The 57671-nt window shown below is 66.2% G+C and carries 51 protein-coding genes and 3 pseudogenes (1 of these 54 cut by a window edge); 28 read left to right on the top strand and 26 right to left on the bottom strand.

Annotated features, from left to right (window positions below; all coding sequences use genetic code 11):
* Both AB0H61_RS14870 and AB0H61_RS14865 read left to right on the top strand, forming a co-directional pair.
* On the top strand, positions 1 to 824 hold the 3' portion of the coding sequence (locus AB0H61_RS14870) for a glycosyltransferase family 2 protein (RefSeq protein ID WP_357303816.1). Its footprint begins 301 nt before the window's first position; only the last 824 of its 1125 coding nucleotides appear in the window; its start codon lies beyond the left edge, outside the window; its stop codon occupies positions 822 to 824.
* On the top strand, positions 821 to 1822 hold the full coding sequence (locus tag AB0H61_RS14865) for an alpha/beta fold hydrolase (protein WP_357303813.1): 1002 nt from the start codon (positions 821 to 823) through the stop codon (positions 1820 to 1822). Before AB0H61_RS14870 ends, AB0H61_RS14865 begins: the two co-directional genes overlap by 4 nt.
* Positions 1823 to 1831: 9 nt before the next feature.
* On the opposite strand, the gene AB0H61_RS14860 is transcribed toward AB0H61_RS14865, so the two are convergent.
* The 11 genes from AB0H61_RS14860 to AB0H61_RS14810 all read right to left on the bottom strand — a co-directional run bounded on the left by AB0H61_RS14860 (position 1832) and on the right by AB0H61_RS14810 (position 14606).
* On the bottom strand, positions 1832 to 2473 hold the full coding sequence (locus AB0H61_RS14860; protein WP_357303810.1) for an MspA family porin: 642 nt from the start codon (positions 2471 to 2473) through the stop codon (positions 1832 to 1834).
* Between the two features lie 59 nt (positions 2474 to 2532).
* On the bottom strand, positions 2533 to 4011 hold the full coding sequence (locus AB0H61_RS14855; protein WP_357303808.1) for a methyltransferase domain-containing protein: 1479 nt from the start codon (positions 4009 to 4011) through the stop codon (positions 2533 to 2535).
* Positions 4011 to 4838: a glycoside hydrolase family 16 protein gene (locus tag AB0H61_RS14850; RefSeq protein ID WP_357303805.1), complete on the bottom strand. Its 828-nt coding sequence runs from the start codon at positions 4836 to 4838 to the stop codon at positions 4011 to 4013. The genes AB0H61_RS14855 and AB0H61_RS14850 overlap by 1 nt, the downstream gene beginning before the upstream one ends.
* Positions 4835 to 5053, bottom strand: a complete 219-nt coding sequence (locus tag AB0H61_RS14845; RefSeq protein WP_357303803.1) for a hypothetical protein — start codon at positions 5051 to 5053, stop codon at positions 4835 to 4837. Before AB0H61_RS14845 ends, AB0H61_RS14850 begins: the two co-directional genes overlap by 4 nt.
* A gap of 4 nt (positions 5054 to 5057) precedes the next feature.
* Positions 5058 to 7199 (bottom strand): hypothetical protein, encoded by a 2142-nt coding sequence (locus AB0H61_RS14840; protein WP_357303800.1) that lies wholly within the window; start codon positions 7197 to 7199, stop codon positions 5058 to 5060.
* 5 nt (positions 7200 to 7204) lie between these two features.
* The gene (locus AB0H61_RS14835; protein ID WP_357303797.1) at positions 7205 to 9436 is read right to left on the bottom strand and encodes a glycosyltransferase; all 2232 of its coding nucleotides are present in this window, start codon (positions 9434 to 9436) and stop codon (positions 7205 to 7207) included.
* 150 nt (positions 9437 to 9586) lie between these two features.
* Positions 9587 to 10477, bottom strand: coding sequence for a glycosyltransferase family 2 protein (locus tag AB0H61_RS14830; RefSeq protein WP_357303795.1), 891 nt, complete (start codon positions 10475 to 10477; stop codon positions 9587 to 9589).
* 109 nt (positions 10478 to 10586) lie between these two features.
* Positions 10587 to 11414 carry an ABC transporter ATP-binding protein gene (locus AB0H61_RS14825; RefSeq protein WP_357303792.1) on the bottom strand — a complete coding sequence of 276 codons (828 nt, stop codon included), beginning with the start codon at positions 11412 to 11414 and terminating at the stop codon, positions 10587 to 10589.
* Entirely contained in the window at positions 11411 to 12415 is a 1005-nt protein-coding gene (locus AB0H61_RS14820) for an iron ABC transporter permease (protein ID WP_357303789.1), read from the bottom strand. The genes AB0H61_RS14825 and AB0H61_RS14820 overlap by 4 nt, the downstream gene beginning before the upstream one ends.
* Positions 12416 to 12464: 49 nt before the next feature.
* Positions 12465 to 13544, bottom strand: coding sequence for an ABC transporter substrate-binding protein (locus tag AB0H61_RS14815; protein ID WP_357303787.1), 1080 nt, complete (start codon positions 13542 to 13544; stop codon positions 12465 to 12467).
* 57 nt (positions 13545 to 13601) lie between these two features.
* On the bottom strand, positions 13602 to 14606 hold the full coding sequence (locus AB0H61_RS14810) for a hypothetical protein (RefSeq protein ID WP_357303784.1): 1005 nt from the start codon (positions 14604 to 14606) through the stop codon (positions 13602 to 13604).
* On the opposite strand from AB0H61_RS14810, the gene AB0H61_RS14805 reads away from it, so the two are divergent.
* From AB0H61_RS14805 to AB0H61_RS14785, 5 genes are all read left to right on the top strand, one after another.
* Positions 14605 to 15228, top strand: coding sequence for a zf-HC2 domain-containing protein (locus AB0H61_RS14805; protein ID WP_357303781.1), 624 nt, complete (start codon positions 14605 to 14607; stop codon positions 15226 to 15228). The two genes, AB0H61_RS14810 and AB0H61_RS14805, sit on opposite strands and share 2 nt — an antisense overlap.
* A complete protein-coding gene (locus tag AB0H61_RS14800) occupies positions 15225 to 17408 on the top strand; it encodes a cation-translocating P-type ATPase (protein ID WP_357303778.1) in 2184 nt (727 codons plus the stop codon). Before AB0H61_RS14805 ends, AB0H61_RS14800 begins: the two co-directional genes overlap by 4 nt.
* 110 nt (positions 17409 to 17518) lie before the next feature.
* Entirely contained in the window at positions 17519 to 18190 is a 672-nt protein-coding gene (locus tag AB0H61_RS14795; protein ID WP_357303775.1) for a YcnI family protein, read from the top strand.
* Positions 18191 to 18270: 80 nt separating this feature from the next.
* Complete coding sequence (locus tag AB0H61_RS14790) at positions 18271 to 18858, top strand: hypothetical protein (protein WP_357303773.1); 588 nt, start codon at positions 18271 to 18273, stop codon at positions 18856 to 18858.
* 238 nt (positions 18859 to 19096) lie between these two features.
* Entirely contained in the window at positions 19097 to 19783 is a 687-nt protein-coding gene (locus AB0H61_RS14785) for a sigma-70 family RNA polymerase sigma factor (RefSeq protein WP_357303770.1), read from the top strand.
* A 15-nt stretch (positions 19784 to 19798) separates the two neighbouring features.
* Here the strand turns inward: AB0H61_RS14785 and AB0H61_RS14780 are convergent, their stop codons facing one another.
* From AB0H61_RS14780 to AB0H61_RS14765, 4 genes are all read right to left on the bottom strand, one after another.
* The gene (locus AB0H61_RS14780; RefSeq protein ID WP_357303767.1) at positions 19799 to 20968 is read right to left on the bottom strand and encodes an acyltransferase family protein; all 1170 of its coding nucleotides are present in this window, start codon (positions 20966 to 20968) and stop codon (positions 19799 to 19801) included.
* A 41-nt stretch (positions 20969 to 21009) separates the two neighbouring features.
* Positions 21010 to 21186, bottom strand: a complete 177-nt coding sequence (locus AB0H61_RS14775) for a hypothetical protein (RefSeq protein ID WP_357303764.1) — start codon at positions 21184 to 21186, stop codon at positions 21010 to 21012.
* A complete protein-coding gene (locus AB0H61_RS14770) occupies positions 21183 to 21392 on the bottom strand; it encodes a cation transporter (protein ID WP_357303761.1) in 210 nt (69 codons plus the stop codon). The genes AB0H61_RS14775 and AB0H61_RS14770 overlap by 4 nt, the downstream gene beginning before the upstream one ends.
* Before the next feature lie 474 nt (positions 21393 to 21866).
* Positions 21867 to 22247 (bottom strand): hypothetical protein, encoded by a 381-nt coding sequence (locus AB0H61_RS14765; protein ID WP_357303758.1) that lies wholly within the window; start codon positions 22245 to 22247, stop codon positions 21867 to 21869.
* Positions 22248 to 22395: 148 nt separating this feature from the next.
* On the opposite strand from AB0H61_RS14765, the gene AB0H61_RS14760 reads away from it, so the two are divergent.
* From AB0H61_RS14760 to AB0H61_RS14750, 3 genes and pseudogenes are all read left to right on the top strand, one after another.
* On the top strand, positions 22396 to 22539 hold the full coding sequence (locus AB0H61_RS14760; protein WP_357303756.1) for a hypothetical protein: 144 nt from the start codon (positions 22396 to 22398) through the stop codon (positions 22537 to 22539).
* A 74-nt stretch (positions 22540 to 22613) separates the two neighbouring features.
* Positions 22614 to 22983: pseudogene (locus AB0H61_RS14755) on the top strand (isocitrate lyase/phosphoenolpyruvate mutase family protein); the annotation flags it as partial.
* Positions 22980 to 24158 (top strand): annotated as a pseudogene (locus tag AB0H61_RS14750) (bifunctional 2-methylcitrate synthase/citrate synthase). The pseudogenes AB0H61_RS14755 and AB0H61_RS14750, both read left to right, overlap by 4 nt.
* 220 nt (positions 24159 to 24378) lie before the next feature.
* On the opposite strand, the gene AB0H61_RS14745 reads toward AB0H61_RS14750, so the two are convergent.
* From AB0H61_RS14745 to AB0H61_RS14725, 5 genes are all read right to left on the bottom strand, one after another.
* Positions 24379 to 25809, bottom strand: a complete 1431-nt coding sequence (locus AB0H61_RS14745) for a DUF234 domain-containing protein (protein WP_357303754.1) — start codon at positions 25807 to 25809, stop codon at positions 24379 to 24381.
* A 704-nt stretch (positions 25810 to 26513) separates the two neighbouring features.
* Positions 26514 to 27530: an MFS transporter gene (locus AB0H61_RS14740; RefSeq protein WP_357303946.1), complete on the bottom strand. Its 1017-nt coding sequence runs from the start codon at positions 27528 to 27530 to the stop codon at positions 26514 to 26516.
* A 15-nt stretch (positions 27531 to 27545) separates the two neighbouring features.
* Entirely contained in the window at positions 27546 to 27782 is a 237-nt protein-coding gene (locus AB0H61_RS14735; RefSeq protein WP_357303751.1) for a hypothetical protein, read from the bottom strand.
* A 439-nt stretch (positions 27783 to 28221) separates the two neighbouring features.
* Positions 28222 to 28635, bottom strand: a complete 414-nt coding sequence (locus tag AB0H61_RS14730; RefSeq protein WP_357303749.1) for a VOC family protein — start codon at positions 28633 to 28635, stop codon at positions 28222 to 28224.
* Between the two features lie 1005 nt (positions 28636 to 29640).
* Complete coding sequence (locus AB0H61_RS14725; protein WP_357303747.1) at positions 29641 to 30147, bottom strand: hypothetical protein; 507 nt, start codon at positions 30145 to 30147, stop codon at positions 29641 to 29643.
* On the opposite strand from AB0H61_RS14725, the gene AB0H61_RS14720 reads away from it, so the two are divergent.
* The 12 genes from AB0H61_RS14720 (at position 30133) to AB0H61_RS14665 (ending at position 43810) form a co-directional block, all read left to right on the top strand.
* On the top strand, positions 30133 to 31017 hold the full coding sequence (locus AB0H61_RS14720) for a cytochrome P450 (RefSeq protein WP_357303744.1): 885 nt from the start codon (positions 30133 to 30135) through the stop codon (positions 31015 to 31017). The genes AB0H61_RS14725 and AB0H61_RS14720 overlap by 15 nt on opposite strands.
* 178 nt (positions 31018 to 31195) lie before the next feature.
* Positions 31196 to 32416 (top strand): MFS transporter, encoded by a 1221-nt coding sequence (locus AB0H61_RS14715; RefSeq protein ID WP_357303741.1) that lies wholly within the window; start codon positions 31196 to 31198, stop codon positions 32414 to 32416.
* A 31-nt stretch (positions 32417 to 32447) separates the two neighbouring features.
* Positions 32448 to 33695 carry a hypothetical protein gene (locus AB0H61_RS14710; protein ID WP_357303738.1) on the top strand — a complete coding sequence of 416 codons (1248 nt, stop codon included), beginning with the start codon at positions 32448 to 32450 and terminating at the stop codon, positions 33693 to 33695.
* A complete protein-coding gene (locus AB0H61_RS14705) occupies positions 33695 to 35035 on the top strand; it encodes a hypothetical protein (protein ID WP_357303943.1) in 1341 nt (446 codons plus the stop codon). Before AB0H61_RS14710 ends, AB0H61_RS14705 begins: the two co-directional genes overlap by 1 nt.
* A gap of 39 nt (positions 35036 to 35074) precedes the next feature.
* On the top strand, positions 35075 to 36772 hold the full coding sequence (locus AB0H61_RS14700; protein WP_357303736.1) for a carbamoyltransferase N-terminal domain-containing protein: 1698 nt from the start codon (positions 35075 to 35077) through the stop codon (positions 36770 to 36772).
* A 5-nt stretch (positions 36773 to 36777) separates the two neighbouring features.
* Entirely contained in the window at positions 36778 to 37563 is a 786-nt protein-coding gene (locus AB0H61_RS14695) for a phytanoyl-CoA dioxygenase family protein (RefSeq protein WP_357303734.1), read from the top strand.
* 55 nt (positions 37564 to 37618) lie between these two features.
* Positions 37619 to 39160, top strand: a complete 1542-nt coding sequence (locus AB0H61_RS14690) for an NAD(P)-binding domain-containing protein (protein WP_357303731.1) — start codon at positions 37619 to 37621, stop codon at positions 39158 to 39160.
* 60 nt (positions 39161 to 39220) lie between these two features.
* Positions 39221 to 40657, top strand: coding sequence for an FAD-dependent oxidoreductase (locus AB0H61_RS14685; protein WP_357303728.1), 1437 nt, complete (start codon positions 39221 to 39223; stop codon positions 40655 to 40657).
* 93 nt (positions 40658 to 40750) lie between these two features.
* Positions 40751 to 42106 (top strand): cation:proton antiporter, encoded by a 1356-nt coding sequence (locus AB0H61_RS14680; RefSeq protein WP_357303725.1) that lies wholly within the window; start codon positions 40751 to 40753, stop codon positions 42104 to 42106.
* Positions 42107 to 42311: 205 nt separating this feature from the next.
* Entirely contained in the window at positions 42312 to 42449 is a 138-nt protein-coding gene (locus AB0H61_RS14675) for a hypothetical protein (protein ID WP_357303723.1), read from the top strand.
* A 350-nt stretch (positions 42450 to 42799) separates the two neighbouring features.
* Positions 42800 to 43441 (top strand): MspA family porin, encoded by a 642-nt coding sequence (locus AB0H61_RS14670; protein ID WP_357303720.1) that lies wholly within the window; start codon positions 42800 to 42802, stop codon positions 43439 to 43441.
* Positions 43442 to 43456: 15 nt separating this feature from the next.
* Positions 43457 to 43810, top strand: a complete 354-nt coding sequence (locus tag AB0H61_RS14665; protein ID WP_357303717.1) for a hypothetical protein — start codon at positions 43457 to 43459, stop codon at positions 43808 to 43810.
* A 102-nt stretch (positions 43811 to 43912) separates the two neighbouring features.
* Here the strand turns inward: AB0H61_RS14665 and AB0H61_RS14660 are convergent, their stop codons facing one another.
* The gene (locus AB0H61_RS14660; RefSeq protein WP_357303715.1) at positions 43913 to 45856 is read right to left on the bottom strand and encodes a glycoside hydrolase family 15 protein; all 1944 of its coding nucleotides are present in this window, start codon (positions 45854 to 45856) and stop codon (positions 43913 to 43915) included.
* Between the two features lie 375 nt (positions 45857 to 46231).
* Positions 46232 to 46654: a VOC family protein gene (locus AB0H61_RS14655; RefSeq protein WP_357303712.1), complete on the bottom strand. Its 423-nt coding sequence runs from the start codon at positions 46652 to 46654 to the stop codon at positions 46232 to 46234.
* A gap of 96 nt (positions 46655 to 46750) precedes the next feature.
* On the opposite strand from AB0H61_RS14655, the gene AB0H61_RS14650 reads away from it, so the two are divergent.
* A complete protein-coding gene (locus AB0H61_RS14650) occupies positions 46751 to 47746 on the top strand; it encodes a WYL domain-containing protein (protein ID WP_357303709.1) in 996 nt (331 codons plus the stop codon).
* A 977-nt stretch (positions 47747 to 48723) separates the two neighbouring features.
* On the opposite strand, the gene AB0H61_RS14645 is transcribed toward AB0H61_RS14650, so the two are convergent.
* Entirely contained in the window at positions 48724 to 48897 is a 174-nt protein-coding gene (locus tag AB0H61_RS14645; protein ID WP_357303706.1) for a hypothetical protein, read from the bottom strand.
* A gap of 42 nt (positions 48898 to 48939) precedes the next feature.
* On the opposite strand from AB0H61_RS14645, the gene AB0H61_RS14640 reads away from it, so the two are divergent.
* Entirely contained in the window at positions 48940 to 49713 is a 774-nt protein-coding gene (locus AB0H61_RS14640; RefSeq protein WP_357303704.1) for an ESX secretion-associated protein EspG, read from the top strand.
* Between the two features lie 157 nt (positions 49714 to 49870).
* On the opposite strand, the gene AB0H61_RS14635 is transcribed toward AB0H61_RS14640, so the two are convergent.
* A complete protein-coding gene (locus AB0H61_RS14635) occupies positions 49871 to 52879 on the bottom strand; it encodes a Helicase associated domain protein (protein ID WP_357303701.1) in 3009 nt (1002 codons plus the stop codon).
* A 746-nt stretch (positions 52880 to 53625) separates the two neighbouring features.
* Between AB0H61_RS14635 and AB0H61_RS14630 the strand changes: the two genes are divergently transcribed.
* From AB0H61_RS14630 to AB0H61_RS14615, 4 genes are read left to right on the top strand one after another with little or no spacing between them, the layout of a single operon-like run.
* Entirely contained in the window at positions 53626 to 53949 is a 324-nt protein-coding gene (locus tag AB0H61_RS14630) for a hypothetical protein (RefSeq protein WP_357303698.1), read from the top strand.
* A 26-nt stretch (positions 53950 to 53975) separates the two neighbouring features.
* A complete protein-coding gene (locus AB0H61_RS14625; RefSeq protein ID WP_357303695.1) occupies positions 53976 to 55238 on the top strand; it encodes a hypothetical protein in 1263 nt (420 codons plus the stop codon).
* A 34-nt stretch (positions 55239 to 55272) separates the two neighbouring features.
* Positions 55273 to 55878, top strand: a complete 606-nt coding sequence (locus tag AB0H61_RS14620) for a hypothetical protein (RefSeq protein WP_357303693.1) — start codon at positions 55273 to 55275, stop codon at positions 55876 to 55878.
* On the top strand, positions 55875 to 56426 hold the full coding sequence (locus AB0H61_RS14615) for a hypothetical protein (protein WP_357303690.1): 552 nt from the start codon (positions 55875 to 55877) through the stop codon (positions 56424 to 56426). Before AB0H61_RS14620 ends, AB0H61_RS14615 begins: the two co-directional genes overlap by 4 nt.
* Positions 56427 to 56581: 155 nt before the next feature.
* Here the strand turns inward: AB0H61_RS14615 and AB0H61_RS14610 are convergent, their stop codons facing one another.
* Both AB0H61_RS14610 and AB0H61_RS14605 read right to left on the bottom strand, forming a co-directional pair.
* Positions 56582 to 57037, bottom strand: a complete 456-nt coding sequence (locus AB0H61_RS14610; protein ID WP_357303687.1) for a hypothetical protein — start codon at positions 57035 to 57037, stop codon at positions 56582 to 56584.
* 27 nt (positions 57038 to 57064) lie between these two features.
* Positions 57065 to 57671: pseudogene (locus tag AB0H61_RS14605) on the bottom strand (hypothetical protein); the annotation flags it as partial.

Here is a 57671-nt window from a genome sequence, read left to right as displayed (position 1 = left end):
GCGTTGTCGCGGTCGCCGCGCTGACCGCCGTCGGTCTCGCGGCGACGCTGATCCGCCAGCCCGAGCGCCGGGGTCCGGGCGCGGCCCGTAACCGGGGGTTGGCCGCGGTGACCGCGCCCCTGGTGTGGTTCGTCGATGCCGACGACACCGTCGCCCCGGATGCCCTGCGCATCCTGCTGTCCGCCCTGGGCCCACACGACTTCGCGGTCTGCCGCACCACGCTGGTCGGCGCGGCGGGGCAGGTGATCGGTGTGGACGAGGCGCCGCCCCCCGCCGCGATGCTCACCGGACCCGAGTACGCGCACCTGCTGATCACCGGCCGGGCCCGCGCCTACGCCCCGACCAAACTGTTCCGCCGGGCCGCACTGCCCGCACGCCCGTGGGACGAGGTGCGACGCTACGAGGACCTGGCCGCGATGGTCGCCCTGGCACTGGCCGCCCGCACGGTTGCCCTTGTGCCCGACGCGCCCTACCACTACCGCAGGCACGGTGGATCGGCGTCGTTGCGCTTCGATCCGGCCAGCTTCGAGCTGCTCGCCATGCCACAGCGGGTGCTGGACCGGATGACCGCCGCGAACGCTGCTCCGGCGCCGGCGGTGGCGGCGGAGTTCGTGCTCCGCGAATCGGTCCTTCCGCTGGCTCATCTCGCGATGCGCGCGGGCCAGGCACCGGACCGGGCGCGGGCGATCGCCGCCGCTCGGGCCCGCATCCGGCGCACCGATCTGATGCTGCTGGCGCGGGCGGGCCGATGGCGGCTCGCGCTCACCGCCGCGGCATTGCGGTTCTGCCCTGTCGGCTACGCACAGATATTGAGGTTCCGATGACGCTCGACGGCTCCGATCCGGCCACCGCGGCGGTGTGCGCGACTTGGCGCGAGGTTCTCGGCGTCACCGACGTCGCTCCCGACGACACCTTCACCGGTCTGGGCGGCACGTCACTGGCGATCGTGGAGGTGCGCGACCTGCTGTTCCATCGCTACGGCGTCCGCCTCGACATCGCCGACCTGGCCGCCGCGACCACCGCGGCGGCGCTCGGTGCGCGGCTCGACGACGCCGGCCGCGCGACGTTCGCCCGCCGCGCCGCCACGGTGACCCCGGTCGGCGCCGACCGGGACGATCAGCCCGCGGTCCGGGTGTTCTGCCTGCCCGGTTCCGGTGGCAGCGCGTGGTCGTTCGTCCCGCTGGCCGCGCGATTGCCGCCGGAGGTGGGGCTGTTCGCGGTGTGCCAGCGCGGTCTGGAGCGGCGCGGCGCGGCGCACTACCGGATGCGGTCGCTCGTGCGCTACGCCACGCGAGCGATCCTGGCGGAGTTCCCCACCGGTCCCTATGTGCTGCTGGGACATTCGATGGGCGGGGTGGCCGCGCTCGAGGTGGCCGAGCGGCTGCGCCGACGGGGTGCGCGGGTACCGCTGGTGGTGCTGCTGGACGCGCCGCTGCCCGCCGCGACCGCGCGGGGGCTGGATGTGCCCGCGCTGGCGCCGGATACCGAGGTCGCGCGCGCGACGCGGTCGGTGGGTCAGCGGATCCGGCTGTACGCGGCGATGGCGACCGCGGGGCTGGTGCGCCGGCCGGTCGGCAGGCAGCAGGAGCTGTTCTACGAGATCGGACTGCGGGTGCAGAACCGGACCCGGCTGCGCGCGCACCCGGGTCCGGCGCTGGTGGTGGCCACCGAGCAGACCGCCCACCAGCTGCCGGGCTGGACGCAGCTGGTGGGCGGGGCGAGTGTGGTGCGGGTGCCGGGCGGCCACATGGACGTGGTTCGTGACGGCCCGGTCCTGGCCGAGGTGGCTCAGCGGATCTCCGAGGCGATCCGCCGGGCGTGACCCAGGGTCTCAGACGTCCCAGACCCGACCGAAGGTGGTGACGGTGTCGCCGGAGTCGCTGACCACGGTGACGTAGGGCTGGATGCTGGCTGGTCCGACCACCCCGGTCACCGTGCCGAGCACGTTGACGATGCTGATCTTGCCGGTGGCGCCGCTGATCTTGCCGGACGCGGCCTCGACCTGCTTCACGCCGGGACCGAACCCGACCTCCATCTCGGCGGTGAGCGACGGGATGAGGCTGCCGTTGAAGCCGAGGCTGGACACGCCGGAGTCGACGTTGAAGCCGAACGACGGGGTGCTATAGCTGACCTTGATCTTGCCGCCGAAAGTGGCCGGGTAGCCGACCAGGTAGCCGATCTTGATAGTGCCGGTGAACTCCTCGGCCTTGTCGCCGATGACGGTGAACTCGGCGACGCCGTCGTGGGTCCATTGGCGGGTCAGCGGGTTGCGGTCCAGCGGGGCCAGGCCGCGGACCACGGTGTCGGACAGAATCGCGCTGATGGTGCGCTGTTTGGCGTCGACCACGACCGACGTGCTGTCCACCGCGGCGGACGCGGTGCCCGCGCCGAAGGAGACCGCGACAGCCGCGGCGATGCCGACGACGGCCAGCCGCCCCCGGCGGACCGGCGAGGACGGAGTGCGTGACTTCATTGTTCCCTCATCTCTTTCTGTCGCTACCGGGTTAGGTCCCGGCAGGTTCTCGGGTCCGGTCAGGCCGGTGCGAGGAGTCCGGAATCGGCGGTGCGGTACCGCCGTGGCAGGGCCGCCATGACACCGGCGGCATACAGCTCGGCCCACCGCGCCACCGGTCCGGCCCCTGGCAGTTCCGCCTGCGCGGGCAGGCCGGGGAAGTCCAGGGACGCGAAAACCGGTGACAGCTCGGCGAATACGTCGCGACGCCGCAGCTGGCCGTGGTCGCCGGGCCGGTAGGCGGGGCTCGGCACCAGCCGATCGGGCATCCAGCTGTGGTCGGCGGTGACGAAACCACCGAACCCGGCCCGGTCGACCACCAGCGCGTTGAGTTCGGTGTCGGCGGGATCGGCCAGTTCGGCGTCGATCTCGTCCTCCCCGACCGCCCACCGGGCGCCGCGCAGCTGCTCCGCGGGTGCCCCCGACACGGAGTAGGCGACCGCGCGCGTACCGGCGCACCGGGTCAGCAACGCCCGGTAGGAAGCGGTGTCGGGCAGGAAGTTCTGCAGGTACCGGTACGACCGGTATGGGTCGCAGCGCAGGACTCCGCTGTCGAGCGCCCACAGCGAGTCGAACAGCGTCCAGCCGTGCGTTCCGGTCACCCGGATCGCCTCGCGCAGGAAGTGAGCCTGGGCGGGGATCTCGGGCAGGCAGGTCGAGGAGAACACACCGTCGAACCAGCCGTCGCGGAACGGCAGGGTCAGCTGGACGTCCAGGCAGATCGGGTCCGCCTCCGGCGTCACGAACCGGCTCACCGCGAGCAGGTTGACCAGCTGTCCGTCGACGCAGACCAGCTGGCCGGGCAGCCGCCCGCTCTGTTCGAGGATGTTCTCGAACATCCCGTGCCCGCCGCACAACGACAGCACTCGGTCACCGATCGGCAGGTGCGCCACCTGCAACGCGGTCGCCGCGGCGCGGGGCGAGTAGAAGCGCTGGGCGTAGAAACTGCTGTCCAGCACCGCCTCCGGGTGGCGTGCGGCGCGGGCGCTCGACCGCCAAGCCCGTACACCGGCCACCCGCCGGTGCGCCCAGGCGGCCGCGGGGTCCGGCAGCAGCTGCCGGAGCCTGCGGCGCACGCCCACGTCGCCGAGCACCCCGTAGTCGGCGTCGGCGGCCAGCGCCGCCGATTCCAGCCGCAGGCCCCGGGTGTGCAGGTCGAGGGCGAACTCCGCGTAGTCGGCGTAACCGTCGATCATCAGCCGGTGCACCAAGGGCGCGTGCCTGCGCAGCCAGCGCAGCAGCCCCTCCACGTCACCGCGCCCGAGGTGCTCGATCGCGGCGGCCTGGATCGGCACGTACGGGGCCAAGCCCTCCTCGTGACCGCCGTAGCCCTTGCCCAAGCCGAGCAGCAGCACGCCGCCGACGATGGGGAAATCGAAACTCTCCGACCGCACGAGCCCGAACTCGATCCGGTCGCCGTCACCGATCGCGCCCTCGGCCAGCCGCAACGGCCCGCCGGTGTAGGGGCACACCAGTGCCTCGATCGTCGCGGCCCGCATCACTGTCCCTCCGGTGCGTACACGCTCACCCAGTCCACCTGGACCTCGGTGCGCGCGGGAGTGCCGACCCACGGGCACGGCGGGGCGCCGTCGGTGACCGCCTTGCGGCAGCCGCCCGCCTGGGCCTGGATACCGAGCCACATCGGCACCGACGGAACCCGGTCGCCTTCCTCGGTGGCCCACACGCGGCCGTCGACCGTGTAGCGAATGACGCCCGGTAGCCATTCGACCCCCAGGGTGTGCCATTCGGTGAAGTCGCCGTCGAGGACCTGCTTGGTCTTCTGCGCGCGGCCCTGCCCATCGGCCCAGTGCAGGAAGGCGTCTACATAGCCGCGGTCACCCCCGAAGCTCTCGGCGAAGTCGATCTCCGGTGGCCATACCTCGTTCTGCGGCCACAGCAGCAGGTGGTAGGTGATCTCGTCGGCCGCGTCGGCCCGGACCCGGACCTCCCACTTGCCGTAACGCTGGGCATGCGGCCACATACCGACACCGCCGGTCACCATGCGGCCGAATTCCTGGTAGCCGGCGAGCACGAGCATGCCGTCGCGCACCAGCGCGTGGTTCGGCAGCCAGAAGCTGTCCGGGTCGCCGCCGGGCACCCCGCTGTACCGGCCCCAATCCGCCTGCGCCAGCTCGTTTCCGGTGAACTCATCGATGAACACCTGACGCCAGCCGGGCAGGTCGCCGCGCGGGGCTGCGACACCGGAGGGGCTGCCGGTGTCACCGGCCGAGCCGGTCACCCGGACGAGGACCAGGCCCAGGGTGACCGAGACAGCGATCGAGGCGACCACCGCGAGCCATCGAAGTGCCCGAGGCAGCCGCTTCACGTGAGCACCCCCATCCGGATCGCGGTGGCGCCGAGACCGAGCACGATCGCGGCGAACACCAGCCCGTGCAGTACCGGCCGCGAGGTGAGCAGCCGGTCCGTGCTGCCGGTGCGCGGCACCGACCGCTCCCGCAGCACCGTCGAGCACCCCAGCAGGGCCAGGGCGATGGCAAACATGACCGCGCCGGCGGGGCCGGTCACGAAGTCCCACAGCATCGGGTCAATTCCTTTCTGCGCGTGCCAGCACCATGGCGTGCGGGGTCCGTTCGACGACGTGGTAGCGGCCCTGGGCGACGAGCTGGTCGCCGAAGCCGTAGAGCCAGCCGTGCGGTGCGCCCCACTGCAGTTCGAGCGCCGACTGCTGGCTGGTGCTGAGCAGGATGTAGTCGGCGTCGAAGGCCTCGACGCATTCGACGGTCCACACCGAGCACAGCCCGCCTTCGGGCCAGACGACCGTGGTCAGGCGCGACATCTTCATCACCCCTTCCCCGTTCGACGGCAGCAGGCTGGTGCCGTCGGGCACGCTGTCCAGCAGTGAGCGGGCGGCGGCCACCAGGTCGGCCGGGTTGCGTTCGAAGGCGGTATTGAGTCCGCGGGTGGTGACACCGAGCAGCGCACCCGCCCACACCGCGCCCGCGAGCGCGATTACCGCGGCACCGCGTGGCAGCCTTCGCGGCAGCAGCCGGTAGGCCCGGACCAGGGTGAGCGCGGCCAGTGGCGCCATGATCGGCAGCGCGTAGAAGAAGCAGCGCAGCACGATCTCACCGCCGTAGCTCTGGCCGACCACCAGCGAGAACGGCGCGGCCAGCAGCACACCGACCGCGAGCGCCGCGCGCCTGCGCCGGTACAGCAGCCAGCCGATCCCCGCCAGTACCGCCAGCCCACCGCTCCACGCGATGCGGACCAGCTGCATGTTCTGGTATTGCTCCGCGCCGGAGAAGCGGTCGCCGAGGCCGGTCTGCAGGGAGGCGCCGACCTTGCCGAAGTCGCCGAGGATGACGTGCAGGTGTCCGGTCCAGTAGTCCGGCGCGCCATAGCTCAGCCACGCCAGGAACACGATGCCGACGGCGATCGGCAGTGCCCGCTGCCGGAGCGATCCGACCGCCGCGAGCAGGGTCAGCGAGACGATCGACAGCACCGGCGTGAGCTGGTGGCTGACCACCGTCGCGGCGAGGATGCCGAACAACACCAGTTCCAGCAGCAGTGCCCGGGTGCGCCCGATCGTCGCAGGCAGTCCGGGAACCCGGATGACCATCGCCGAGAGCCGCTGGGCGAGTGAGCCTTCCAGCGGCGGCAGCGGCGCCGATCGCAGCAGCCACAGCAACGTGGCGACGACACTGCAGTGCATCACGAACGCCACCGCCTGTGGCGCGAAGTAGTCCTGCTGGAACCAGTTGCCGCACACGTAGATCGCCATGGCGATCCAGGCCGTGCGCCGGTTGCCGGTGATGAGGGTGGCGATGGTGAACACGGGCAGTGCGGCGAACGCGGTCAGGATCGCAGGCGCCCACAGCAGCAGCGGCGCGGCATCGTCGAGTCCGGCCAGGTGTACCAGGACCGCGGCGGCGTCGAAGAATCCGGACCAGCTGAACCGCGCGTCCAGGCTCGGTGGCAGCCGGTGCGCGGTGCCGATGTAGTCGATGAAGCCGACATGCACGAACCCGGTGCCCACCACCGGGCTGCCGTCGGCGACGCTGACCAATTGATACAGCAGGCACACCAGCACCGCCACCGCGCCCGCGGCGACCGGCTGGTCGAGCCTGCGCCGCCCGACCGCGATACCGAATGCCAGCGCGACCAGGCCGAGCGCGAGGAACAACCGCCAGCCTGCCACGGCGATCAGGCCGTCCGGCCCGGCGGCGTCGAGGTCGATGACCCGTGTCTCCCACCAACCCAGCGCGGCGGCGACGACCAGGGCGATCACGGCGGCGGTGCGCCATCGATCCCAGCCGCGCGGCCGCGGCCTGCGCCCCGGCCACACGGGCGTGCCGCGGCCGGACCGTATGTACCAGGCAGCCGCGGCCACCGTCACCGCGGTCACCGCCGCGGCGACCGGGACCGGCGCCCACCAGCGAAGGGTGACCTGGGCCAGCGAAGTCAGCAGCCACACCGCCCAGGACGCGCTGATGCCGAGCATGATGGTCACCGCCCGGCTGGGCAGACCGAGCAGCGCGAGCAGCGGCAGCCCGGGCGCCGTCGACATCAGGACCAAGGCGAGTGCCAGGCGCACCGGTCCGCCCGCATCGACGGCCGCCGCCCCGGTGGCCGCCAGCGCGGCACCGGCAGCGCCGGTCACGACCCAGCTGGGCAGTACCGGTGTGGACCGGCCCGGCGGGGCGGTGGTGGGTGGTTCGAGGGTCATCGTGGTCACCGGCGCGGTGCCCCGATCCTGCGAGCCCGGCGGACACTGCGCGCGAGATGCACCGGCCCTGCGGCGTATCCGGCCAGTTCGATCCAGGTGAGCGAGGCCGGGTACTCGGCGGTCTTGCCGCAGTTCTTGTCCGACCCCGGGTCCAGCAGCATGCGGACCCCGCCGGGCAGCACCCGCACCGTCTGCGCCAATTCCCGCGGACCGCGGGTGGCGTGACGGACGACATTGGCGCACATCCCGACCCCGTAGTCGTACATCTGCTTGCGCAGCTGGGCGACGGTGGCCCGGTGGTGATGGCGCACGACCGCCGCGGGCTGATAGACCACGGCGTACTCGGCCAGCACTACTCGGCGGAAGATGTCGAGGTCCTCTCCGCCGCGGGCCGGGGCGCCGGTGCCGAGCGCGGTGTCGAAACCGCCGAGGCCGCACAGTGTTTCCCGCCGCAGCGCCATATTGTTGCCGGAGCCGAATTCACTGCCTGCGATGGGGAACGCGGGCCCGCGCCGCCCGCGCACGGCCAGCGGCTCGTGCTCGCGCAACCGGTCGAGCAGCGTGCTGCCCGCACCCGGCTCCCACACCATCGGCCGGTAGCCGCGCTCGAATCCGCTGCTCTGCTCGAACCACAGGTGGACGGGCAAACCGAGGTCGGCGGGCACGACGAGCCCGGTGACACAGGCGATCTCACATGCGGGATCGGCGTCGAAGACCGCCGCGAGCCGTAGCAGCCAGTCGGGTTCGACCTCGACGTCGTCGTCGGTGAAGGCGACGACATCGCCGACCGCGACATCGAGACCGGTGTTGCGGGCCCAGGACACGCCACGGCGCGCCTCGGCGACGATCCGCAGCCGGGGGTCGTCGAAGCCGGCCAGCGCGCGGCGAGTGGCCCCGGAGGCCGGGTCGTTGTCGACGACGATCACTTCGTGCGCGGGGCGGGCCTGTCCGTGCAGGACCGCGCGGACCGCGGTCGGCAGGGTGTCCGCGCGGCCGAGCGTGCACACCACCACCGACACCGTCGTGTTCCCCACCGGCCAGTCCGGCGCCGGATCCCCGGGCTCGGTTCGCTCGGCGTGGAAGCGGCGTGCGGCCGCCAGTACCTGGGCGGGCAGGTCGCCGTCCGGTTCTGGGATCACCTCGATCTGGCCGAACGGACGACCGTCCGCCCGGACCAGTGCGTGGACCCGGTCGGGCACATTGCCCGGCGCGACCACGGACGGCCCGTGCGTGACGTCCACACACCACACCGGCGCCGAAACGGCCTGCGCCGCGACCGGATCCGCGCTGAACTCACCGTCTCGCAGCAGCAGGCCGCGGGCCCAGCCCGTCACGGCCGCGATCAGCCCGAGCACCGTCCACCAGATCCGGGCCGCCGCGGCGCGATCGCCCCGTGCGAAGGCCAGCGCCTGTCCGGCGACCGCCCGCGGGATCGCCACCAGGGCGTGGTCGGCTTCGGCGGACAACGCGCCGGAGGCGCCTTCGAGCCGCATCAGGGTGGCCTTGGACCCACCTTCGGCGAGACAGCGCCGCACCAGGTAGCGGCCCGTGCAACGATCAGCGGCCACGTGATGGTCGACCGCGGCGCCGGGAATCCGCCGGATACCGCCGCCCGGATTCGCCGCACGCAACCGGATCGCCAGGTCGGTCTCCTCGCAGCCACTCGGGGTGGTCCCCCGGCGGCCGAGCACCGAACGGAAGCCGCCGACCGCGACGACCGCGTCCCGGCGCAGCGCCATGTTCGCGCCGATCGGATTGCGGATCTCGGAGCCGAGGGGCGCCATGCCCGCGTAGTCACAGCCCACGGTCCAGTCGAATTCGGGGGGTAGCCAGGCCGGGCGGGTGCCGTCACCGGGCCATACCGGGAGGACCTCACCGCCGACGGCCAGCAGCTCCGGATCGTCGAATGCCGCAGACAGCCCGGCCAGCCATCCCGGGCGGGGCACCGCGTCGTCGTCGACGAACAACACGGCCTCCGCGCCGTCCGCTGCATCGACACCGGTGTTGCGGGCACCGGAAAGTCCTTGCGCATAACGGTTCTCGACGACGAGCACGCCGGGAAAAGCCGCGGTGGCCCGGATCGCCAGCGCTGGATTGTGATCGACCACGAGGATCACCGGCGCCCCGGCCGGGCGAGCCTGGGCGCATACCTCGGTCACACAGGCCGACAGCAGGTCCCATCGCCGCTCGGTGTAGCAGCAGATCACCACCGCCACCGGGCGCTGCCGACCGCTCATGCCTGCGCCTCGCCGGCGCTCGACTCCGGCATGCGCGACGCGCACTGGCACATGACTCGCTCACTCCGCTCGCTCATGCCCGCACCTCGCCGACGCTCGACACCGGCATGCGCGACGCGCACCGGTACACGACTCGCTCACTCCGCTCGCTCACTCGGCGTCCCCGGCGACCGGCGACCGAAGCTCGACCACCGAACAGCCGGGATCGACGCGGCGCGGCGCGAAATGCGTTGCCGCCGGGGACAGCCGGACACTGCGATCCCGGTCGCGCCACTCCTGCACCAGGGTGCGCAGCACCCGCCGACCGTCCCGCCAGGCATGGAGATTGCTCGGTCCGTGCAGCCGGTGCTTCTCGTGGCTGGGCACCTCGCGGATCACCAGCCCCGCGGCGGCGGCACGGCAGGTGATGACGGTCTCGATCTCGAATCCGTCACCCCAGCGCGGATTCCCGTCCTCCGGACGGTGATCGGGCAGGCCGAGCAGCGGGAGCACATCGCGCCAGAAGGCGTTGTAGCCGTAGCACAGATCGGTGAAGTGCATGCCGAAGAGCCGGTTGGTGAGCCGGGTCAGGCCGGTGTTACCCGCGCGGCGCAGCGCGGTGATGTCCACACTGCCGCCGCCAGGGGCGAACCGGGTGCCCTTGGCGAAATCGGCGCCGGCCAGCAGCGTGGCCACGAACGCATCGATCTCACGGGCATCGGCCGAACCGTCGGCGTCGAACATCACGATCACGTCGCCGGTGGCCGCGGCGAACCCGCAGCCCAGCGCATTGCCCTTGCCCCAGCGAGTCTGGCGCAACCGGATCGCGTCCGGTCGCAGTTCGGCGACCACCGCCATCGACCGGTCCGTCGAGCCGCCGTCGACCACGATCACCTCGTAGGCGTCGGGAATCGTCGGCAGCACCTCACGCAGATTGCGTTCCTCGTTGAGGACCGGGATCACCACCGAGATCCGCGGGCCGTCGGGATCTGCCGAGCGGTCGGTCTCGCCCGGCCTCCTGCCGCGGTTGTGCCCGCGGTACCAGTGGCCGTCATTCGCCATCGGATTTCTCTCTCGACTCCGGGTCGGCTCCCTCGCACCGACTCACCAGACAAGTCGGACGCCGGTCCCAGACGGTTCCCGCGAACCGCCCGGCCGGACGTGCCCTGCGTCACCCCAGCCGGTCGGCCGCGAATCCCGTGCCCGCACCGGCCTTCCGGCTGGCCGGGGGCAGTCCGGTGAGCAGGCACGGCAGTCCCGTAACAGGGTTGTCGACCACCTGGGCGACCACCCCGAACACGTCGAGCAGCAGTGCAGGCGTGAGCGTCGCGGCCGGTTCGCCCGCCGCCACGATCCGGCCGTCGCGCACCACGACGACCCGGTCGGCGTAGGTGAGCGCGTGACTCAGATCGTGAATGGCCAGCACGATGGTGGCCTCCAGTTCGCGCAGCAGTTCCAGCAGCGCCAACTGGGCGTGGATGTCGAGATGATTGGTCGGCTCGTCGAGCAGGATGACCGGCGCCTGCTGCGCAAGTGCCCGCGCCAGCAGTACCCGCTGACGCTCGCCGCCGGACAGTTCGGTGAACGGGCGATCGGCGAAGTCATCCACCCCGACCCGGCGCATCGCGGCGAGCACGATCTCGGTGTCGCGGCGGGAATCCGGTTGCAGGTACCGCTTGTGCGGAGACCGGCCCATGGCCACGATCTCCCCCACCGTGAAATCGGCGGTGGCGCCTTGATGCTGGGTGACCACGGCGCGGATACGGGCCATCTGCCTGGCCGGGGTCCGCCACACGTCGTGGCCGTCGATATGCGCGGCACCGGCGCTCGGCCTGCAGGCCCGGTAGATCGTACGCAGCAGGGTGGACTTGCCCGAGCCGTTGGGCCCGACCAGGGCGGTGATCTCGCCCGGCGCTGCGGTGAAGTCGACGCCGTCGATGATCGTCGTCCCGCCGAACTCGACGCGCAGACCGTCGGCCCGCACCGACGCCCCGGTCATACCGCACCCCCGGACCGGCTGCGCTTGAGCAACCACAGAAAGAAGGGACCGCCCAGCGCGGCGGTGAATATGGTCAGCGGGTACTCGTTGGGCACATCGATGGCCCGGGCCGCCAGGTCGATCAGCACCAGGAACGCGGCGCCGAAGAGAGCCGCGGCGGGCAGTAGCCGCCGGTAGTCCGCGCCGGTCACGGTGCGCACCACATGCGGGATCATCAGCCCGACAAACCCCACGCCGCCCGCGATGGCGACCGAGAGCCCGGTCAGTACCGCCACGATGACGATCAGCTGCACCCGCAGCCGGTTCACGTCGATGCCGAGCGCCACAGCGTCGTCGTCGCCCATCGACAGCGCGTTGAGGCCGCGACCCTGCACCATGAGCCAGAACAGGCAGCCCGCGGCCAGGGCGGCGGGCAATGCCAGGGCGCCCAACTCGGCGCCCGCGACGCTGCCCATCATCCAGAACAGGATGCCCCGGATCTCGGCGGGCTCGGACCGCAGCTGGATCAGGCTGGTCGCGGCGGCGGCGACCTGCCCGACCCCGACACCCGCCAATACGATGCGCGGACCGGTGAACTGGCCGTGCTGGTGGGCGAAGAGCAGCACCAGCACCAGCGCGATCATCGCCCCGGCAAAACCGGCCACCGGCACACCGACATTGCGCAGCCACAGCGCCGACGCCGACGACATCACCGCCACGGCGGCCAGTGCCGCACCCGAAGACACACCCAGCACGAACGGATCGGCCAGCGGGTTGCGCACCATCCCCTGCAGGACCGCGCCCGCCACCGCCAGCGACGCGCCGACGACGGCGGCGGCCAGCACCCGTGGCACCCGCAACTGCCACACGATCATGCCGTCGAGCGCGTTCGGAGCGGCGCCGCTGCCCAGCACGTGGTACCGCAGGGTGGTCCACACCTGGCCGAGCGGCACCGTGACCGAACCTGACGAGATCGCGAGCACGCACGCCGCCACCAGTGCCAGCGCACCTGCCGTGAGCACGAATCCGGTACCGAATCGGCCGGATCCGGCCCACCCGGTGCGCTGGCCGTCAGAAGGCGCCGGGGTGGGCGACGCGGGCGATCTTCTCGATCGCATCCGCGTTCGCAGGCCCGAGGTAGATACCATCGGACACCTTCACATAGGTCTTGGTTTTGGACGCGTTCCACTGCGGGTAGGCGGCGAACAGTTTCGCGGCCTCGGCGTCGAGGTCCTCCCCCGGCCGGTAGGCGCCGACCACCAGCACATCCACCCGCGCGGCGGCCAGCTGTTCGGCGCTGAGGTTGCCGGTCAGGTCCCAGCCACCGTCCGGGAAGCTCGGTTCGCCCCCGGCGGCGCGGACCACCGAGTCGTAGATGGTGCCGGAGAACACCGCGGGCAGCCCGTTGGCGTTCATCACGCTCATGTCCGGAAAGGCGATGAGCATCCGCTTCGGTTCTCGGCCCGCCACTTTCGTCCGCACGGCATCGATCCGCCCGCGCAACTGGCCGGTCAGCTCCGTCGCCCGCTCCGGCACTCCGAACACCTTGCCGATCAAGTCGACGAAGGCCAGCGAGGAGTCGGTGGAGCCCGACCGGTAGGTCTGCTGCTCGGCCGGGGTCACGTCCCTCGGTTTGCCGTAGGCGCAGTTCACCGGGTTGACCAGGGTACGGATTCCGGCCTGGTGCAACATCTCTCGGCTGGCGAACCCGTATTTGGGATCGAAGCCGCCCGACCATGTCGAGACGACCAGGTCCGGACGCATCGCCAGCGCCTGCTCGGCGGGCACATCCGCGGCGGCATTGAGCGTGAGGTCCCCCTTCGGCACGGCGGCGACCTGTTCGGCCATGCCGGGGATGTCGGAGATCCCGTAGTACTGGGTGTTGGCCACGATCCGGTCCTGCAGGCCGAGCGAGACGAACGTCTCCACCTCACCAACCGAGGCGCCCTGCAGGATCAGCACCCGCGACGGCGGACGGTCGAAGGTCTGCTGGTAACCGCAATTGTCGACGGTGACCGGGAAACCCGCCACCGGACCCGAGCCCGGTTGCGCCTGGTCACCGGCCGTCGGGGACCCGCAGGCACCGACCAGTCCGGTGCCCGCGGCCAACAGGCCGCACAGCGCCAGCCGGGAAAGGCTTCGTCTCTTCACGCCGCGTACTCGTCCTCTGCGCTCGCCGGACGACGAACCCGATACGGTCCGTCCGCATCAGGTAGTCGGCGGCGAGGCCCCTGCGGTTCCCGTGGTCCCGGTCACACCTGCGCCGCGAGCGCGGCGCAGGTGCCGGTTGCGGCGAGACAGCGCGGCGACGAACCACGCGGTGCCTATGAGCACCGCCAGCACGAGCTGGGCGAACGGTGGGGCCCACAGGGTTTCGGCGCGCACCACACCGGGTTCGGTGAACGTCACCGGGGTGCCGCCGACATTCGTTGGCAGGAACCCTGCCTGGGCGTCGAAGCGCACTCCCGGCCAGACCGCGGGCAGCTCGATAGCGCCGGTGTAGGACGCGCCCGGCAGCAGCACCACCGTCGGCAGCACGGCCGGGTCGGGCAGCACCCGCCGGCTGTAGAGGCCGGTCAGACCCGCCACGACGCGGCCGGTCACCGTCACTGTGCCGGTGTTGACCACGGTGAAGCCCACCCGCGCGGTGCCGGGGCGGAACGGGTTCAGCGATTCCCGGTAGGTGGCGGTGACCGCGGTGATGTCGATCGCGGCCAGCAGCGGTCCCGACACCCGCAACGGCGCGGGCCGCCACCAGTCGACGCCCGACGGCGGCACACCGTCGGGCCGGATACCGGCCGCGCCGAGCGCGAACGGGTAGTCACCCGGAGTCGCGTCGGCGGGCACGGACACCGTCAGCGGCACCCACTGCGAGGCCACCGGCGCGACGGTCACCTCGGGGACGGCAGGCGTGAGAGTCACCCCGGCCGGTGGTGACGGCGACCAGGCGAGGGTGCCGTCACCGCTGGTCACCAGGCCACCGACGTGCAACCGGACCGTGACCGGACGAGCACAGGCGTTGACGATCTCGATCGAACCGTTCGCCTGCTCGCCGGGCGCGAGTTCGCGACGCCCGTCGGCCAGGGCCGGGTCCTGCAGTGCCCAGCACGGGGCCTCGGCCCGCGCCTGCACCGGGCAGGCCGCCAGCCCCCCGAGCACGGACGCGACGGCCAACAGCACACGCCACCGCAGCGGAACCAGCCTCGACCTCATGCCCGACAGCATGGCGGCCGTCCCGGCCGCGCTCAACTCCCCGCCGCCGCATCGACAGTCCTGCCCGAGCCCGTCCGGCACTGCCGGGAACCACCGGGCAATCGCACCCGACCACTCAGGTATGCGGTGCGAAACAGCTCGGGAAGCGATATCGGCACTGGTCGATGCCGAGCAGATGACGGTTCCGGCGCTACGCCTGGCCGAACATCTCGACGCCTGCCCGGCCTGCCGGTCCTGGCACCGGCTCGCCACCCTGCTGCCGGTGCCACCTCAGCCACCGGCCACCGCACCGGAACTGCCCGAACCCACCGGCATCCACACGATCCCGTATTCCGTCCGGGCTCGGCTCACCGGACACGGTGCGGGCGCGAATCTCGTCCGGCTCGCGCTGGTGGTGGAGGCAGTGCTGCTGACGCTCGGGATCGGCTGGCCTGCTTGGACAATCGTGCTCACCTGTTGCGCCACGATCGCCGCGTCGGTTGTCGCGACCCGGTGGCGCCGCCAGGCCCCGGAATCCGGCGCGGACGCGGGCGCGCTGCCGATCGAGCTGCCGCCCGGAGTCGTTCCCGGCCGATCCCGGCTGCGGCTGATCTCGGGCAGCGAGCCGGAACTCCCTCGATGACCGCCACCGAACCCGGCACCGGTCTCCGGGCGCGTGTCAGGCTGCGCGTCGACGGAATGACCTGCGCTGCCTGCGCCGACCGGGTGCGCCGCGCGCTCGAACGGCGCGCAGGTACTCATGCGGAGGTGAACCTTCTCACAGGCATCGCGGAGATCGACGCACCGGTCACGCACCGGGCGGAGGACTTCTGCCACGCCGTCGAGGCCGCCGGATACACCGCGACACCCGCGACGGTGGCTCCGGTCGGTGTCCGGCCACCCGTCCGGCTCGGCGCCCGCGCGGTGACCGCCGCCATGGCCGCCGCGTCGACCCTCGGGATCGCCGCCCTGCCGGAAACCAGCACACTGCTCCCGGTCCCGCTCCGGCCTTGGCTGATCCTGATCCTCGGCGCGACAGCCGTGCTCGGCGCGGCGGCACCGATCCACGCGGCCGCCTGGCGGGCCGCACGCCGCCGCCGGACGACCATGGACACACTGACCAGCCTGGGACTTCTCGGCACCCTCGGTTACGCCACGGCCGTGGTGTGTGCGGGCGTCACAGGGGCCGGGCACCCGGTGGTGGTGGCGGGGGTGACCGCGATCGCGCTGACCGGACGGCATCTCGAACGCCGGGCCGAACAGCGCGCCGCGGTGGCGCATCGTGATCTCACCGAGCGCACGGCCCGGCGGGCGACAGTCCTGCGCGGGACAGAGCCCACCGATATTCCCGCACGCTTGCTGCGGTCCGGTGATCGCCTGCTGATCGGGCCCGGTGACGCGGTCGCCGCCGACGGCCTGGTACTCGAGGGTGCGGGCAGGGTGGATTCGAGCGCACTCACCGGAACGCCGAGCCGGCTCGCGGTCGGCGCCGGTGACGCCGTGACCACGGGCGGTGTCTTGGTCGACGGGACGATCGTCGTCGAAGTAGCCACCGACGTGGGCGCGACATCACGCCAGGGCACCCTGACCTACCGCAGCGACTTCCAGCAGCTCGCGGACCGGGTCGCCGGGATCTTCGTCCCCGCTGTCCTGATCACCGCCGGGATCACCGTGCTGGGTTGGCTGCTAGCCGGCGCACCGTGGCCCGCTGCGGTCGCCCCCGGGCTGGCGGTGCTGCTGGCGGCCTGCCCGTGCGCGCTCGGCCTGGCCACCCCCATCGCCCTGCAGGCAGCCACCGCCCGCGCCGCCCAGCTCGGGGTGCTCCTCGAGGGGCATCGCGTGCTGGAGCGGGCCGATATAGCCGACAGCGGCGCGGTGGTGGTATTCGACAAGACCGGCACCCTCACCGAACGCATACCCGAGACCACCGCGATCGTCACCGGCCCAGGGATGGGACACGCCGACGTCCTGCGGCTCGCCGCCGCCGTGGAAGCGGCCTCGTCGCACCCGATCGCCACCGCCCTCACCACCGGCTGCCGCACCGCGGGGCTCACGCTGCCCCGCGCCGAACAGATTGTCGAGCGCCCGGGCCTCGGCGTGCTGGGCAGCGTGGCCGGGCAGCGGGTGGCGGTCGGCCGGGCGCGCTGGCTGCGCACGCAAGGTTTCACCGTCAGCGGCACGCTCGGGGACGAGCAGCGCTCGCAGGAACAGGACGGGCACAGTGTGGTTTTCGTCGGAGTGGGCGACCGCGCGGTGGCCATCGTCGCCGTCGCGGAACGAATCCGGCCCAGCGCCGCCCCCGCGGTGGCCGCGCTGCGGCGGCTCGGCCTGCGCCCACTGCTGCTCACCGGCGACAACCCCTACAGCGCGCAGGCCGTCGCCGACCGAACCGGCATCGATGACGTCGTCGCCGAGGTGATGCCCGAGGACAAGGCCGAGATCGTCCGCAGGCTGCAGGCGACAGGTCGACAGGTCGTCGTGGTCGGCGACGGCAGCAACGACCGTCCCGCCCTTGCCGCCGCCGACCTCGGCGTCACCCTCGATGACGGAACCGACGAAGCCGCCGCGATCGCCGACCTGGTGGTCCCCGCGCACGATCTCACCCGCATCCCCGCCGCGATCGGCCTCGCCGACGCCACCGTCGCCACCATCCGCACCGGGCTACGCTGGGCGTTGGGCTACAACCTGATCATCGTCCCGCTCGCCGCGGTTGCCCTGTCACCGCTGGTCGCGGCAGCCGCAATGGCCTGCTCGTCGATCTTCCTCGTCACGCACAGCCTGCGGTTGCGCCGGTACCGGCCACCGGATAACAGCTGGCCCTGAGCATCGGATTCGTGACGCGCCGTGCGCGGATCCGCCGCACTCGGCGCATCGGCACCTAGAGTTCGCGGCACGTTCCGTCGTCGACACCCCCGCCCGAGGAGGACTCCGCGATGCCGTTCGTCCCGTCCCGTACCGCGCTGCGGCGCCTGACCGCCTGCGCCGCCGCCATGGCATTCACGGCGCTGCCCGCCGTTCCCGCCGCGGCCCACGTGACCATGTCCGGCCCCGACGCCACCCGTGGCGGATCGGCCGTGCTGAGTTTCCGGGTCCCCAACGAATCGGCCACCCAGAGCCCCACGGTCGGGCTCACGGTGCGCATACCCGGGGTCACCGCCGTGGACACCGAAACCGTCACCGGTTGGCGCGCCCAGGTCACCCGGCAGTCCGACGGGCAGGCCACCGAGGTCTCCTGGACCGCCGAACCGGGGACCGGCATCGGAGCCGGACAGTACGGCGAATTCTCCGTGCTCGCCAACGGCCTGCCCGATACCGACCAACTGGTCATCCCCGCGGTGCAGACCTACGCCGACGGCGCCGTGGTCCGGTGGGATCAGAACCCGGCGTCGGGGGACCAGGTACCCGAGTTCCCCGCGCCCACCCTCTCGTTGCGCAATGGTGGCGGCGCCACCGCGAACGGTCACGGCGACATCCCCGATCTGACCGCCTCGGCACCCAAGGCCGACGACACCACCGCCCGCTGGCTGGGCGTCATCGGCATCGTGGTGGGTGCGCTCGGCCTGCTGACGGCGGCAGGTGTGGCTCTGCGCTCCCGCACGCACTGACACACCCGGATCGACCCGCGCGACACTACTTCTCGGCCTGACAACCGACGGCTGACCACGGATGCGATGATGTACCCGCCATGATCGATCGCGCCGCCCCCACCGCACCCGCACGGGTCGTGCGGTCGTCGGTCTTCGCGGTGCTCTGTGTGCTGCTCTCGGCGCTCGGGCACGGATACACCTCGGGCCGGGCGTCGTCGCCGTCCACGCTCGCGCTCGCGGTCACTTTCGTCGCCGCGTGCGCGTGGCTGATCACCGGACGCCAGCGCGGCCCGATGACCATCGTCTGCGGGCTCGCCGCTGGACAGGCCTTGCTGCACCTGTGGTTCTCGATCGATCCCGCCTCGGGGCACGCGGCGCATGCCGCCGAGGACCTGCGCCCGACCGGTCCCGGCGCCATGCTCGCCGCGCACGTTCTGGCCGCCGTCGCTTGTGGCCTGTGGCTGTGGTGGGGCGAGCGGACCGCGTTCGCGCTGGTCCGTGCCCTCGTCGCCTGGGTGCGCCCGTTGCTGCGGCTGCTACTGCCCGGCCACGGCGGCGACGGCGTTCCCGTGCGGACCGAGACAACCCGGGCACACGGTCCGCAGGATCCGTTGCGGCACTGCCAGGTACGCCGGGGACCGCCTTCGGTTTTGTTCCGCGTCCCCGAATCCGCCCTCGCATCCTGAATCCGTGGTCACGGCCGCTCCGGCCGTGGCGCCCGGCTCTGTGCCGGGGCGGGTGCCGTCGTGCGCACTTACCACCCAGCTCATAAACCACCGCACGCACCCTCACCGGCGTGCGTTCGCAACCGTGCCGGTCCGGCAGCTCAGTGGGACAGCATCCGCTTCCCACGCAGCAGACCGCCGGTCCGGCTGTTTATCTCCTGGGCAGGGACTGGCTGCGTATCCCGAACAAAGATCCGATATGAAACTGCATAGTTCCGTGCTGCGCCGACGTGGTACGCCCACTTCCATCGATTCGCCGCCAACCAACCCGGACGACGAACTCACGGCCCTCGCGCTGGCGGCCGGTGCGGGTGACCGAAACGCCCTGTCCGAATTCATCCGCCGTACCCAGCCGGATGTGTGGCGGTTCATCGCCCATCTCACCGATGTGCAGTCCGCCGACGATTTGACCCAGGAAACCTATCTGCGGGCATTGGGCAGCCTCCCGCGTTTCGCGGGCCGCTCCAGCGCCCGCACCTGGCTGCTGTCGATCGCGCGGCGAGCAGTCATCGACCGGCTGCGTACCGCGTCGGCCCGGCCGAAGACCGCACCCGGCGCCGACTGGGAGGCGGCGCTGGACCAGCGGCGTGATCGCCGCGCCGGGGAGGTCGGCGAGGAGATGGTCGTCGCCGACATGCTGCGACACCTACCCGACGATCGCCGCGAGGCGTTCGTACTGACCCAGATCCTGGGACTCAGCTACGCCGAAGCCGCCGCGGCCGCGGACTGTCCGGTCGGCACGATCCGCTCCCGGGTGGCCAGGGCCAGGGAAACGATGCTCGAACTCTGGCAGAGCATCGAAGCCGAATCGGCCACGGTCACCGTGCTCCCGCTGCGCGCGCAGCAGGCGCCGGTCGCCACCACGGTGACGGCGCGCGCACAGTGATGCGGCCCTGACCGTTCAGTCGTGCCCCGCCCCCACCGCCTCGGGCCGGGCACGACGACCGGGCCGCTGCCCGAGGAACAGCGTCGCCAGTCCCGGCAGCCGCACCAAGACCTCGTGGATCACCAGCGCACCCGCAACCGCCCCGCCGACCAACACGGCGTATTCGACCGAGACGGGCCAGTCGACCGGCAGCAGGACGGTCGCGAGCCCGAGCAGCAGGACATTGTGGAAGACATAGACGGTCATCGCGGCCGCGGCCAGGTAGCCGGTCACCCGGCTCGGGCCGGGCAGCAGGCGGCGGATCACCGTCAGCAGCACCATCGTCATGCCCGCACCCACGACGGGCACCGCAGCGTGATACAGCAGCCGCGCGGGCACGGCGGCCACCGGTTCCAGCGCCGCGAGCGCACCGGCCGCGACGCACCATGCGATCGCGGCGGGCGCCGAGCAGCAGGTCACCCGGTCGAGCAGGTCCGGCCGCGTGGCGACCACGGCACCGAGCAGGAACGACGGTGCGTGGATGGCCGCCTGCCGCACATCGAGCAGGCCGAACACCGTATCGATCCCGGCGAGCACGGTCGCTGCCCACCCGGACGTCACCACGCACCCCGCCACACCCGCGACGAACGCGACCCGCCACCGGCTTGCACCCGTCCAGGACCCCACACGGCCCAACGCCGCCCACACCCGGTCGGTACCGAACCGCGACACGCCGAGCGCCAGCAGCAGGCCATAGAGGAACAGCACGGTCAGGAACCAGAACTGGAACACCAGCAAGGATGGCTGCCTCAGCAGACCCACCCACCAGCCGAAGGTCTCCCCGGCCGGTCCGGTGGTCCGAGCGACCAGCCACAGCTGGACCGGCCCCAGCACCAGCACACCGATGGCGAACGGCACGAGTAGCCGCTGCGCCCGTTCACCAGTCCACTGCCCCACCGCTTTCCGCGCCACCGCCCGCATCGCGAAGTACCCGGCGACGGCGAAGAACGCGGGCATCCGGAAGGTGTGCACGAATCCCGCGACCGCACCGGCCACCGGCCCCGCCGAATCCGGCCCGTACCAGGGCAGACCACGGTAGACGAAGGCCGCGTGGAAGGGCACGCCCAGCAACATCAGCACCGCCCGCGTGGTGTCGACCCAGGCCATCCTGGCGGACGTTTCGCGCCTCCCCGCAGCAGTACTCATGACGGAAGTAGTCGGCCGCGGCCCTCGGATGGTTCCCGGACTCAGTGCCCACCACTCACATGGCTGGGCCGCGGTCCGGGCGCGACCTGACCGAGCTGATGCCACGGCCCGGTCTGACCGACCAGCCAGGCGATCACGAAAATGCTGGTGAGGACACAGAGGAACTGGGCGATGCGCACGACGGCCTCGACCAGGTCGGCGCCCTTCGCACCGGTCATGCTTCGACCAGTTCGTATCCCGCGTCATCGATCGCGTCCTGGATCGCGTCCACGGCCGTGGCACCGCCACCGCTCACCGTCACCCGGCCCGCGGCGACATCGACATCGACCGTGTCGATACCCGGTAACGCGGTCAACGAGCCCTTGATCGCATCCGCGCAATGTCCGCACGACATACCCGACACGGAGTAGCTGGTTGCACTCATTCGACAAGTCCTTCCCGACATTTCGGACGTGGCCGCTGTTCGCAGGCCCCATCAGGTGAGTCGGCTGTGGCCACCGTCCGGTTCCCGCATCTCTGCCGGATACGCGCGTTGAGGCGTGTTGTGCGAATGAGAATCGTCACACTCGGTGGTGGCGGACTTCGCTAGTGTTACGGGTTCGGCCACGATCGCTAGGCTCGGCTACCCGCACGGCTCGGACGAGCCATCCCACCCCGCTCGCGGCAGATATTTCCGGCACCGATCCCCCGATCCGCCGCACCCCGCAGGACAGGATTCAACGAAATACGTTGCTAGTCGGCGGAATCGATGTGCATCGCGTCCTTCTTCGAAGACGTCCACGCAGGCGATGACGGAGTTCGGCGGATCAGTTGGGGCTCGAAGACCCGAAGGCGACGTGGCGGGGTTCGGATTGTGCGGCTCGGCCAGGCACCCACCCCGGCCGAGCCACCCCAACGGCTAGATCACCAGGCAGGAACTTCCCGCGTTGATCCCAGTGCCCACCGTGAGGACGATGGTTTTCGCGTCGGGGGCCTGGACGACCTGAATGGTGTGGGTACCGGGGGTTTGCGGAGTCCAGTCTGCCGAGTGGGTTTTCACGTCCGGACCATCCGGAGTCGAGCCGAACAAGACACCGTTGTCGTAGAACTTCATACCGGCCGGCGATTTGCTGTTGGCGAGCACCTTGTAGGTGCAGCCGGTGCCGTACCCGTTGCTGAGCCCGCCACCGGCGATCAGGACCTGGGTCCCGATCTCGGCCGACGCCTGCGGCGCGGACATGGCCAAACCGGCAACAGCCGCCACGATCGCGACCGGAACAGAGTTCCGCAGCTTCCCCATAAACTATCGACTCCTCAAGTTACACAGTGGATTTCACCTACACCGCGCCGTGCCGCGACGCCGCGGCGCCACATGCGCGACAGCACTCCATCTTTCAGACCAATCCGCGTCACCACAACCCCAAAAATGGGTTGATAGGATGACTTTGGTGACAGTTCGACGTGTCGAGTGTGGCGAGCACCGCCGCGCGGTCGATGCTGATGGTGCGCTCCTGCACCAGCGCCACCCATTCCTCGGTGTCCTGCTGCCCGCCGCCGGTGGCCGCGGCGTCGCTCGTCCACGAAACCTGTAGCAGCTCAGTAGTTTGCGATAGATCGACTCGACGATCCAGGCTATTCTCGAACTCGGCGACATGGCGGGGCCCGGTACGCCGACGCGGGTGCGGACCTGATCTTCACCGAGGCCCTGCACACCCCGGCCGATTTCGAGAAGTTCCGGGCCGCGGTCTCGATTCCGTTGCTGGCCAACATGACCGAGTTCGGCAAGTCCGAGCTGCTCACGGCCGAGACGCTGGAGTCCATCGGCTACAACGCCGTCATCTACCCGGTGACGACGTTGCGGCTGGCCATGTACGCCGCCGAAGCCGGCCTGCGGGAGATCTTCGAGAAGGGCACGCAAGGCCGGCCTGCTCGACCGGATGCAACACCGCAGCCGCCTGTACGAGCTCCTGCAGTACCGGCGTTACAACGAATTCGATTCCGACATCTTCAATTTCACATTGGGAAGGAACCAATGAGCACCGCATCGCGTAGCGATTCGACGAGGGGTGGTGGTCGGGCGGCGGGCGGGCCGGAGACCGCGATCCCGACCATATGCAAAGGTCTCGCCGGTGTCGTCGTCGACACCACCTCGATCTCCAAGGTGGTGCCGGAAACCAACTCCCTGACCTACCGCGGCTACGCGGTTCAGGATCTGGCGGCGAACTGTAGCTTCGAAGAGGTCGCCTACCTGCTCTGGTATGGCGAACTGCCGAACGATGCTCAGCTCGCCCTTTCGTCCAGCGTGAACGTGCCGCGCGGCGGGCCGATCGCTCGCTTCTCGCACTGATCGCGAAGATGCCCGTGAACTGCCATCCGATGGATGTGGTGCGTACGGCGATCAGCTACCTGGGCGCCGAGGACCCGGCCGAGGACGACAACTCGCCGAAGACCAACCTCGCCAAGGCACTGCGCATGATGGCGGTGCTGCCGACCATCGTGGCCGCCGACCATCGGCGGCGCCGGGGCTTGGATCCGATCGCGCCGCACTCGCACCTGGGTTTCGCGGAGAACTTCCTGAACATGTGCTTCGGCAAGGGTCCCGGCTCCGGAGCTGGTGAAGGCGTTCGAGGTGTCGCTGATCCTCTACGCCGAGCACAGCTTCAACGCCTCGACCTTCGCCGCCCGCGTGGTCACCTCCACGCTGTCGGACATCTACAGCGCGGTCACCGCCGCCATCGGCGCGCTCGAGGGTCCGCTGCACGGCGGGGCGAATGAGGCGGTCATGCACGACATGATCGAGATCGGCGATCCGGCGCTGGCCGAGCAGTGGCTGCGCAATAAGCTGGCCAAGAAGGAAAAGGTCATGGGCTTCGGCCACCGGGTCTACAAGAACGGTGACTCCCGGGTGCCGACCATGAAGAAGGCGTTCCTGGACGTCGCCGCCGTCACCGAAGGCGCCACGTGGGTGCAGATATACGAGATCCTCGAGCGCACCGTGAACGAGGCCACCGGCATCAAGCCGAATCTCGACTTCCCCACCGGCCCGGCGTATTACCTGCTCGGTTTCGATATCGAAGTGTTCACCCCGATCTTCGTGATGAGCCGCATCACGGGCTGGACCGCCCACATCATCGAGCAGGGCGAATCCAATGCCCTTATCCGGCCGCTGAGCGAATACATCGGCGTGCCACAGCGTTCCGTCGTCGCCTGACAGCCCCGGCGCGCGACATTCCGCGACGGCCCGCACTCACACGGCGCGGGCCGTTCCCCGTTCCGGCGACGTATCCGGTCGTCCAGTCCTGAATCAAGAGGTAGCCGCTCCATGTTCTCGAAAGTCCCCGGGAGCAGCGCAGCCGACTCGAAGGCAGTTACGAACTCCGTGAGTCCGGGGATGGCGCCGCCGTTCGCCGACTGGCCATCCGGCTACCTCGTCACTGCCACGCACACAGTAGATCCTCGGGTCCCCAATGGGCAGCGATCGGCAGGTCAACGTCCACCCCGGACCGCGAGACCGCCACCAGCGACGTATCGAATTGCGTACCGGGAACAGCGAGGACGCCGCGGGCTAGGGCGTCGTAATCGTGGCGATCGAACGGCCGATCCTCGAGCCATTTGATCGATCCGACGAAATGTACTGCGCCCGCGACAGGTTCCCGGTCGGCACCGATCAGGTCGAGCTCCGGGTTGTTCTGCCGGTTCCACCAGCCGCCCACCGCTTCGGTCTCAGGCCAGCGGTCATCGGGCAGCAGGCGCAGCAGCGATTCCCGGATCACCGGCTCTACCGCGCGACCGCGCCACGACGTCCACGAACGCTCGATCCGCTCCAACGCCAGATCGCCCCGGCCACGTTCGATGAGCGGAATTCCGCGCTCCAGGAACGCGAGCCAGAACCTCATATAGGAGTCGGCGATGCGGTAACGCTTGTTCTTGCTGTCCGATTTCGTCGACAGCGGCAGATCCGCAGCCACCATCCGCTTGGCCCGCAAGGTATTCAGCAGCGGCGTCAATGTTCCGGCAGGTAATGCGCCCTTGCTGCCCGCGGCGGCGGCGATGGCGCTGTACGTGCGTTCGCCGCTGCCGATCGCCTCCAGCACGGCTCGGGAACGCGACGCCTCGGGGAACTCGCCGAGCAGTGACAGTTCGCCCGCCACCAGCAACGGCGAGAGCGGATTCGCCGTAGCATCGCGCAGGAAGTCCCTGCGGCTCATGCCCGGTCGCCAGGACTGGACGATTTCCGGGAATCCACCGGTCATCAACAATGCGTCTATCGCCTCGGCCGCTGACAGTTCCGTCATAGCCTGCACATCCGCCAGATGCAGCGACCGAACTGTCATCTTCGTCGCTCGCCCGAAGAAGGGACGACCGTGCGACTGCAACGCCTCCATCACCGAGATGTCACTGCCCACCAGCACCAGCAGGACCGGCTTGGCCGAAAGGTGCCGGTCCCACACCGTCTGCAGTGCCCCCTCGAACTCGGAGTCCTGCTCCACCAGCCAGGGCACCTCGTCGATCACGACGATGCTGGCGGCATCATCTGGCAGTGCGATGGCCAATGTCCGCAAGGCCTGGTTCCAATCCGCCGCCGATATCCCCGCGACCAATTCTGCCCGCAACGGCGAATGAGTCAGGACGCCAACGAAATCCGCCCGCTCGGCGACCGGGTTGCGACCCCGTGTCGCCTGGAAGACGACATACGGCAGACCGGAGCGATCACAGAATTCCTGAACCAGACGCGACTTCCCCACACGCCGCCGACCAGTCACGATCACCGCACGCCCCCGAGTCGCACCGGTCCCATCCGTCACGAATTCCAGCTGTCGCCCCAGCAGATCGAGATCTGCCACACGCCCCTTGAACTCCACTCACCCTCCTTCCGCCGCAAAGTTCGCATCTTACTTAGATTCGATCTAAGTAAGATTCTATCTATGTAACTTGAATCACCTTTGCACGACCGACGGAACACCCCAGCCCCGACGCCTGGCTGACCACCACCGCCAACCGCAAGGCCATCGACCGGATCCGGCGCGAGAAATCCTTGCGGCGTTCAGCGCCGTGCACACCTGCGCCCGCGACGTGTGCGACACCGACCGGTCGCAGGTCGTCACCCTCTACACCAGCTCGTCCACCTCGATCCCTCGCCGATCATCGCCCTCAACCCGGCCATCGCGGCCGCCGAGCCCGATGGGCCGCAGTCAGACTCGTGCGCGGCATACGACAAAGCCATCGAGCCGGCGGGCAGCACCGCCGGGACCGCCTACCTGACACCGCCGCGACCAGCTGGGGTAGCGCCCGCGGATCCCGTTCGTAACCCGTGCAACGCAGCGGCCGGCCTCGTGACACCCTGCCGAATACCTGTGCGCATCAACCGCACCCACAGTCCGGAAACCATTGCCCGGCAAGCCGAACCGAGCCAATTTTCGAGCCGATGAAGGAGCAAGGTTGGCGTGGCCAACCACATCGACCAAAGCCTTTATGTAGCCGACTGAACCGTGACACAGGGTTGGCAGATGCCGCCCGACTATGCACCGGGCAGGCGCGTTCCGGTTGGTCGCCGGGGAGTGCCGGATCAGTCGTCGACCTCCCATTCGGCCGGCAACGTCCGGTGTCTCCGCAACGGAGACCCGAGCAATAAGACGATGGGCGTTGCCATCACTGCTACGCCGACCCACAGGGCCACCTGTGCGGACCAGATACCGGCGACGACGCCACCCACCATGGTGCCAAGTGGGGTTGCGCCCTGGGTGACGACTGCGGCGGCGGCGGTGACCCGACTGAGGTAGCGGTTCGGCGTAACTCGGGCACGCAATCCTGCGACGGCGACGGAGCGGCCCACCAGGGCCACTCCGAGCATGATTTCCGCGATGGCGACCAACGCCACGGCTTCCCCTCGAAGGAGCCCGGCCAACGGCAGAAACAGCATCGCAACCGGCGCCAGCGCCGAAAACACCATCGTCATCCTGATCTCACCGATCCGCCTTCGCAGCGGCGGGCATGCCAGCGACGCGATCAAGCCGGCGACGGCACCGACCGCCGACAGAGCACCGAACAGCCATGGTTGGATTGCCAGCGTCTTCAGCAAGAAGTATGCCGTGACGGCCATCATGATCCCGGCTCCGAGATTGTTCAACGCAGTCTGGCCGAGCAGCAATCGCAGCAAGGGTTGGTGTAACACTGTACGTATTCCGTCAGCGACCTCCTTACGGAAGTGTCGCTCGGCCTTGGGGACGGGTGGCGGTTCGGTTGGCTCGATCCGGCGGAGCAACAGCGCCGATAGCAATTGGCAACAGGCGGCGACACCGTACAGAATCGGGGCTGCAACGGATTGCGCCGCAGCTCCGGCGACAGCCGGCGAGATGACACTGATGCTGCTTTCCGAAGTGGTCAGTCGCGCCTTGGCGTCGGCAACCCGCTTCTTCGGGAGGATGAGCGGAAGAACACTCGTGTGGGCGACCCCGAAGAACACACCGGCGATGCTCAGCGCGACTGCCACACCCATCAGCTGAACCACCGTCAGCATGCCGGTCAGATAGGCAATTGGGATGCTGGCGAGAGCGACTGTGTACGCGGCCTCTGCTGCGAGCAGGACTGTCTGCTTGCGTCAACGATCGACCCACACGCCTGCGGGCAGCCCGATCAGTAGATATCCGACCTTTCCGCACATCGCGATAAAGCCCATCTGCAACGGCGAGGCGCCGAGCAGCGTGACCGCGGTGACCGGCAGCGCAAAGCTCGCGATCTCGCCGGCAATGTCGCGACAGCCATTCGCCATCCACAGTCGACGGAAATCCGGCACCTTGAGAACTTCGACTTCGGTGTCGGTGGAAGTGACTGTCATCCATAGCTCCTGTGCACATGTCGAAGAATTCTGAACACGGCGTTGATCACAACAAAATCGGAAATGAGATACACCGGCGTGCGATTGCGCACTGATCATCTACGTAATGGCAAGGGCAAGCATCCACGGAGTTCGCAATGCGGTGGCCAAAGGTCCAGTCGGCGCGTGCTCGACCTGTTCGATCACTTCCCGCCATGCGCCGTCGGGTACCTGGTCCTTGTCTGCTGGCTCCTCAGGTAGCCTGAGAGTCCGGGCTCGCAGTCCCGTCGACCAGCGTCCTGGTCGCGGCCGAGCCATTCGGCCACATACGGCAGATCACCGTTCGACGGATCGTCGTAGTCCGACCGGTTCCCGGCGGGACAGTTGGGAAGCGGAGGGGCGCAGCGCGAACCGACGGAACTTCAAAACCGCATCCACCTGCACAAACACGTAATACCAGCTATCCAGAGGAGAACGCTGGGAGGTGCCGGGAACAGCCGCAGGTGATCCCACATATCGAATCACTGAGCTGCGCCAGCGAAAACGGGTGACCCGCCGGGTCGAGCAGGATTCGGCTCTGACACCCCGGCTGCTTCGGCGGCAACCGAGCCCCGATGCTGAGCGCACGCCGCTCCAATCCAGTGACGGTTGTTCCACTGGTCGGGCCGAAGTGGATAACCGGCAGCCCTTGCCATGCAGGTGGCACATAGCCCGCGACCCGCTGCGCGACGACGGTCAGGCCGGAAGGAACACAAACCCCCGCGCTTTCCTGCTCGTTCCAGAGCAGTCGGCCACCCAATAGATTCAGATAGAAGCTTGCTATCGGTCCGGGATCCCCACAGGCCAGTGATACTCCGACAATGCGACACGGCATCAGCGGAGGCTGACTTCCGCCGACCTCGACAGCTTCGCGGCGAACCGGCCCCCTCGACCGCGTGTACCGATCGGCAGCTGCGCCCGAACCCTGTCTCGACAATTGCGCCGCAGCCCAAATCTCTTGCCATGTACGAAGATTCAGCAACTCGGGGGTTACCGACCCGCGGCGTCGAGCACGATCACAGAGGACCACGAGGACGGGGCGCAGGGTCTCGAAACGGGCAGGCACATTGCGTCCCGACTTCCAATCACTGATGCGCTGCGCGGAAACGGATCGCGATGCGCGCAGCTCCGACTGGCCATTCCGCTGGGCCGCCGCCGCGACTACCCGAAGCGACGGGCTCCCAGCGACATTGTGCAAGTCGGCAAACCGACGGGCGAACTCCTGGCGCGCCGACCCCCCGGGTCCTGGCCGTAGTGCGCCATCCGCTGACATGGATACCATCTGATCTCCCGATACCTTCTGCGCAGTCGGCCCAGCAGGGACGTGAGCCGACCATTCTCCTCGAGATGGTTGGACGCCGTGACCCTCCCGTCGGTTCCATTGAATTGCAGACAATTTCAGGTACCACGTCGGTCGCAACGGACGGCCGCATAGACCGTGCGCCGTCGCCGCTCTCGCCTGCGACCGGCCTTGCCGCGATCAACCCACCGGGGCTTTGAGCCGCTACTTGAAATCTCGTGTGCCGCAATAGTTCCCGCTACCCGATGGACGGCTATGTCTCGCTGCCGATTCGGGCGAAACAGCCAGCTGCGACCAGGAGTTGCCGGATTCTTCACCACCACGGGCGACCTCGTCGCCCAGGCGGGCGAGCAATTGTCCGGACCGGACACTGAATTCCCGGTGCCGAGCTGCGGATATGCCGGAAGTATTTTCTAGCCCATTGTCGCGTTGCAACCCTCCGACTACGCTCCAGTCGAGAGGAGGGGCATGTGCGTATATTCCGATATCGGTTCATGTGAACAGGACCCGAGCAAGACAACAGACGGAATCTTCTGTCTCCTATACGAGGACAAATCCTGAACTCGGCGCAATCGATAGCGCAATGAGCTTCATTCCCGAGAGCTCCGCATTATCGGAGAGCGTTCCAAATCCGAAGAAAGGGGGGTGTATTTCATGAGCTACGACCACATCGAAATAACGTAATGCGCCGGTCGGGCCGAATTTACTCGGCCCGACCCCCATAACCTCCGATAGCTCACCGTATCTATTTCGCAGGAAGAAATGAACACCATCGACTGGAACCCTCTCAGCGCTGATACGATACGTGATCCCTTTGGACGCTATCGGCAGATGATCGAGCAACAACCGATATTCTGGTACAGCCCTCTTCGATCGTGGGTAGTCGTGCGCCACGCCGATTGCCAGGAAGTTCTGCGTAACCACGAGGTGTATGCGCGGGATCGTCGCCGAGTCGGCGTCGACATGCCCGACGACAAGATGAATATTCAGACGCAGGATCCGCCGGAACAACTGGAACTCCGCCAGATTCTCATGCGCACCCTGCATCGACAGGACCTACGCGGCGTCTCTCGACTGGCTCGAAAGCAGCTCGATGAGATCCTTTCCGAAAAGGCAGGCACGGGGCCGTTCGATCTGGTGACCGAGATCGCAGAACCTGTCGCAATCGATCTGGTGAACGCGGTGGTCGGTGTCGACTACTACACCGCGGATTCGTATCGCCCAATTTTCGAGAGCATTACGAAGAGCATGGACAGCGGGCTCGATCCTGCTCGTGCGGCCCGCGGGCGTGCGGCGAGTTCCGAGCTGATAGACGCCGTGCGAGGCTGGGTCACAGCCGACCAGCCGACCGGGATGATTGCGGAGCTGCGGCGGTCCGACAAGATCGACAGTATGGCCGTTTCGTATGTCGCCAACACCATGGCCGGGGTCTACAACGCAGGCTTCAGCACCACCGCCGCGGCCATCACCAGTGCGGTGCTGACGCTTATCCAGAACCCGGACGCACTCGCGCGGCTACGCACTTGCAATTCCTACATAGTCGCGGCACATGAACTGCTTCGCTATATGAGCCCGGCGCAAGCGACGGAACGGGTGTCCGTGCGCGATACCGAAATCGGTGGCCAATCGATCGCACGCGGGGACACCGTCGTCACGCTCATGGCCGCCGCGAATCGGGACCCTGCCGTATTCGATGACCCCGACGTACTTCGACTCGATCGCAACCCGAATCCACATCTCGCATTCGCGTGGGGTCCGCATGTATGTATCGGCGCCCAGTTGGCGGTCACCTGGACTGCCGAATTGCTTCGATGCCTTGCGGAATATCCCGGTTCGATAAGACTGGCCGGAACACCCGAGTACATGAATTCCGCAACGCTGCGGAATCTCACCCGACTGCCGGTCGAACTGGACTGATCATCCGGACCGGACAGCTGAATCGGCAACCCCAGCAGGGTGTTTCACGCCATCGCGAGCAGAATTGGTTGCCGTCGCCGGGCGCGGTCAGCTACGTTGAAGCTGCTCGGCAGCGTTGGGGCCGGAAAGCGAATCAAATGTCGAATCGGGGGAGATCTGCCATGCAGACATTGACACTGTGGGCAATCACGAGGGCAATGGTGACGGCGTGACGGTGGCGGAGTCGCTACGCGCGAATCGGCCGTTCGGCTATTTCCTGGTCGGCCGATCGGTATCGCTGATGGGCAGCGCGATGGCGCCACTCGCGCTGACCTTCGCGGTACTCGGTCAACCCGGCGGCACGCAGGCGCTCGGATATGTGCTTGCGGCACAGATGATTCCGATGGTGTTGATCACCGTTATCGGTGGCGGCATCGCCGACCGGGTTCGACGGAGCACGGTGCTGATGTGGTCCAATTCCTTGTCCGGGCTTACCCAGTGCGCCATCGCGGCAGTGTTGCTGGCCCAGGTTCAGGTGTACTGGATCGTCCCGCTGGCCTGCCTCAACGGAGCGGCGACGGCGTTCACGATGCCCGCGCTGCGCGGAGCACTCGCCGAGCTCGTGACCACCGACCAGCTGATGCGAGCCAATTCGCTGATCAACACCGCGCGCAACATCGCACAGATCGCCGGACCGACCATAGCCGGCGTGATCGTTGCGACCAGCACCGGCGCCATCGCCCTGTTGGTCGACGCCGCTACGTTCTTGTTCGCCGCATGGATGATGCGGCGACTGAACCTCGGCCAGCCACAACGTAGTTCGAAATCCACCTTCGTCGCCGACCTCCGCGAAGGCTGGCGCTACTTCGCCACGAGTCGTTGGCTCTGGACGGTCACGCTGGCCTTCACCCTGATCAACATCATCCAGTCCGGCCTGTGGCAAATTCTCGGACCGATTATCGCGGAGGACACCATCGGCGCCAATGGCTGGGGCATCGTGCTCAGCATCAAAGCGGCCGGGCTGCTGTTGGTCAGCGTCTATCTCGTAACCTACGCGCGCACACGCACATTCGGCCTGGCGCTGGTCGGCATGAGCTTCGCGGCACTGCCGTTGATCACGCTCGGCGTCCGCCCCACGATTCCGGCACTCGCGGTGACCGCATTCGCGGCCGGTCTGGTGTCCGCTTACTTCGGAATCGTCTGGGAGACAACCCTGCAAACCAAGGTGCCCAAGGAGCTCCTGTCCAGAGTGACGTCCTACGACGACCTCGGATCATTCATCGGTATCCCGGTTGCCCGACTCGGCACCGTCGCTCTGGCATCGGTCACCGGCTACTCGACGCTGGCCGTGATCGGCGGCGTCCTTTTCTTCCTGGTCGCGCTCGCGCCACTGAGCATGCGATCGGTTCGCAGCATATGAGGGAGTGGATAAGCAGTGTCAAGAAATAATCATGCGGCCAGACCGCCTCGAGGGCGCTGACGCCATGCACGCACTAGTAATCGGCGTACAACCACCCCTGGTCGAAAGCCTCGTCTCCCGCGGGCATGAGGTCACCCTGATACACGAAGCGGCACAGGCCGCGCGAGTCCGGGACCTCGTTCCACCCGCTGTGCACACGGTGGCGATCGGCTCCGTAACCTCACCCGAGTCGATTCTCGGTGCACTGGCATACCTCGGGATAACGGCGAAGATCGAATGCGTCGTACCGGGCAACGAGGTGGCTGTGGTCCCGTCCGCGATCGTCGGCGAACTGATTGGCGCACGGTCGTTGCCGGTGCGTACCGCGCTGGCCTGCCGCAATAAGGCGGTGCAGAAAGCAACCTGGGCCGACATTGTGCCCACCGCCCGGTGGTCGGTGCTGACGGGCTCCGACGACGATATCCCCGCCCGGCTGCGCGATGCCGACATCGACCTGCCATGTATCGCAAAGCCGCTGGACAAGGGCGGGACGACCGACGTCGGCATGGTCAGTGAGGTCAACGAACTACAGACCAGGCTGGCGGAACTGGCGGCCCCGCTGCTGGTGGAGCAATACCTCGAACCGCCCGAATGGCACCTGGACGGCGTGATCCAATCATCGGAAATCAGCCATTTCATGGTCTCGCAATACTGCAGCCCGGTGCTGGATACCAAACGTGGGATTCCGGTCCAGTCGATGACATATCCGGGTGCGTCGAACGCCGTACTTTACAATGCGGCAAGGGAATTCACACACCGCGCGGTAACCTCGCTCGATCTGACCGACGGGGTTTTCCACCTGGAGGCGTTCGGTCGGGAAGGTGAATTCATTGCGGGTGAGCTCGCCTGTCGGCCCGGCGCGGGCATGATCCCGCAAGTCGGACGGATAGCCCTGGGGATCGACCTGTGGGACGCGGTCGGGCGGCTGGCCACGGACGAGCCCGTCCCGCCCGCCGCGGCGCGATCGCAGGACTATCTGGGCTTCGTCAATCTTCCGTCGGTGGCGGGCGAGGTCAATACCGTCGACATCACCACCTTCACCGAGTTGGACTGGGTAGTCGATGTGGTCGAGCGGCGGGCGGTGGGCGAGATCATGCGCGATATGACCAGGGGCGTCGGGTTCGGCATGGGGTATGTCATGGTGCGAGCAGCCACGCGCGAGGATCTCCGCTCGCGCCTGGACACCGTGACCGACCTGATGCGCACAGCCCAGCGAAATCGTACGGGGATCGAATTGTGATGCGCGTGCTGATAGCCAACGATATCGACGAGAATTTATTTCTTCGTAAAGATACCCGCGCCTGGAGTCAACGCGTGTTCTGGCTCGGCGAACCGGGCGATCTGGTGATCGTTCCGGATACTCCGGACATAGCGTTTGTCGAGCATGTCGGGCTCGTTCGGCAAAAGGATCTCAGTACGGTTCGAGTGTCTGTCGCGCCGCCCGGAAAATACGGCACGAAAATGATTGATATGAGTGCGCTGTGCAATCCCGGATATATCGATACTTTGCGTACGATGCTGCCTTCGGATGACTCTGTCGAGATTGTCCTGCTCTTTCCGAGTATCGCTGCGGCCCGATTCGTCGAGGCACTGGGCAGATCCGCCACGATCGAGGGTCAGGAATTCTTCCGCCAGGGCGGAGCGAATCTGAGCAACAGCAAGGCCGCGTTCCGGGCGCTGGCCACCGGTGTGGTGCCGATTGCCGATGGCGATGTGTGCTTCACCCGTGAGGAGGCACACTGCGCAATCCTGGACCTACTCGCTTCCGGGCGACGAGTGCTCATCAAGAAGGTCCAAGCGGGCGGCGGTGTCGGTAACGAACTGCTATCGGTAGACAGCCCGCTGCCGTCGCATATCGGTGTGCTCACCGCACGCCGGATACCGGATCATTCGAAGCAGTCCGTCCAGGACTATCTCGACGAGCGCTGGCAATGGGCCTCGATGGACGGCCGCCTTCCCGTCGTCGTGGAGGAGTTCCACGATGTTCGAGCGTCGTTCGCCATTGAATATCATCTCACCGACTCCGGTATTACCCTGCTCGGGACGAGCAGACTCGATTACGAGAACAACCGGATCTGCCGCGAGATATTCGGCGATATGCCGTCGTCGCAGCGCTCGTCGGCTGAATTCCGGCACGGCGGTGAGAGCCTCGCGGTCAAGTACCGGCACCTGGGGTATCGCGGGTACATCTGTTTCGACGCTATCGTCACCGAGGCAGGCCAGGTGCTGTTCACGGAGGCCAACGCGCGCACCGCGACGGGTACGCACGTCAACGTGGCGTTCCAGCAATTCCTCGCGGGCGCGACGCCTTCACGACTCGCCCAGGTGGCCTCGGACCGAGGGTGGGGTGCGCTGTCCACAGCAGCGTTTCTGCGGGCCGTTCGAGACCATCACCTGGACTTCGATCCGGATACCGGTCACGGAATCGTGATGATGACACCGCCGCTGAGCGACCGGCCAGGAGGCGGCTTCATGTACCTGATCGGAAGCGCTGACGAGGCCGGCGCAGCGGTATATCAAGAAAAGCTCCTGAAGTGCGTGCCACGAGCCGAGCGCGAGACCGCGCCGGCAACGTCGTAGCGCGGCACCGACGGGGTTGGTTATTCGGGGAGGAATGCAATGAAGATCTGTGGACTCAAGCTGACGCACGATGCGGCGGTGGCGCTGGTGGACGACGGCGATTTGGTCTTCAGTGTAGAAATAGAGAAACTTGCCAACAACGGCAGATACAGCGACATTTCGGACCTATCGATAGTTTCGGAAATCCTGTCGAGTTTTGGTTATACGATATTCGATGTAGATGAATGGGTAATCGACGGTTGGGACGGGGACCGCGGCCGCGACCTGGAGTTGCTGGACGACGGCAGGCCAACGGTAGTCCGGGTCGGGCCCTATCGAGAGACTCCGTCGTTCCCGGTGCTGGAGCCCGCGGTGACCGGAAAAATCACCATCGAGCACACGGCACTCCCCTATACCGGATACAGCCACGCCGCGGGCCATCTGGCATGCACCTACGGCACCAGCCCGTACGCGCATCGAGGTGAACCCTCATTCGTCTTGGTGTGGGACGGCGGACTGTTTCCACGGCTCTACTTCGTCGACCCCGCAACCGGCGTCGACAGCGTCGGCAACCTGTTCCCCCTCATCGGGCATGCGTACGCGATGGCGGCGTTACACTTCGGCCCTTACCAGCAGCTGCCGCAGCGTACCAAGGCCGACGAGCTGTCGATAGCCGGAAAGCTCATGGCGTATATCGCGCTGGGCCGGGCGCGGCAGCCCATCCTCGATTGTCTACGCGAGGTATTTCACGAGATATTCGAAAGCGATCTTCCGGCAGCACGTGAATATCGCCGGACGGTGGGCGGATTCGGCAGCCTGTTCGAGCTTTCCCGACCACCGGTCGACCGCATGTTCGCGACGCTGCGCGAACGTATGCCACCGGACGCATTCTCCGATGAGGACGTGCTCGCGACCGTCCATCTGTTCCTGGAGGAGCTGCTCGTCAGCCGCATCGAGGACGCGGTGCGGCGTCGGGGCGACGGACCCTGGAATCTCTGCTTGGCAGGTGGGTGCGCACTGAATATCAAGTGGAACAGTGCAATGCGGGCGAGCTCGGTATTCGAGTCCGTGTGGATTCCGCCCTTCCCGAACGATTCCGGATCCGCGCTCGGCACCGCGGTGCTCGGCATGTGGCAGCACATGGGTATCCAGCCACTGCGCTGGGACGTGCGCCGCGGCCCGCAACTCGTCACCACCGGTGACATACCTCCGGATTGGTCCGCCAGCCCCATGGGTGTCGCGGAACTCGCCGCCGTGCTGCACCGCGAAGGCGAGCCCGTTGTCGTGCTGGACGGGCGGGCGGAGTTGGGTCCTCGCGCGTTGGGCGGACGAAGCATCATTGCTCCCGCAACCGATCCAGCGATGAAAGACCGCCTCAACGACATCAAGAATCGTGAGCCGTACCGCCCGATCGCGCCGATCTGCCTCGCCGCCGAGGCGCCGAGGATCTTCGATCCCGGAATACCCGATCCGTACATGCTCTTCGATCACACGGTGCGCACCGAGTGGCTCGACCGGGTACCCGCAATCATCCATCTGGACGGCACCGCACGATTGCAGACGGTCGACCCGACCGCTACCCCGTTCCTCGGCGAGCTCCTGACCGAGTACTTCCGTCTGACCGGAATTCCCGTGCTGTGCAACACCAGCGCCAACTTCAATGGCAGCGGATTCTTTCCCGATGTCGCCTCCGCGATGAAGTGGGGAAAGGTCGACCGCATCTGGAGTGCAGGCACCTTGTATCGGCGATCGAGGTAGATGAAATGCAATTGAATGACGAGTTGCTTGCACAGTACGACAGAGATGGTTTCCTGATAGCCGATTTCCGACTCGATTCGGATGAAATTGCTCGCCTCCGTGCGGCATTCGAGATCGACTGTCGTACCAGCGCAGGCCCGCACCGGATCGCCGATGAGCGCGCGGGCCTGGTCAGGGCGCTGTACGCGCCACATCAGCGGCTGCCCGAATACCGGGCCCTCACCGAGGACCCACGCATCCTGACACGGGTGCGCCGCCTGCTGCGCACCGACGACATCTATGTCTATCAATGCAAAATCAACAGCAAGTCGCCGGTCGCCGGTGAAAAGTGGTCGTGGCATCAAGACTTCGCCGCATGGCGTATCGCCGACAACCTGCCGCGACCGCAGCTGACGAACGTTGCGGTATTCCTCGACGACATGACGGAGTTCAACGGTCCGCTGGTGTTCATTCCGGGCTCGCACAAAAACGGCACGATCGACGTCGCGCATAAAACGAGTGAACGATCAGCGCAGCACCTCGATCCCGATGACATTGCCGTGGATACGCCGACGCTCGCCGAGCTCGTGGCGGAATCCGGAATGTACGCACCGAAAGGCCCGGCCGGCACGATCCTCTTCTTCTCTCCGGAGATAGTGCACGGCTCGGCAAACAATATCTCACCGTTTCCACGCCGGTTGTTGATCATCACTTATAACGAGGTGACCAACTTACCCAGGTGGTCGGGAACCGGTAGGCCGGAATACCTCGTCGGTCGGCCTGCTCGGCACCCGCAATTGGATCTGAGCTGAGTTGCGCGCCCGACACCGATGCCACCGTGAACACGATAGGACAGGAACCGCACCTATGACCTTACCCAAGACCGAAACCGATTACCTGATCGTGGGCGCAGGTCCCGCCGGTCTGCAATTGGCTTATTTATTGGAACAGCAGCAGCGCAGCTATGTGGTGCTGGATCAGGGAAACGCTCCGGGAGCCTTCTTCGGCACGTTCCCGCGGCACCGGACGATGATTTCCATCAATAAGCGCCATACCGGAACTTCCGACCCGGAGTTCAACCTCCGAATGGACTGGAACTCGCTGCTGTCGGACGACCGGGATCTGCTGTTCACAAAATATAGCGAACGCTATTTCCCGCCGGCCGACGATATGGTGCGCTATCTCGCCGATTTCGCATCCGTCTGCGGTTTGAACATCGAATTCGGGCGTCGGGTGGTCGACATCGCCAAGGAAGCCAGCGGATTCACGGCGACCGACGAGCACGGCGATACATACACTGCGGCGCGCGTGATCATCGCGACCGGCGTCAGCCTGCCGAACACGCCCGACATTCCGGGAATCGAGTTGGCCGACAGCTACGCGTCCATGTCCACCGATCCCGCTGAGTACATCGACAAGCGAGTCCTGATCGTCGGCAAAGGTAACTCGGCCTTCGAGACAGCGGATAACTTGATGGAGTCCGCTTCGGTCGTTCATATTGCGGGACCGAATCCCATCAAACTCGCCTGGCATACCCACTTCGTGGGTCATCTCCGAGCCGTGAACAACAACTTCTTGGACACCTACCAACTCAAGTCGCAAAACGCGATTCTGGATGCGAAAGTCCTCGGCATCGCCGAGCAGGACGACCGCTACGATGTCGAATTCGCATTCTCCCGCGGCAGTGTACACATCCAATACGATCGAGTGATCATCTGCACCGGATTCCGATTCGACAGCTCCCCTTTCCACGATTCGTGCCGCCCACAATTGACGATCGACGACAGATTCCCGCTGCTGACCCCCGCCTATGAGTCGGTCGATGTCGAAGGCTTGTATTTCGCCGGGACGCTGACCCAGTCATTGGATTTCAAGAAGGGCACCAGCGGTTTCATCCACGGATTCCGGTACGGTGCACGCGCCTTGTTTCGAATTCTGGAAAGCAGGTACCATGGCACCGCGTGGCCATATCGAGAGGTATCGTTGTCCCCTGCCGGATTGACCGCCGCCATCTTGGCTCGCGTCAACCGGTCTTCGGCACTCTGGCAGCAGTTCGGAGTGCTCGCCGACGTCCTGACAGTCCCCGTCGCAGGCATGGCGCGTTACTACGAGGAAATCCCCATCGGCTATCTCGACTCATGGGGCGTCGGGAATTCCGATGACACGCTCGTGGTCACGCTGGAGTACGGTCCCGACGCTGGCGCGCCGTTCGGTGGCACTGTGGTGCTGGCCGACGCTGGACCGATATCCAGCTACCTCCATCCGGTCATCCGCCGATATCGTTCGGGGGAAATCGTCGCCGAACATCACATCGCCAGCGATCTGGAGAACGACTGGAGTAGATCCGGCTACGCCGATCGGCTGCGCAAATTTCTCGCGGACACGGCGGTCGACCGTGTCACGGCATAAGGCTGCCGGCCAGGCCCGGTCAGCGACGTCGACTATTTCGCAACAAATAGGGGAGTTGAAATGCCGTCACATGGCTACGACGTGATCGTGGTAGGCAATGGCGCAATCGGTGGCGCGATTGCCGTCGAACTGTCCCGGCGTGGACATGCGGTGGCGAGAGTGGGAAAGTCCGATCGCCCACTGGCGGCCTCGTCCGCGGCGGGCGCCATGCTCGGATCCTTCGGGGAGGTGACTCGACATACGCTGCGCAGCAAGTACGGGAGGATCAAGCTCGAGAGCGATATCCGAGCCAGTAGCATGTGGCCGACCTGGGACCGCATCCTCTCGGAGACCTCCGGACAGGTCGATTCACTGTATGCCGCGAGCGGAACGGTAGTCCTGCTCAACACGATCGGCACCGGCACCGTGGATACCGGAAACTTCCAGGCCATCCGGGCCGCGTTGGACGAGTACCGCCATTCCTATGAAGAAGTCGATCCGGACAGCCTCGACTGGTACTCGCCGGATCCACTGTCACGAAGTTTGCAGGCGATCTTGATACCGGGTGAACACGCCATCGACGCGAGCCGATTGCTGACGCGGCTCGATCTGGCGTTCAACGCGGTCGGCGGCGCGGTAATCGACGACGATGCCGCGGAAGTGACAACGGTCGGCGGCAAATGCACCGGTGTGCGACTGGAGTCCGGAACCGAGCTCGAAGCCCACTCGGTCATCATTGCCGCGGGCGCACGGTCTTCGACATTGCTCGAAACCCTGCCCGAGCTGCGGCGCCGGATCCCCCCGCTGGTCAGCGGATACGGCGTGTCAGCGCTGGTCGAAACGGCGGACGGGGCCGTGCCGAAACACGTGCTCCGGACGCCCAACCGTGCCTTCGCGTGCGGACTGCACTGCGTTCCGCGCGCCGATGGGACCCTCTACCTCGGCGGCACCAATGTCATCAATGAGCGACCCCGCGCGCACGCCACCATCCGCGACCTGAGCTTCCTGCTGGAATGCAGTGTCAACCAACTGCATTCGAAGATGCCGATGGCGGGCGTGGCGGCCGTTCAGGTCGGAAACCGACCAGTGACGGCAGACGGGTTTCCGCTGCTCGGCCCGGTGGGGCTGGAGGGACTGTTCATGGCGACCGGCACCTACCGGGACGGTTTGCATCAGTCGCCGCTCATCGCCGAGTACCTCGCGGACCTGATCGAATCGAAGTCGAGCAAGTTCGATGCCCTACTCGGAGATTTCGCACCCGAGCGGGCGCCCCTGGCGGCCTCTGATCGCGGCGACGTCGTCAACCGCGCAACGGAGGAACTGCTCGCGGCTGGGTTCGAAACCGACTGGAACGTCAAACCCGAATGGCCCGAACTCATCGAGCAGCATGCCCGCCAGACCTATACGCGACGCGCCGCCGAGCTGCATCCCGCATTCACGCCGCCGCCCGAGCTGCTCGCGAAACTGACACCGTCGATCGAGCGGCAGCTCATCGACTACTACGAAGCGTGGTCGTGACAGCGACGTCTGGTCGGCCCACCTATTGCCCGCATCGTCATTCCGTCAACCATTGCGGTTTTCGTTCCGCATATTCATCTTCGGGGGTCCGCTGTGCCAACGCTCTTGGCGATAACCACGCACTTCTTTCTCCAGGTCGCGATCATCTTGGTGACATATCGCCTGCTCTGGCCGCTATTTCGACGGCTCGGGCAGGTACAGGTCGTCGCGATCATGGTTGCCGGATTCGTGCTGGGCCCATCGGTGCTCGGGTGGGTTTGGCCGCAGGCGCAGCAATGGCTGTTTCCGACCCAGCTGGTCGTAGGCGGGACATCGATGACGCATCCGAATCTGATCGCCATCTATGTGCTGGGTCAGCTCGGGCTGGTGCTGTACATGTTCCTGGTCGGGGCCTCGTTCAAGCTCGACATCCTCGGGTCGCATCTGCGGCAAGCGGGTGCCACCTCGGCGGCTGGCGTAGGGGTTCCGCTGGCGCTCGGTGGTGTAGTCGGCTGGCTGATGGTGTCGAGCGGCGGCTATTTCACCGACAAGGTGGATAACTGGCAGGGCAGTCTGTTCGTCGCGTCGGCGGTGGCGATCACTGCATTCCCGATGCTGGCCTGGATCATCTACGACTCGGGACTGCTGAACACCCGGCTGGGCACCATGTCATTGTCGTGCGCAGCCGTCGACGACGCGTGCGCCTGGGTGTTGCTCGCGACGGTAGTCGCCACCACCAAGGACTCGATGAACGGTGCGCTGCTGGCGGTCGGCGGCGGCCTGGGTTATGTGCTGCTGATGGTTTTCGTCGGACGGCGACTGCTGGCCAAGCTGGAAACCTGGACGCCCCGCATCGACCGAGAGCGCTCCGGCGGAGTGCCCATCGCGCAACTGTGCATCGTCCTCGTGGTGGTACTGCTTGCTGCCTGGTTCACCGATTGGGTCGGCATCTATTCGGTGTTCGGGGCGTTCGTCGCCGGCGCCGTGATGCCGCGTGGGCAGCTGCTCGACACACTACGCGAACGCTTCGAGCCGCTGGTCGCGTATCTGCTCCTCCCCGCGTTCTTCATCTACGCCGGACTCAACACCGAGCTGAGCCTGATCTTCGAGCCGTCGGTGCTGGCAATGGCCGCGCTGGTGCTGATCGTCTCATTCGCCGGAAAATTCGGCGCCATCAGCCTCGTTGCCCGTTGGCAGGGCATGAGCTGGCACGAGGCCGGGGCTATGGGTGCGCTCGCCAATGCGCGCGGGTTGATGGAGCTGATCCTCCTCAATGTCGGCCTGAGCGCGGGCTTGATCACCGCCGAGCTGTACACGATCCTGGCGCTGATGACGATCGTCACCACCTTCGTGGCAACCCCGATCCAACGAGTGTTCGAACGGCGCGCGTCCAGGAGTGGCTATGTCTTCGGACCAACCGGTGCAGAACTGAAGGGTTCCGATACCGTGCCGGGCACGATCGCGGTCTGAGGGACCCGTCTCCATATAACAACTCGAGAAGAGCCCGGTGCAAGGCCCTCAACACGGCCGTGTGGCCGGGTGAACCGTCGACTTATCCGGTTGCAGCGGTTCGTGTTCGGGGTCGGCTGCCTCGTAACGACAACCAGTTGAATCCGCCCAGTTCATATCCTGGGCGTTCAGCCGCCATATCACCGAGGCGGGTTCGATCGGCTCGATGGGCACCATCGACGGCGACAAACCGTTGATCGAATCCTTGTGGAGCAGAATGCAGATCCAGCTCCACGACCGCACGAAGTGGAAGATTCGCGCCGAGCTCGCCAACGCAGATCTCCGAGATTTTCACAACGGATAACGCTGCCACTTCGATCTCGGCTGGCTCACACCGACGTTCGAAAAGGCCGATCGGCACCTACAACCGGTTTCCCGACTGCTCGCAACCGAGGCAGAAACCAACCAGGGGCAGCCCACCGGCCGCACGAAAGTGCGAGGCTAGCACCAGGTTTGAGGTTAACCAGCCTTCAGTGTGTCATGCATCACATTGGGGATCCGTATACGTCTGGCCGACATCTAAATTGTTGTCAGATGGGGCGGCACGATTCCCTCGCGCGTTCGCGACGAGGGCCGACAGATCCTTTCTGACGCGGATCAGTAACAGCAGTCCCGCGCTCATTCGGTGTGCGCGACGAAGGAATGGGGAACCTGATGAAGGTAAATACAGTATTAGCGGGGTCGGCGCTGGCCGCCGCGGCATGCGTCGGATTTCCGGCAGTGGCTCATGCCGAGGTTTTGACATTCGCTCCACATGAACGGACGATCACCACCGAGGACGGCTGGAAGCTTAAGCTCCGCCTGGAGAACGAGGAATGGAATCGTGTTCCCACCACCAATATGACCGGCACCTCTCGTGAAGGCTACGGCGGAATGCGTGCGGTCGTGACACTGGACGGAAAGGGGTCCGCGCTCAAGGGGGTGCAGGTCCAGGTGGGGTATATCATCGGCTGCTTCGCCGATCTCAACAGCGTCACCGCTGGACTGCAGGCCCAAATCGGCCCGCAGGCAAGTATCGAGCCCGGCTTCCCGATCCCGGTAGTGCCCAAAGGCGCACTGAATGCGGCCGTGACCCCGAGCATCCAGGCGTCCATCTCACCGGGGCAGATCAAGGCATATCCGTTGGCACAGAAGAACCTAGAGGCAACGGAAGGCGTGCTCCAGATCAGGGAAGCGCATATGAATATCGATGGCTGCCTCGGACCCGCCCAGGTCCGCGCGTACAGCAGCGTGATCATCGATTCCAAGGTCGTCAAGGACGGAACCACCGTCTATGGCGACACGTTCCCCATCTAGCAGCCGGAGGCTCAGGTGAACAAGCAGCAAATCACTCTGATGGCTGCAGCCGCGGCCGTATTCTCGGGACTCACGATCACCACGGTCTCGGCCGCACCGGGCCCGAATTCCGACCAAGGGCCCACACAGGGTGTCCCCGGTCTGCCCACCTCCACGCCGTCGTCTACCGGCGGCGGCGGGCCGACTACGACAGCGCCACCGACCACGGGACCACCTCCACGCAGTGGCCAGGCCCTGGTGCCACCGGCGGGAATCACCACCCCTCCGACGTCCACCAAGCGTCGACCCGGTGGGGCCAACGGTGTCCTGCCCAGTCTGGCGCAGGAGCCCGGTGGTACCGACGTGCCCGAGGCGCCCTGGGCGCCCTAGCCAGGAACGGAGCCCGGCACCGACCTGGTACGGCAGTGGTAGACGTACGGCGTATCGACGTAGGTGGGTTGGCGTGGAGGGCGACGTCGGTGCTCGGGCCCGTTAGCGATGGATGTATCCCAGCGTGAATGGCGCATCGTCCAGTCGTGGGGCGATCGATTCCCCGCCGAGTGCCTGCCGCAGTATGGCTTGTTCGTCCTGGATAACGTGCATCACGGCGTTGATCAGGGCGAGGTGGGTGAACGCCTGCGGATAGTTGCCCCAGTGCCGGCCGGTTCGGGGGTCGATCTCTTCGGCGTAGAGGCCTAGGGGGCTGGCGTAGCCGAGCAGTTTCTCGCACAGCTGTTTGGCCCGCTTCTTTTCGCCGATCTCCGACAGCGCCGAGACCAGCCAGAACGAGCAGATCGTGAAAGCGCCTTCCTCCCCGGCGAATCCATCGTCGGTTTCACCGACGCGGTAGCGCAAGACGAGGCCGTCCTCGGTCAGCTCGTCGGCAACGGCCAACACGGTGTTGCGTACCCGGTCGTCGTCGGGGGGCAGGAAACGAACCAATGGGATGAGCAGGGTCGAGGCGTCCAGCGCCGTGCCGCCGTAATACTGGGTGAACACCCCCCGAGAGTCGACCGCATGCGTGCATATGTCGGCATGGATTTCGTTGGCGGCCTCTTGCCAGCGATGCGCACGTTCGAGGTCCTGGTGGATGCGGGCCAGCCGAGCGCCGCGATCGGCGGCAACCCAGCACATGACTTTGCTGGAGGTGAAGTGTTGCGGCTTCCCGCGAACTTCCCAGATGCCGTGGTCGGGATCGCGCCAGGCGGTGAGGGCACTTTTGACCGCCCGGCCCAGCATGGGCCAGGCCCGTGCGTCGATTTGATCTTGGTGGCGGGCGTAGAGGTAGACCGAATCCAGCGCCGCACCCCACACATCGTGCTGGCGTTGCCGGTATGCGCCGTTGCCGATGCGAACGGGGCCGGCATTGTCGTAGCCGCGCAGGTGCGGGAGGGTTTGCTCGGTGAGGTCGGTTTCGCCGCCGATGCCGTACACGATCTGCATGTCCCGGGCTTCTTCGGCCAAGTCGAGGATGTACGAGAAGAAGTCGTTCGCCTCCCAGCTGAAGCCCAGTGTGTACAGGCCCCACAGCGCGAAGGCGGAGTCGCGGATCCATGAGTAGCGGTAGTCCCAATTGCGTTCTCCGCCTGGGGTTTCGGGCAACGAAGTGGTGGCGGCGGCAGCGATGGCGCCGGTGGGGGCGAAGGTCAGGCCCTTGAGGGTCAGGGCGCTGCGGGTGAGCTGGGCTGTCCACGGATGGTTCGGAAATCGCCCGTTGGCCAGCCAGTGCCGCCAATGGTGGATCGTCCGTTGCAGCCGTTCATCGGCCTCGCCGAAGGCACGGGGGGCATCGCGACTCCCCCAGGAGAGCGCGCAGAAGCGTGTGTCGCCCGTCTTCAGCAGAGTGCGGGCGACGGCGTGCGTACCTTCCAGCCCCAAGCGCATGTCGGTGCTCAACGTCAGCCGCAGGTCGACCCCGTCGGCACTGGCCTGCGCGAGGTGGTAGCTGTCGAGGTACTCCCAACGAGCGCGATGCGCGCCATAGCCGAAAGCCGGCTGGCAATCGAGCCCGAACTGGATCTGTCCGGTCTCACAGCGCACGGTCCGCAGCAGAATGTGCTCGGCGTCGTAGTCGGTGGGGGCCCGGCGATGGGCGCTGCGACCGGGTGTCTGGTGCCGCCAGGGCCCGACCAGCAGCACATCGCGCACCGTCGCCCACCCTTCGCCGCTGCGCCAGCTCGTCTCCATGACCATCGTGCCAGGGATGTAGCGGCGATCGGTGGGCACCATGAAGTCGGCGGGGGCGAACCGGAACGACCCGGCGGAACGATCCAGTATCGCCGCGAAAACACTCGGGGAGTCCATCCGGGGTAGACACATCCACTCGATGGCTCCGCTGGGGGCGATCAGTGCGGTGACCTCACAGTCGGAGATAAAGCCATAGTCGTCGATGCGCGGGAACGCGGTGAGCCGCGGCGTGCGTTCGATCTCGTCCATGTTTGCTCCATCGTCATCTCGGCGCTGGCAGCTGGCCCGGCGAACCCGCCTTCTTTCTCGACCAGACTGCGATCGGTATCAGGACGTGAGTGATATGGCGCTTCCACTAGCCCACCACCTTGTCGGTGATATCGGCAAGCCCGGCGGACACGTGGCCCGCCGGACCGGCCTCGGTCTCGCGGGCCGCGACGGTTGCTGTCGGGTCGTCGGTACCGCGAGACCCATTCGACCGCGGCCGAGCAGTCTCGGCCCGTGTGGAAATGACCGCGGAGACTCGGCGGAAATGGATCGGCCCACCTCGGCGACGCCACGCCGGTCGCACCGACTCCGACGGCCAGTCGGGTCCGGGAGAAGCGGCGTGGCGATCACACTGTCCTACGCGTTTTGTTCGCCCACGACGTCCAGCACCCAGACGACGCCGAAGCGGTCCCGCACCATCCCGTAGGCGGGCGCCCAACCGGCCGGGCCCATCGGGATCACGACTGTCCCCCCGTCGCAGAGCCCGTCCCAATAGCCGGTGATCTCTTCGACGGTCTCGCCACGCAAGGAGACGAAGAACGAGTTCTCACCCTGGTCGTAGGCCATCCGCGCCGGCACGTCGTAGGCCATGACGTGGAAGCCGTTCTCGGCGAGCACCTGACCCCACATCACGTGGTCGGCCTCCGACTCCTCCTGGACGTTCCCGGCGTCCTTGTAGGTGACGGCGGCGAGGTCGCCACCGAGCACGGATTGATAGAACTCCAGCGCCGAGCGCGCGTCGCCGCGGAAGTTCAGGTGGGTTGTGGTCGTAACCGACAAGGTCTGGTCCTTACCTTCGAACTGATGTCTGACATACGCAACAGTCGCAGGGGAAGTGGCCAGGATGTGTCCTCTTCTTCGGGCAGTATGAGAAATATGCCGAAGACCTCAGCGAGACTGCTGTCGCTGCTGTCGCTATTGCAGGCGCGCCGCGACTGGCCGGGGGCGCTGTTGGCCGAGCGGCTGCGGGTCAGCCCGCGCACCGTGCGCCGCGATGTCGACCGCCTACGCGAGCTGGGCTATCCCATCGCGGCCATCAAAGGCCCCGACGGGGGGTACCGGCTCGGCGCGGGCACGGCACTGCCGCCGCTGTTGTTCGACGACGAGCAGGCCGTCGCCCTGGCCGTGGCACTCCAGATCGCCACGACCGCCGGCGCCGGAATCGAGGAGGACGCGATGCGCGCGCTGAATACGGTCAGGCAGGTCATGCCCGCACGGCTACGCCACCGCATCGACGCCCTCCAGGTGATCGCCGTCGCGCAGCCATCGGCGCCGCAGGCCGACAGCGGCGTGCTGATTGCGCTGAGTGCCGCCATCCGTGCCCGCGAAGTGCTGCGCTTCGACTACCCGTCCGCCTCCCGTCCGGAGGCGGACGACGACGGCACCCCGGCCCCTCCACGCCGGGTGGAGCCCCACCACCTCGTCACCCGGGGCGGGCGCTGGTACCTCGTCGCCTTCGACCTCGACCGCGCCGACTGGCGCACCTACCGCGCCGACCGGATCACTCCACGGACCCCCACGGGCCCTGCGTTCGTCCCCCGCGAGTTACCCGGAGGCGACGTGGCCGCCTTCGTGACCAGCAGGTTCCACGGTTCCGACGGCACCGGTGACTGGCCCTGCCGTGGCGAGGTGATCCTGCACCTCCCCGCCGCCGCAGTGGCGCCGTACATCCGCGACGGGGTCGTCGAGGAACTCGGCCCGGACCGCTGCCGCGTCACCCTCGGTTCATGGTCATGGCCCGGCCTGGCCACCGCCATCGGCAGGTTCGACGCCGACATCGAGATCATCGGTCCGCACGAACTCGAAGCCGCCTTCGCGCACCTGGCCCGCCGCTACGCCAATGCCACGGCGACGCACCCGCCGAACCAATGAGCAACGTGCGTCGACCACGGTCCACTCCGAGGAAGGTCCCCAGCGCCGCGACTGCGGTCCAGATCGCTGCCGTGGTCAATCCGGAATTCGCTGCAATATCAGCGATACTGATACCTGCTCCAACGCCACAGATCAGCTCACCGATCGCCCTGGCTAGACCGAGAAGGAAATTGCCACAAATCGCAAGTATTCCGACATAAAACGCGAGGCCTCCCACCGCGGCATCCATCATTGCGCTCCTAGCCTTCTCCGCGATCTCAGAAAATGTTGCCGCAGCGCCACTCTGGCTCGCGCATGTCTGCATGTATGAGGTTCGCGCCGCACCTTCCCATTTTCGAAGTGCCTCAACATTGTTGGGATCGAGCGCTTGCTTGACCCCAAGAGCACCATCCCGAACATCCGCCCAGTCTTTGCTCCGCAGATACATTTCATACGGCGCGCGTTGGCCGCCGACACGGACAGCATGCTCTTCTATGGAATCGACATATACCCCCCAGTCGCGTAGCCGCCGCCTACCGGGCGGACGCGACCACCCTCTCTGGCCTCGTTCGGTTTGTCAAACGCGTTGACCTGAAGCTTCTATATGAAAGCCATTGCGTACGCGCCGACTTCGGCCACGAAGCCCCACGGGGGGCCCGTTCCAGAGCCACGCAATTTATATACTATCGCCCGATGTTCATGGCGATGTTGCCTAATGCGCTGCGGTGCAGCAGTTTTCGAGTTCGCACACGTATGGCTCCTCAGGTGGCGAAGCTCCATCGCTGAGATGTCCGCCCACGTTCGGTGCCGATATGGAGGACGCTGGCTGGTCGGCGACGACTCGCGGTCCAGCGGGGTTCGCAGAGGATGTTGTGAACTGGCCGATTCGTACCAGCCGTCGTGACCGAACGTCTCGCGCCAACCCCGGGGCGGGTGTGTCGATGCCGTCGTCATGTTGCGGGCTAGGGGGAACGGTCGGTTATAGTCGCCAGGGACGATCATGGCAGTTCATAGGAAGTGGGGGTGGCCATGCGGGCGAACGCGTGTGCGCTGCTGATGTCGGGGGCATCGATCGGTGTATCCACGGTGACGGTCGGTGGGTCGTCGAGGAATGACAGGTCAGGGCCGAGTTCGGCGACGAGCTGACGCACGACACTCGGACACTGATCCATCGATACCCCGAACTTCGCACTACCGGAACGGATTTCACCCGCATGGCCTGGACTTGGGACCTCGATACCTTCGCCGCTCTCTGGTTCAACGAAGGAAACGATCGGATGCCCTCGCCGCTGCGTTACCGCAGCCGCTTCGCCACCCTCGACGAACTCGAAGCCCACCAATCCGCCGTCCGCGCCGGCTACCGCGGTGAGGAACGCACACGCATCGACTTGCTCGTCCATACCGTCGCGTCTTGCGATATGCGTTTCGAAATTATCTGCAGCACAGTCTCTTACAAAGGCAGTGACGGCAAGACACCCAAACATCGCCGTATGGTCGGCGCCCGCAACGCCCACTACGCCGCACTGCTGCACCAAACCGGCACCCACGACGAGTTCGGCGACATCCATGCCCGCCTCGTGGACCCCGATCAACTGCCGGCCGCTCTCGCCGGCGCCCTCCCACCCTGCAAACCAGGGTCCCAACCTCGGGCCACATTCCACGTCGACGAGCTCAAACCCAGCACCGGTTACAAGGTCGACAACGCCCGCAACAGCTCGCGTGAGCGCTTCGACCGCCTGGCCCGCCGCCCCGCGGACGGCGGAGGCCAAGCGATTCTTCGCCTCGGCACCTTCCATGCCCAACCCAACCGCCACCGCGCCCTGCAGTGGTACGACATCACAGGCGATGGCCGCTACGTCGAACACCGCGACCACACATACCTCGACATCCGACCCGGCACACCGCAAGACCTCACTGCCACCTTCGCGAGCTGGATGGACCAAGCCATGCAACAGCTCCGCGCACGAGAAGCAGACGCCTGGTACTAACGCGCAGGTCGTGCGCTGACGTTCTGACCGGACGCAAAACCTCGAGGTCTGCAGTCGTATGCACGACCTGGGTCCGGCGGGCCGCGACAAGTGCGACCACCCGCCACATCTGGGTGTGCCGGATCGGTGGCTGACGTCCAGTGCGGCAGAGTCCGTCCTAGTCAGTTCGTCTGGTGAGCTGATCGTTCTGGCGAGGCTCGAGGTCAACGCCGAGACGGACGAGGTCATTGCGAACTTCGGTCGAAAGGGTTCCGTGGCGGTGTTCTCTGCGGCGGCTGTTGAGCCAGCTCCCTAGGTGGAAACCGTCGGGGGTGCTGTAGGTCCGGGGAACGTTAGCCGTTCCGTTCTCGTTCCGGTAGGCACTGAGTGCGTCGAGTGCAGCGTTCCACCTGGTCTGCTGAGGATTCCAGTCGACACCGAGGTCGGTAAGCTGCTGTTCACGCTCGGAGCTCAGTCGCCCGCTGGTCCGCTCCCCGCGGCGAGACATCAGCCAGCGACCGAGACGGAACCCGTCTGCAGTGACGTATTTACCTGGCACGTCCACATGGCCGTTCTCGGAGCGGTAGAAGCGGAGTGCGTCGAGTCCACGTTGGAATTGGGTGTCGAATGGCCGCCATGTGATGCCGAGCGTTTCGAGTTGTTGGATCCGTTCGGGTCGGAGGGTGCCATCATCGAAGTTGCTTCGGCAGTGCTGTAGCCATTTGCCGAGGTAACGGCCGTCTGGGGAGCGGTATGTGCTGGGAATGTCGAGGTGGCCGTGTTGAGTATGGAATGCGCGAGCGGCGGCGAGGTTGTCCTCCCACTGGGAGTCGTGCTTGGGGTCGCGGCGCCGGCGGTTGGCTGGATCAACACCTAACACATGTAACTGCTGGATTTGCTCGTCGGGGAGTCTGCCGTCCCGGTGTCGGCGGCGTTGGGCAGCCAGCCAGGGGCCGAGTTGATAGCCGTCGCCGGTGATGTAAGTGTGGGGCACTTCAGCTGTGCCGTGCCGCTGGCGGTAGGCACTGAGCTCGGCAATGCCGCGCTCGAATCCCCTGAGCGGGTAGGGATTCAGGGGCACTTCCAGCTCAGTGAGCTGGTTGATTTCAGCGGCGGTGAGCCGGTCATTTCGGTGGTAGGTGCGGATGGCCTTCAGCCAGTCCCCTAGCGCGAATCCGTCGGGAGTTCGGTAATCGGCGAGAACACGGGCATGCCCATGCTCTCGGACGAATTCAGTCAGGTGGGCCAGGCCAACCGACCAGCGCTCGCGTCTGCGTCGGCCAGTGGGTTGCGGGCTGAGATCGACGCCGAGTGCGCGGAGGTCGGCGATCTGGATGTCTGTCAGTTCCCCACGGTGATAGCCGCGACGGCACTGCAGGACGAAACTCGCTAAGGACCGGTACCCATTAGGGGTGACGTAGGTTTTGGGTGGGTTCGCGTGCCCGTGGATGCGGACGAATTCCCTGAGATCTTGGAGACGTTGAGGCCAATTGTGCCAGCGCCGGTGTCCGGGTCGTCGGCGCTCCCAACGGACGCCGAGTGCGGCCAGTCTGGCGGCTCGGTCAGCAGGCAGAGTTCCGGCGCGGTAGCTGTTGCGGCTCGCCGAAAGCCATTGCCCCAGGGGTCGCCCCTCACTGGTCCGGTATGTGGTGGGAATGTCGGCATGACCATGCTCGGCGTGGTACTCGAGGAGTGCGCCGTAGCTCTCCCACCACGATGACGTTGTGGCTTCCACAGTGCGCACCATGATCGACTCGCAGAACTCGTCACCGACTCTGGCGGGCGTGCTGTTGACGTGCAGCCACTCCGCTGGCGGCTCGGCGACGGGGCGGTCATCTGTGCGGCGCAACCGGTTTTGGCGTCGTTGGTCAAGGTAGTCGGCGATGCGTTCGTCGTGCGCTCGCAAGGCTCGCACCACTCGCCATACTGTGTCGAACTCCGACCCGTCCAAAGCTGTTGCGGGGTTTTCGCCTTCGGTAAGAAAGATCGGGACAATGATCGTGGCGATCTTGCCCGTATCGTCGCCACGGCGGAGCGCACGTCCGACCGCTTGCACCACGTCCGTCGCGGAATCCCGTGGATCGGCGAACATCACCGCGTCCAACGCCGGCACATCAACCCCCTCCGCCAGTACCCGCGCGTTCGACACCACCACCGTCGCATCACCTGGATTTTGCAACCGCTCCAACACCCGACTGCGATGCCGGACAGTCATCTCGCCGCTGACCCACGTCGCATACACCGGCCAGCCTGGACGCTGGTCGTCGGGCAGAGCGCTGATCGTTGCCCGAAGTCCAGTCGCGAACTTCTCCGCCGCCGCAACTCGCCCGTGATAGGTGATCACCCGCCGCAACTGGTAGTCACGAACCGCTTTGGCCAGCGCAATCTGCATCGCCAACGTCCGAGCAGGCACCGCGCGCCCATTCATGTTCACGAGGCGCTCACCGGCGGTAAGTTCCGCAACCTCGGCGTCGGAGACTGTCACCACTGCGACCCGATAATCAGCGAGCAACCCTGAGTCGATCGCGGTCGCGAACGGAAGATGAAACACCTGCGGCCCAAACACCTTCGGGTCATCCATCGAAACCGTGTCGACACCGCCTACAGTCATGATCCGCGGCGTCGCCGTCAAATACAGCCTGCGTGTTGCGGGTAGCCACCGGTTCTCGTGTACTCGGGCCCACGTCCCCTTCAACCCGGCGGTGCGGTGTGCCTCATCGATCACGATGAGATCCCACGAACCGAGCTGATGGTCGGCGTGTGCCGCTGTCAGCACTGGCACGCTGGCGTAGGTGGCGAACACCGTCACCCGACCCGGCCGAGTGGCAACCGCCTCGGCGAGCTGTTCGGGGTCGGTGGTCACCGGGGTATGGAGATAGCTCAATTCGGCCCGAACCTTGGTTGCAGCGTCGGTGGCATGGCGATCACTGCACACCGCGACAATCACCCCTGCCGCCACATCCAGATGTGCGGCGTACGAGAGAGCAGTCTGCGCCAGCAGCTCCAAGGTCGGCACCAAGACCAGTACCCGCCCGTCCGGGACCAGCCGCAGCGAACACTCCGCACCGATCACGGTCTTGCCTGTACCGCACGCTGCAACAGCCGTTGCGCGGCCCCGCTCCTCGAGCTCCCCGCACACCTGCTCGACTGCCTCGACCTGATGGCGCCACAAACTGTGCTCCACCACGCCTGGCCCTCCCCGTCGATCTCGAGCTGGAACCAAAGAAGGCTAAACCGCTCGGCGGCGTCAGGTCCAACTGTGGCACCTACCGATGACGCAAGAGCCTCGAGGACTCTCAGTTCTGCGCCCTTGATACGGTGTGCTCACGATCTCGGCACAACGATCGACTGAACGGATCCGGCGTATACGCTGGGGGGTGGGGGCATTCACGTGCGAAGCACACCGCAAGAAAGTGCGCCGAAGCTATTCTGCCGACGCTATGGACCAGATCCAGCGTGGCTTCAACACCATCACCACCGCCGATCTTCGTGTCGAATCCTCAGTGGAACAGCCAGATCCGCCACTACCCCTGGCTCATCGCGCAAATATCGCATCCTCGGCGTCCGGAATGCTCATGAAGCGACGGCCTTGATCGAGGCTTCCAGCAATGGGGATCGCGGGCCGATCCGCCCACATCCGTGCCGATCCGCGCACATATCCACGCCTCGTAAACGCCCTGTCCCTGTACAAACCCGCCAGTCAGCGCCCCGCGCTCGTCCACCGGCAGGACCTGACTCCAATCTACCGACATCGCTGGCGAATCGGCCGGGCGAGAACACAATCGCCCACCCTCGCAAGGATTTTCATCCCAGGTGATGGAACCGGTTCAGGGCACGGCGCGTCTAATCATCAAGTGGGCAGGATTCCAGCCACCGCGCCGACGTTTGCGGTGTGCACACCAACAACGACCAGCGATAGGAAGGTTCAACGAGTTGGCAGAGATACTCAGCGTAGACATCGATGTGTTGGATAAGGCCGTTCAGTCTCTGCGCAACGCCGAGCATGTACTCAGTGACGCCATGAAGGCGATGGCGAAGGGTGGCCATGGGGACATCGGTACGACAGTGCTCAACAACGCAACCGACACATTCCAGCAGAGCTGGAAGTTCGGGATCGAGCGCATCGGCGAATCAGCGAAGGTGACAGGCGACGGTATCTCAGCGGCTTGTGACGCCTACAAACAGCTGGACGAGCAGTTCGCGAAAGCACTCGAGCAGGCGAAGGCCACTGTCGACAGCCAGTCGCAACCGCAGTAACCGAACCCAACGACTTAGGACGCGGCGTGAGCCAGAATTCGAATCCGTACCCCAACCTGGGTTTCAATCCGGTACCGGGAACTCCCACCGACGTGGCGGGGCTGCGTGGACAGGTCAACTCGGCCTACGACGGCGTGAAGGAAACCAACCAACTTCTCACTCGTCTGAGGAACAGCAACGACGACGTGTGGAAAGGGGACGCCGGCAATGCCTTCAGAGCAAATTTCGATGCCACGCTTGCACAAGACCTCGGTCTGGCACAGGCATCGCTCGAGAAAGCTGTCGGCCTGATCGATGAGTGGCATACCAACCTGGTCAGCTTCCAGGAGACCGCCAAAGCGTTGGAAGCCGAGGCGGCCGAGGCCCGCAACCAGCACACGCAGGCATCCGCAACACTCGAGCGAGCCCAGGCAAACCCGGATCTGAAGCTTGCGAACGTCTTCTTTACCGATCAAGCCGAGTTGCAGGCCGCACAGACACGTCTCGATGCCGCGACTGCGCAGGTACGAACGGCAAGCACCGCCGTTGACGAATGGCAAGGAAAGATCAACTCGATCATCCAGCGGGCACGGGATCTGGAAGAAACACACACCAACCTTGCCAAACGGATTGCCAGCGAACTGGAGACGGCCGCCAAAGCCGCGCCCAGCGCACCCGATAAAAGCATTTGGGACACTCTGGTTGATGGCATCAAAAGCATCGGCCAATGGATCAAGGATCACAAGGATCAGATTCATGATGTATTGGCTGGCATCTCGGCAGTTACGGGACTTATTGCACTGCTGACTCCGCCACCGGTCAGCGCCATCTTCGGCGGCATAGCCCTGATCGCCGGTGCGGGCGCGCTGGCTATGAACTTTTTGGATGCGGACGTCCGTAACTCCTTCTCCAATCTCATGGATGGTGACTGGAATTCCGAGGATCTAGGTGCGGCCAAGAAGCTGCTCGGAACAGTTGGTGTCGATTCCCTCGCCGTTATACCCGGCGCTGGCGGACTGATCAAGGGTGGCTTGGCAGCGAAGGGTGGAGGTAGCTTTATTTCGGCGTTCGCCGAGGGAGCGGGAGGGCCGGGCATCGTGTCCAAAATCGCCGACTGGGGTTTGACGACCAATATACCCAAGATAGGTACATCCATCTTGCCTGGTGAAGGCAAGGTTATCTTGTCGGAATTGGGCGAGGCCAGCAAGTTTTCGACAGGTACCACAGCGGCTGGTATCGAGACCGTTTCGCGTGCGGCAAAGGCTGGCCTAGGCTTGTTCGGTATCGGAGAGGTCATGGGCGGTAGCTGAAGTGACAGTTAATGTGTGGATTCCCAATGGATATATGGCCATGCCGCTGACCGACATCGAAAGCCGTATGGTATTGATGGATTCTCTGGTTGACGAAATGGAATCCTCGGACACGAAGCGCCTCGCTCAAACAGTATTACCCGCGATAGGCGTACTTTTCGCAGAATTAGCCGCAAAGGGTGCTTGCTATTGTGGAGTTGGCTACCATCTATCCTTGGATGGCAGTCTGATAACTTCATGCCTGACAGTCAGCGTTTGCGATCTCGGCGCAAACAAGATGAATCCCCGGCTTCTTCTGAAGGAAATCGTTGATTCCCGCGGCGAGGCGAGAGAAAGCGGCCAGACCGAGGTCCTGCAGATAGATGGACGGTCGATGCTATTCGCAGAGAAGATATCAGAACTTCCGACGCCGCAGCTTCCCGGCGCATCCGTTGCCAGCACCGAAACCGAGACCTATCAGCTCGAAGCAATTGTGCCCACAGCCGACGGGGATGCATTCGCCGCCATCGAGCTGTCCACTCCCTTCGTCGAGCACGGGCCCCAGTTCAGAAAGATGATCGTGGATATGGCGCGGTCGATCCAGATCGAACCGGGCGCTAATCGGCAGCTGGAATTCCGACCGTCTTCGCTGAATTTGTGAGGCTTGCGATGAACAACCCGAGACAGCCTGCCATTTCCGTCCCGGCAACGCAGGAAGCGGCAAACAAGGGCACCGCATTACCATGGATGGCATTTGTTGCCGGCATAATCAGCATGCCAGCCTGTGTCATATCCATAAACCTGACAGACCCCGGTCACAGTGAGGCTATCAAGAAGGCTGCCGGGTTTGGCATGATGGTCTGTGTGGTGGTTTTCTGTTTGGGTATTCTCGGAGCGTGCATGGCGTGGCTCAAGGGTCGTGTCCGTAAAATTCTGCGTTCGCACCCCTGGGAAGTCTGGCAAATCGCCTACGAAACCAACGGCCGGTTCGAATGGGTAGTGCTGTTGGACAGCAATGGCGTTCCTGTCTCGAAACTAATAGTCAGCAGCTGGGCCCACCAACTCGGAACGGTAGTCAACGGCAGCACTACCACCGCATGGTTTGCGGGGGACCCGTTGAAGCGTGGAGTGGTCTCATCTATCGGCGGCGGTCAACCACGGTACGCATATGCCGACGGCGGTCGCCAGCCTCGTCAGGCGTCCGAGTGAGCCGTTGATTCGGGCGAGTCGTCGGAAGTATTGGCTTCCGCCTCGGTGAGGCCAATACCTCCGTGTCAGGCTCGGCGCGACGATCTGTATGAGTCCAGAGATTTCGGTCCGGTGACTCCGTCGCCGGGCGGCCCTGGGCGACGGAACTGAGCTTGCTAGCGGCGCCAGATGTCAGGTCCGCGATACCCGAGGTCTGGGTCGTAATCATCGTCGTCGGTGGGTACGACGTAGTCGTTGACTTTTCGGGCTGCTCTGGAGCGAGCTATCGCTTCGTTGATCGGTAGAACTTCCGCGCTGGCCTGTCGGGCGGCTATGGAGCGCGCAATGGCTTCGCGTTCCTTGGCTTCGCGCTGTGCGCGAGCCTCCGCCTCGACGCGCTCCCGTTGAGCGCGCTCCGCAGCCTGCCGTTCATCCTCCTCGGCTTCGAGTCGAGCATTTTCCTCGGCTTCGAGTCGAGCCCGCTCTTCCTGCTTGGCCTCAATAGCAGCCGCCAACTCGTGGCCATTATGTCCGCGCATGCTGCGCTGGAGCTCTTCGAACTCGTCGCGAAGCTGCATGACTCCCCGCCGATGCTCTTCAACGATGCACTGGAATTCGTACGTGTAATCCACAGCGCCTTCACTCCTCGCTCAGCTGGTTCATAGCGGCCCGGCCTCGGCCAGTTCCGCACCCGTATCGGGGGCATTCACAACTTTCGCCGGCTCGCCCGCTGTCGGCTTCTCCTCCGGCTTCTTGACAGGCGCGGGCGTCCCCGTGGCCGGAATGCCGGTGCTCGTCCCCGGCGCCGACTGGTCAGCGGCGGGCTTTTCTTCCTTCTTCTCGTTGTCGACGATGGTTGGATTGCCGTTCGCGTCCAGCTTCACGCTGTATTCATGTTTGTTGCCGTCCGCGCCGGTCTCCGTCAACTTCGGCTGGCCGTCCGCACCAACCTCGAGCGAGTATTTCTTGCCGTTCAACTCGAAGGTGGCGGCCTTCTTGCTCTCGTCCTTCTTGTCGTCTTCCTTCTTGTCGTCGTCTTTCTTGTCGTCTTCCTTCTTGTCATCACCCGACAGGTCTTCGATGGCTTCGGTGATGGCAGTGGTCAGCGTGGATACGCCGGTCGTGGCGGCTGTGGCCAGGGAACTCGCCGCCGTTTGCAGCGAAGTTGCCAGCGTGGAAGCCAGGCCGGAGAGCGCTGTATCCGAGGACGACGGGGTACTGCTGGTCGGAGTCCCGGTCGACGGCGTTCCCGACGTCGGAGTGCCG

It is taken from the genome of Nocardia sp. NPDC050710, from assembly GCF_040654375.1.
Lineage (GTDB): Bacteria > Actinomycetota > Actinomycetes > Mycobacteriales > Mycobacteriaceae > Nocardia.
Note: the sequence above shows the minus strand (reverse complement) of the source record. Positions and strands in the feature narration are given on the sequence as shown.

Excerpts from the sequence above, each read along its gene's own strand:
- AB0H61_RS14700 (WP_357303736.1), top strand. The coding sequence starts at position 35,075 with ATGAAGATCTGTGGACTCAAGCTGACGCACGATGCGGCGGTGGCGCTG.
- AB0H61_RS14620 (WP_357303693.1), top strand. The coding sequence starts at position 55,273 with ATGGCCATGCCGCTGACCGACATCGAAAGCCGTATGGTATTGATGGAT.
- AB0H61_RS14735 (WP_357303751.1), bottom strand. The coding sequence starts at position 27,782 with ATGACAGTCACTTCCACCGACACCGAAGTCGAAGTTCTCAAGGTGCCG.
- AB0H61_RS14725 (WP_357303747.1), bottom strand. The coding sequence starts at position 30,147 with ATGCAGGGTGCGCATGAGAATCTGGCGGAGTTCCAGTTGTTCCGGCGG.
- AB0H61_RS14730 (WP_357303749.1), bottom strand. The coding sequence starts at position 28,635 with ATGCCGTGTCGCATTGTCGGAGTATCACTGGCCTGTGGGGATCCCGGA.
- AB0H61_RS14800 (WP_357303778.1), top strand. The coding sequence starts at position 15,225 with ATGACCGCCACCGAACCCGGCACCGGTCTCCGGGCGCGTGTCAGGCTG.
- AB0H61_RS14645 (WP_357303706.1), bottom strand. The coding sequence starts at position 48,897 with ATGGATCAGTGTCCGAGTGTCGTGCGTCAGCTCGTCGCCGAACTCGGC.
- AB0H61_RS14640 (WP_357303704.1), top strand. The coding sequence starts at position 48,940 with ATGGCCTGGACTTGGGACCTCGATACCTTCGCCGCTCTCTGGTTCAAC.
- AB0H61_RS14695 (WP_357303734.1), top strand. The coding sequence starts at position 36,778 with ATGCAATTGAATGACGAGTTGCTTGCACAGTACGACAGAGATGGTTTC.
- AB0H61_RS14830 (WP_357303795.1), bottom strand. The coding sequence starts at position 10,477 with ATGGCGAATGACGGCCACTGGTACCGCGGGCACAACCGCGGCAGGAGG.
- AB0H61_RS14675 (WP_357303723.1), top strand. The coding sequence starts at position 42,312 with ATGGGCACCATCGACGGCGACAAACCGTTGATCGAATCCTTGTGGAGC.
- AB0H61_RS14690 (WP_357303731.1), top strand. The coding sequence starts at position 37,619 with ATGACCTTACCCAAGACCGAAACCGATTACCTGATCGTGGGCGCAGGT.
- AB0H61_RS14770 (WP_357303761.1), bottom strand. The coding sequence starts at position 21,392 with ATGAGTGCAACCAGCTACTCCGTGTCGGGTATGTCGTGCGGACATTGC.
- AB0H61_RS14660 (WP_357303715.1), bottom strand. The coding sequence starts at position 45,856 with ATGGACGAGATCGAACGCACGCCGCGGCTCACCGCGTTCCCGCGCATC.
- AB0H61_RS14720 (WP_357303744.1), top strand. The coding sequence starts at position 30,133 with ATGCGCACCCTGCATCGACAGGACCTACGCGGCGTCTCTCGACTGGCT.
- AB0H61_RS14805 (WP_357303781.1), top strand. The coding sequence starts at position 14,605 with ATGCCCGACAGCATGGCGGCCGTCCCGGCCGCGCTCAACTCCCCGCCG.
- AB0H61_RS14670 (WP_357303720.1), top strand. The coding sequence starts at position 42,800 with ATGAAGGTAAATACAGTATTAGCGGGGTCGGCGCTGGCCGCCGCGGCA.
- AB0H61_RS14705 (WP_357303943.1), top strand. The coding sequence starts at position 33,695 with ATGCGCGTGCTGATAGCCAACGATATCGACGAGAATTTATTTCTTCGT.
- AB0H61_RS14840 (WP_357303800.1), bottom strand. The coding sequence starts at position 7,199 with ATGACCCTCGAACCACCCACCACCGCCCCGCCGGGCCGGTCCACACCG.
- AB0H61_RS14710 (WP_357303738.1), top strand. The coding sequence starts at position 32,448 with ATGCGGCCAGACCGCCTCGAGGGCGCTGACGCCATGCACGCACTAGTA.
- AB0H61_RS14855 (WP_357303808.1), bottom strand. The coding sequence starts at position 4,011 with ATGCGGGCCGCGACGATCGAGGCACTGGTGTGCCCCTACACCGGCGGG.
- AB0H61_RS14780 (WP_357303767.1), bottom strand. The coding sequence starts at position 20,968 with ATGAGTACTGCTGCGGGGAGGCGCGAAACGTCCGCCAGGATGGCCTGG.
- AB0H61_RS14865 (WP_357303813.1), top strand. The coding sequence starts at position 821 with ATGACGCTCGACGGCTCCGATCCGGCCACCGCGGCGGTGTGCGCGACT.
- AB0H61_RS14650 (WP_357303709.1), top strand. The coding sequence starts at position 46,751 with ATGCCGAAGACCTCAGCGAGACTGCTGTCGCTGCTGTCGCTATTGCAG.
- AB0H61_RS14825 (WP_357303792.1), bottom strand. The coding sequence starts at position 11,414 with ATGACCGGGGCGTCGGTGCGGGCCGACGGTCTGCGCGTCGAGTTCGGC.
- AB0H61_RS14795 (WP_357303775.1), top strand. The coding sequence starts at position 17,519 with ATGCCGTTCGTCCCGTCCCGTACCGCGCTGCGGCGCCTGACCGCCTGC.
- AB0H61_RS14775 (WP_357303764.1), bottom strand. The coding sequence starts at position 21,186 with ATGACCGGTGCGAAGGGCGCCGACCTGGTCGAGGCCGTCGTGCGCATC.
- AB0H61_RS14860 (WP_357303810.1), bottom strand. The coding sequence starts at position 2,473 with ATGAAGTCACGCACTCCGTCCTCGCCGGTCCGCCGGGGGCGGCTGGCC.
- AB0H61_RS14810 (WP_357303784.1), bottom strand. The coding sequence starts at position 14,606 with ATGAGGTCGAGGCTGGTTCCGCTGCGGTGGCGTGTGCTGTTGGCCGTC.
- AB0H61_RS14790 (WP_357303773.1), top strand. The coding sequence starts at position 18,271 with ATGATCGATCGCGCCGCCCCCACCGCACCCGCACGGGTCGTGCGGTCG.
- AB0H61_RS14765 (WP_357303758.1), bottom strand. The coding sequence starts at position 22,247 with ATGGGGAAGCTGCGGAACTCTGTTCCGGTCGCGATCGTGGCGGCTGTT.
- AB0H61_RS14835 (WP_357303797.1), bottom strand. The coding sequence starts at position 9,436 with ATGAGCGGTCGGCAGCGCCCGGTGGCGGTGGTGATCTGCTGCTACACC.
- AB0H61_RS14785 (WP_357303770.1), top strand. The coding sequence starts at position 19,097 with ATGAAACTGCATAGTTCCGTGCTGCGCCGACGTGGTACGCCCACTTCC.
- AB0H61_RS14845 (WP_357303803.1), bottom strand. The coding sequence starts at position 5,053 with ATGCTGTGGGACTTCGTGACCGGCCCCGCCGGCGCGGTCATGTTTGCC.
- AB0H61_RS14685 (WP_357303728.1), top strand. The coding sequence starts at position 39,221 with ATGCCGTCACATGGCTACGACGTGATCGTGGTAGGCAATGGCGCAATC.